General features: G+C 64.5%; 53 protein-coding genes and 2 tRNA genes (1 of these 55 running past the window's edge). 26 read left to right on the forward strand and 29 right to left on the reverse strand.

Annotated elements, in window-relative coordinates:
- Positions 1–185: 185 nt before the first annotated feature.
- Positions 186–647 (reverse strand): EVE domain-containing protein, encoded by a 462-nt coding sequence (locus ACEN8I_RS08830; protein ID WP_413327979.1) that lies wholly within the window; start codon positions 645–647, stop codon positions 186–188.
- 167 nt (positions 648–814) lie between these two features.
- On the opposite strand from ACEN8I_RS08830, the gene ACEN8I_RS08835 reads away from it, so the two are divergent.
- Both ACEN8I_RS08835 and ACEN8I_RS08840 read left to right on the forward strand, forming a co-directional pair.
- Positions 815–1,243, forward strand: a complete 429-nt coding sequence (locus ACEN8I_RS08835; RefSeq protein WP_413327980.1) for a hypothetical protein — start codon at positions 815–817, stop codon at positions 1,241–1,243.
- A 615-nt stretch (positions 1,244–1,858) separates the two neighbouring features.
- Entirely contained in the window at positions 1,859–2,350 is a 492-nt protein-coding gene (locus tag ACEN8I_RS08840) for a hypothetical protein (protein WP_413327981.1), read from the forward strand.
- A gap of 220 nt (positions 2,351–2,570) precedes the next feature.
- Here the strand turns inward: ACEN8I_RS08840 and ACEN8I_RS08845 are convergent, their stop codons facing one another.
- The 17 genes from ACEN8I_RS08845 to ACEN8I_RS08925 all read right to left on the reverse strand — a co-directional run bounded on the left by ACEN8I_RS08845 (position 2,571) and on the right by ACEN8I_RS08925 (position 19,450).
- Entirely contained in the window at positions 2,571–3,245 is a 675-nt protein-coding gene (locus tag ACEN8I_RS08845) for an alpha/beta family hydrolase (protein WP_413327982.1), read from the reverse strand.
- Between the two features lie 33 nt (positions 3,246–3,278).
- On the reverse strand, positions 3,279–3,524 hold the full coding sequence (locus ACEN8I_RS08850) for a hypothetical protein (protein WP_413327983.1): 246 nt from the start codon (positions 3,522–3,524) through the stop codon (positions 3,279–3,281).
- Between the two features lie 39 nt (positions 3,525–3,563).
- A complete protein-coding gene (locus ACEN8I_RS08855; protein ID WP_413327985.1) occupies positions 3,564–3,773 on the reverse strand; it encodes a hypothetical protein in 210 nt (69 codons plus the stop codon).
- A 172-nt stretch (positions 3,774–3,945) separates the two neighbouring features.
- Positions 3,946–5,577, reverse strand: coding sequence for a HEAT repeat domain-containing protein (locus tag ACEN8I_RS08860; RefSeq protein ID WP_413327986.1), 1,632 nt, complete (start codon positions 5,575–5,577; stop codon positions 3,946–3,948).
- 20 nt (positions 5,578–5,597) lie between these two features.
- Positions 5,598–6,884: an amidohydrolase family protein gene (locus ACEN8I_RS08865; RefSeq protein WP_413327987.1), complete on the reverse strand. Its 1,287-nt coding sequence runs from the start codon at positions 6,882–6,884 to the stop codon at positions 5,598–5,600.
- A gap of 11 nt (positions 6,885–6,895) precedes the next feature.
- Positions 6,896–7,627, reverse strand: a complete 732-nt coding sequence (locus ACEN8I_RS08870) for a GNAT family N-acetyltransferase (RefSeq protein ID WP_413327988.1) — start codon at positions 7,625–7,627, stop codon at positions 6,896–6,898.
- Positions 7,627–8,559 (reverse strand): ABC transporter permease, encoded by a 933-nt coding sequence (locus tag ACEN8I_RS08875; protein WP_413327990.1) that lies wholly within the window; start codon positions 8,557–8,559, stop codon positions 7,627–7,629. Before ACEN8I_RS08875 ends, ACEN8I_RS08870 begins: the two co-directional genes overlap by 1 nt.
- Complete coding sequence (locus ACEN8I_RS08880) at positions 8,556–9,626, reverse strand: ABC transporter permease (protein ID WP_413327991.1); 1,071 nt, start codon at positions 9,624–9,626, stop codon at positions 8,556–8,558. Before ACEN8I_RS08880 ends, ACEN8I_RS08875 begins: the two co-directional genes overlap by 4 nt.
- Positions 9,623–11,206: an ABC transporter ATP-binding protein gene (locus ACEN8I_RS08885; protein WP_413327992.1), complete on the reverse strand. Its 1,584-nt coding sequence runs from the start codon at positions 11,204–11,206 to the stop codon at positions 9,623–9,625. Before ACEN8I_RS08885 ends, ACEN8I_RS08880 begins: the two co-directional genes overlap by 4 nt.
- Positions 11,203–11,934: an alpha/beta fold hydrolase gene (locus tag ACEN8I_RS08890; RefSeq protein WP_413327994.1), complete on the reverse strand. Its 732-nt coding sequence runs from the start codon at positions 11,932–11,934 to the stop codon at positions 11,203–11,205. Before ACEN8I_RS08890 ends, ACEN8I_RS08885 begins: the two co-directional genes overlap by 4 nt.
- Before the next feature lie 71 nt (positions 11,935–12,005).
- On the reverse strand, positions 12,006–12,449 hold the full coding sequence (locus ACEN8I_RS08895) for a VOC family protein (RefSeq protein ID WP_413327995.1): 444 nt from the start codon (positions 12,447–12,449) through the stop codon (positions 12,006–12,008).
- 1 nt (position 12,450) lies between these two features.
- Positions 12,451–13,404: a 5'-methylthioadenosine/S-adenosylhomocysteine nucleosidase gene (locus tag ACEN8I_RS08900; RefSeq protein ID WP_413327996.1), complete on the reverse strand. Its 954-nt coding sequence runs from the start codon at positions 13,402–13,404 to the stop codon at positions 12,451–12,453.
- Positions 13,405–13,428: 24 nt separating this feature from the next.
- Positions 13,429–14,433: a BMP family protein gene (locus ACEN8I_RS08905; protein ID WP_413327997.1), complete on the reverse strand. Its 1,005-nt coding sequence runs from the start codon at positions 14,431–14,433 to the stop codon at positions 13,429–13,431.
- Between the two features lie 41 nt (positions 14,434–14,474).
- Positions 14,475–15,119: a uracil phosphoribosyltransferase gene (gene upp, locus ACEN8I_RS08910; RefSeq protein WP_413327998.1), complete on the reverse strand. Its 645-nt coding sequence runs from the start codon at positions 15,117–15,119 to the stop codon at positions 14,475–14,477.
- An 80-nt stretch (positions 15,120–15,199) separates the two neighbouring features.
- Complete coding sequence (locus ACEN8I_RS08915; protein ID WP_413327999.1) at positions 15,200–16,501, reverse strand: URC4/urg3 family protein; 1,302 nt, start codon at positions 16,499–16,501, stop codon at positions 15,200–15,202.
- Positions 16,494–17,807: a GTP cyclohydrolase II gene (locus ACEN8I_RS08920; RefSeq protein ID WP_413328001.1), complete on the reverse strand. Its 1,314-nt coding sequence runs from the start codon at positions 17,805–17,807 to the stop codon at positions 16,494–16,496. The genes ACEN8I_RS08915 and ACEN8I_RS08920 overlap by 8 nt, the downstream gene beginning before the upstream one ends.
- 116 nt (positions 17,808–17,923) lie before the next feature.
- Positions 17,924–19,450, reverse strand: a complete 1,527-nt coding sequence (locus tag ACEN8I_RS08925; protein ID WP_413328002.1) for a helicase HerA-like C-terminal domain-containing protein — start codon at positions 19,448–19,450, stop codon at positions 17,924–17,926.
- Positions 19,451–19,528: 78 nt separating this feature from the next.
- On the opposite strand from ACEN8I_RS08925, the gene ACEN8I_RS08930 reads away from it, so the two are divergent.
- The 11 genes from ACEN8I_RS08930 to ACEN8I_RS08980 are packed head-to-tail and all read left to right on the forward strand — an operon-like array spanning position 19,529 to position 28,814.
- Positions 19,529–20,254: a YebC/PmpR family DNA-binding transcriptional regulator gene (locus ACEN8I_RS08930; protein WP_413328003.1), complete on the forward strand. Its 726-nt coding sequence runs from the start codon at positions 19,529–19,531 to the stop codon at positions 20,252–20,254.
- Positions 20,255–20,271: 17 nt separating this feature from the next.
- Positions 20,272–20,550 carry a hypothetical protein gene (locus ACEN8I_RS08935; RefSeq protein WP_413328005.1) on the forward strand — a complete coding sequence of 93 codons (279 nt, stop codon included), beginning with the start codon at positions 20,272–20,274 and terminating at the stop codon, positions 20,548–20,550.
- Positions 20,547–21,848, forward strand: a complete 1,302-nt coding sequence (gene purD / locus ACEN8I_RS08940; RefSeq protein WP_413328007.1) for a phosphoribosylamine--glycine ligase — start codon at positions 20,547–20,549, stop codon at positions 21,846–21,848. Before ACEN8I_RS08935 ends, purD begins: the two co-directional genes overlap by 4 nt.
- A 52-nt stretch (positions 21,849–21,900) precedes the next feature.
- Complete coding sequence (hemF, locus tag ACEN8I_RS08945; RefSeq protein ID WP_413328008.1) at positions 21,901–22,818, forward strand: oxygen-dependent coproporphyrinogen oxidase; 918 nt, start codon at positions 21,901–21,903, stop codon at positions 22,816–22,818.
- Positions 22,815–23,447, forward strand: a complete 633-nt coding sequence (gene nadD / locus ACEN8I_RS08950; protein ID WP_413328009.1) for a nicotinate (nicotinamide) nucleotide adenylyltransferase — start codon at positions 22,815–22,817, stop codon at positions 23,445–23,447. The genes hemF and nadD overlap by 4 nt, the downstream gene beginning before the upstream one ends.
- A 29-nt stretch (positions 23,448–23,476) precedes the next feature.
- A complete protein-coding gene (gene rsfS / locus ACEN8I_RS08955; RefSeq protein WP_413328011.1) occupies positions 23,477–24,280 on the forward strand; it encodes a ribosome silencing factor in 804 nt (267 codons plus the stop codon).
- Entirely contained in the window at positions 24,277–24,744 is a 468-nt protein-coding gene (gene rlmH / locus ACEN8I_RS08960) for a 23S rRNA (pseudouridine(1915)-N(3))-methyltransferase RlmH (RefSeq protein ID WP_413328012.1), read from the forward strand. Before rsfS ends, rlmH begins: the two co-directional genes overlap by 4 nt.
- 8 nt (positions 24,745–24,752) lie before the next feature.
- The gene (locus tag ACEN8I_RS08965) at positions 24,753–25,355 is read left to right on the forward strand and encodes a Maf family protein (RefSeq protein WP_413328013.1); all 603 of its coding nucleotides are present in this window, start codon (positions 24,753–24,755) and stop codon (positions 25,353–25,355) included.
- Between the two features lie 29 nt (positions 25,356–25,384).
- Positions 25,385–26,884: a ribonuclease G gene (gene rng, locus ACEN8I_RS08970; RefSeq protein ID WP_413328014.1), complete on the forward strand. Its 1,500-nt coding sequence runs from the start codon at positions 25,385–25,387 to the stop codon at positions 26,882–26,884.
- 14 nt (positions 26,885–26,898) lie between these two features.
- Entirely contained in the window at positions 26,899–27,642 is a 744-nt protein-coding gene (locus tag ACEN8I_RS08975) for a polysaccharide deacetylase family protein (protein WP_413328015.1), read from the forward strand.
- Positions 27,639–28,814 carry a glycosyltransferase family 4 protein gene (locus tag ACEN8I_RS08980; RefSeq protein WP_413328016.1) on the forward strand — a complete coding sequence of 392 codons (1,176 nt, stop codon included), beginning with the start codon at positions 27,639–27,641 and terminating at the stop codon, positions 28,812–28,814. The genes ACEN8I_RS08975 and ACEN8I_RS08980 overlap by 4 nt, the downstream gene beginning before the upstream one ends.
- A gap of 13 nt (positions 28,815–28,827) precedes the next feature.
- Here ACEN8I_RS08980 and ACEN8I_RS08985 read toward each other — a convergent pair whose 3' ends face one another.
- From ACEN8I_RS08985 to ACEN8I_RS08995, 3 genes are read right to left on the reverse strand one after another with little or no spacing between them, the layout of a single operon-like run.
- Complete coding sequence (locus ACEN8I_RS08985; protein ID WP_413328018.1) at positions 28,828–29,700, reverse strand: glycosyltransferase; 873 nt, start codon at positions 29,698–29,700, stop codon at positions 28,828–28,830.
- Positions 29,701–29,714: 14 nt separating this feature from the next.
- A complete protein-coding gene (gene msbA, locus ACEN8I_RS08990) occupies positions 29,715–31,487 on the reverse strand; it encodes a lipid A export permease/ATP-binding protein MsbA (protein ID WP_413328019.1) in 1,773 nt (590 codons plus the stop codon).
- Complete coding sequence (locus tag ACEN8I_RS08995; protein WP_413328021.1) at positions 31,484–32,731, reverse strand: O-antigen ligase family protein; 1,248 nt, start codon at positions 32,729–32,731, stop codon at positions 31,484–31,486. Before ACEN8I_RS08995 ends, msbA begins: the two co-directional genes overlap by 4 nt.
- Before the next feature lie 170 nt (positions 32,732–32,901).
- On the opposite strand from ACEN8I_RS08995, the gene ACEN8I_RS09000 reads away from it, so the two are divergent.
- The 9 genes from ACEN8I_RS09000 (at position 32,902) to ACEN8I_RS09040 (ending at position 39,449) form a co-directional block, all read left to right on the forward strand.
- Complete coding sequence (locus ACEN8I_RS09000; RefSeq protein ID WP_413328023.1) at positions 32,902–33,672, forward strand: glycosyltransferase family 2 protein; 771 nt, start codon at positions 32,902–32,904, stop codon at positions 33,670–33,672.
- Entirely contained in the window at positions 33,669–34,541 is an 873-nt protein-coding gene (locus ACEN8I_RS09005; RefSeq protein ID WP_413328024.1) for a glycosyltransferase family 2 protein, read from the forward strand. Before ACEN8I_RS09000 ends, ACEN8I_RS09005 begins: the two co-directional genes overlap by 4 nt.
- Entirely contained in the window at positions 34,538–35,839 is a 1,302-nt protein-coding gene (tolB, locus tag ACEN8I_RS09010) for a Tol-Pal system beta propeller repeat protein TolB (protein WP_413328025.1), read from the forward strand. Before ACEN8I_RS09005 ends, tolB begins: the two co-directional genes overlap by 4 nt.
- Before the next feature lie 74 nt (positions 35,840–35,913).
- A complete protein-coding gene (pal, locus tag ACEN8I_RS09015) occupies positions 35,914–36,444 on the forward strand; it encodes a peptidoglycan-associated lipoprotein Pal (protein WP_413328027.1) in 531 nt (176 codons plus the stop codon).
- A gap of 14 nt (positions 36,445–36,458) precedes the next feature.
- Positions 36,459–37,220, forward strand: a complete 762-nt coding sequence (ybgF, locus tag ACEN8I_RS09020) for a tol-pal system protein YbgF (RefSeq protein WP_413328028.1) — start codon at positions 36,459–36,461, stop codon at positions 37,218–37,220.
- Positions 37,221–37,268: 48 nt separating this feature from the next.
- A complete protein-coding gene (locus ACEN8I_RS09025; protein WP_413328030.1) occupies positions 37,269–38,384 on the forward strand; it encodes a YeeE/YedE family protein in 1,116 nt (371 codons plus the stop codon).
- 21 nt (positions 38,385–38,405) lie between these two features.
- Positions 38,406–39,185: a ThiF family adenylyltransferase gene (locus tag ACEN8I_RS09030; protein WP_413328031.1), complete on the forward strand. Its 780-nt coding sequence runs from the start codon at positions 38,406–38,408 to the stop codon at positions 39,183–39,185.
- 104 nt (positions 39,186–39,289) lie between these two features.
- Positions 39,290–39,365 (forward strand) — tRNA-Lys (locus ACEN8I_RS09035).
- An 8-nt stretch (positions 39,366–39,373) separates the two neighbouring features.
- Positions 39,374–39,449: transfer RNA gene (locus tag ACEN8I_RS09040), tRNA-Lys, on the forward strand.
- 91 nt (positions 39,450–39,540) lie between these two features.
- Here ACEN8I_RS09040 and ACEN8I_RS09045 read toward each other — a convergent pair.
- The 7 genes from ACEN8I_RS09045 to dapC all read right to left on the reverse strand — a co-directional run bounded on the left by ACEN8I_RS09045 (position 39,541) and on the right by dapC (position 47,862).
- Positions 39,541–40,044: a hypothetical protein gene (locus ACEN8I_RS09045; protein WP_413328032.1), complete on the reverse strand. Its 504-nt coding sequence runs from the start codon at positions 40,042–40,044 to the stop codon at positions 39,541–39,543.
- A gap of 68 nt (positions 40,045–40,112) precedes the next feature.
- Positions 40,113–42,131 (reverse strand): ABC-F family ATP-binding cassette domain-containing protein, encoded by a 2,019-nt coding sequence (locus ACEN8I_RS09050; RefSeq protein WP_413328033.1) that lies wholly within the window; start codon positions 42,129–42,131, stop codon positions 40,113–40,115.
- A gap of 102 nt (positions 42,132–42,233) precedes the next feature.
- Entirely contained in the window at positions 42,234–43,127 is an 894-nt protein-coding gene (gene prmB, locus ACEN8I_RS09055) for a 50S ribosomal protein L3 N(5)-glutamine methyltransferase (protein WP_413328034.1), read from the reverse strand.
- Positions 43,124–44,284 (reverse strand): succinyl-diaminopimelate desuccinylase, encoded by a 1,161-nt coding sequence (gene dapE / locus ACEN8I_RS09060; RefSeq protein ID WP_413328035.1) that lies wholly within the window; start codon positions 44,282–44,284, stop codon positions 43,124–43,126. The genes prmB and dapE overlap by 4 nt, the downstream gene beginning before the upstream one ends.
- 308 nt (positions 44,285–44,592) lie before the next feature.
- Positions 44,593–45,738, reverse strand: coding sequence for a PilT/PilU family type 4a pilus ATPase (locus ACEN8I_RS09065; RefSeq protein WP_413328037.1), 1,146 nt, complete (start codon positions 45,736–45,738; stop codon positions 44,593–44,595).
- A 62-nt stretch (positions 45,739–45,800) separates the two neighbouring features.
- Positions 45,801–46,628 carry a 2,3,4,5-tetrahydropyridine-2,6-dicarboxylate N-succinyltransferase gene (gene dapD / locus ACEN8I_RS09070; protein ID WP_074574235.1) on the reverse strand — a complete coding sequence of 276 codons (828 nt, stop codon included), beginning with the start codon at positions 46,626–46,628 and terminating at the stop codon, positions 45,801–45,803.
- Positions 46,629–46,656: 28 nt separating this feature from the next.
- The gene (dapC, locus tag ACEN8I_RS09075; protein ID WP_413328038.1) at positions 46,657–47,862 is read right to left on the reverse strand and encodes a succinyldiaminopimelate transaminase; all 1,206 of its coding nucleotides are present in this window, start codon (positions 47,860–47,862) and stop codon (positions 46,657–46,659) included.
- Positions 47,863–48,215: 353 nt separating this feature from the next.
- On the opposite strand from dapC, the gene smc reads away from it, so the two are divergent.
- Both smc and ACEN8I_RS09085 read left to right on the forward strand, forming a co-directional pair.
- Positions 48,216–51,752: a chromosome segregation protein SMC gene (smc, locus tag ACEN8I_RS09080; RefSeq protein ID WP_413328041.1), complete on the forward strand. Its 3,537-nt coding sequence runs from the start codon at positions 48,216–48,218 to the stop codon at positions 51,750–51,752.
- Positions 51,753–51,759: 7 nt separating this feature from the next.
- Positions 51,760–52,851, forward strand: a complete 1,092-nt coding sequence (locus ACEN8I_RS09085) for a cell division protein ZipA C-terminal FtsZ-binding domain-containing protein (protein ID WP_413328042.1) — start codon at positions 51,760–51,762, stop codon at positions 52,849–52,851.
- Between the two features lie 27 nt (positions 52,852–52,878).
- Here the strand turns inward: ACEN8I_RS09085 and ACEN8I_RS09090 are convergent, their stop codons facing one another.
- Positions 52,879–53,019, reverse strand: coding sequence for a hypothetical protein (locus tag ACEN8I_RS09090; RefSeq protein ID WP_413328044.1), 141 nt, complete (start codon positions 53,017–53,019; stop codon positions 52,879–52,881).
- Between the two features lie 146 nt (positions 53,020–53,165).
- On the opposite strand from ACEN8I_RS09090, the gene ACEN8I_RS09095 reads away from it, so the two are divergent.
- Positions 53,166–54,059 (forward strand): hypothetical protein, encoded by an 894-nt coding sequence (locus ACEN8I_RS09095; RefSeq protein ID WP_413328046.1) that lies wholly within the window; start codon positions 53,166–53,168, stop codon positions 54,057–54,059.
- Positions 54,060–54,218: 159 nt separating this feature from the next.
- A protein-coding gene (gene ligA / locus ACEN8I_RS09100; protein ID WP_413328047.1) for an NAD-dependent DNA ligase LigA crosses the window boundary here: on the forward strand, positions 54,219–56,015 show its 5' portion. Its footprint extends 276 nt past the window's final position; only the first 1,797 of its 2,073 coding nucleotides appear in the window; it begins with the start codon at positions 54,219–54,221; its stop codon lies off the right edge, out of view.

A 56,015-nucleotide genomic window follows, 5' to 3' on the forward strand; every position in this document is an offset into this window, starting at 1 on the left:
GGCGTGATGAAACGCTATGTATACAGACGAAATGCCGGCCGAGGCGGCCGGTGTCAGGAATGACAGTGACTAATTGGGCCGCGGCCGGGCTGTGGTGTGTTTGTCACGCGCGTAACCGCGAGGGGCGATGCCGGTTTTGGTGCACCCTAAGCCATTGGTTTGCCCACCGCCCGCGGCATGAAGAACTAAGGCTTAGCGCCCACAATCGCCTTCCAGTGTTTGGGCTCCACCGGCGTGATCGACAGCCGGTTGCCCTTGCGCAGGATGATGAGGTCCTCGAGCTCGGGCCGCGCGCGCAGCTCGGGCAGCGTGATGTTGGGAATCTTCTTCACGACCTGCACATCCACCAGCAACCAGCGTGGCTCCTCGCGTTTGGACTTGGGGTCGTAGTAGGGCGACTTGGCATCGAACTGCGTAGGGTCAGGGTAGGCCGTGGACGCCACCCGCGCGATGCCCACAATGCCGGGCTTGGCGCAGCTCGAGTGATAAAACAGCACACCATCCCCGACCTTCATCCCGTCACGCATGAAGTTGCGCGCCTGGTAGTTGCGAACGCCTACCCAGGGCACCGTCGAGTTTTTCGCCGCGAGCGCGTCATCGACCGAGCATTCTTCGGGTTCGGATTTCATGAGCCAGTAGCTTGTCATGGGGTGGCCTTGATGGGTGATTGAAAATCGACTGTATGGCCTGTGCTCGTTCATACTGAGGAGGCGGCAATCACACCGTCCGTCTAGAATTGATCGGCGAGATTTGATCCCCATTTTATCGAGCTGAACGAAACTTAGAATCGACGATAAGTCTTTTAGTAACAAGCATGCCACGTCACTCGTCTCCGCGGCTCATAGCCATCACGCTTCTCGCTGCGGCAGGTATGTTCGCTTGCATTTGGCTGTTCATCGCGGTTGGCTATTGGCAAAAAGGCGTATCGGCCGATACCATGTTGCTGCTCCAAATCTCTCGCGAGACGCCCGAGTGGCAAGCATCGCGTTGGGCCATAGCATTCCCTCTTGTCGCTGTTGGTCTTGCTGCCGTCTACCGGTGGTCCCCTCTAGCGAAGGTCCGCAGCGGAGCCGCATTACTCGCTGCTGTGGCGGCATGTATCTGGGCCGCCGGCTTCAACCTAGTTCATCCGGTGCTCATGTTCGCATCGGCTGTCCCGGTGGTTCTGGCGGTCCATCATTTCATCGTCGCCGTCCGCGCCAACACAAGGGCTGGCGTCGAGGAAACCTCCAGTGAGGCCTAACCCTCCATCGAGCGGACGTTAGACCGCGATGCGTTGCTTGATTCTTGTCGAAGACACCTTCCAAGTCACCGGGATAGGTCTTGTCGTAGTGCCCGGCCCACTCCGAGAGGAAGTAGCGGGTATCGGAAGTCTCCCGGTCGAACTTCGGAAGCCTTCGGGAGAGCGAGTGCAAGCCAGGTTGGCCCTCACTCATACGCCTCAGTCTCCTCCCGCACCCCCTGAACTTGCCAAACGATGGACCTCCACACTGCACGGCGTGCGAAAGGATGATGTTCCGATTGGCACAGAAGTGTGGGAACTGGAAGAGTCCGAAAGCTCAAGACTCTTGGCCGAGGATCGTGCAATCTTCTTCAAGGCGAGCGAAGAGGCAGGCGGTGGCGGATCGTCAAAAGTTCGTTGCGATATGTGTGGATCACCGATCACATTTCGATGGCAGGGGTCAGTTGGGTTCCATTCCTGCGAGTGCGGGAAGTTCTCCGGCATGCTGAGGGGTCTCTGACGGTGAGCGTGCGGCCTACCCAGCTAGTCGACACGGACGCTCAAGGGCATCCTGCCGCTGCGCGGCATCCTATCCTTGGTCGCCGGTCACAAACACATTAGGCAGCTCATTCATTCATGGCCGTCAAAATCAAATTCCTGAGCGTCGTTGTACCAATCGAGAACATCAACAAGAGCTCTATCGAGGAAGGACTTTCCGGCCTGCTTAAGCAATTCGGTGGTGGTCGCGGAAAGTCCTTCTGGCTCGATGATCACCTCTATGTCGAGTTCGCAATGAGCCCGATCGATGTCCAGGCATCGGTCGAAAAGTGGGAGTCTCTTGGCCTAACCCCTCGCATCGAAGAAGGCGGTCAGCGGATGTGGCAAGACCTTTGCGTTGTTGACTTCTACCAAGGTCCCACTCTGCCGTGCAGATGGCTGACGTTTGACCCAAATGCGCACATGGCGTGGAAGAGTGGTGCCGCTCCCGGAGCTATCGTCGGTCCGGACTCAGAAGGAGATCAGACTCCATTGTTCATACCATCAGAGAAGATGGCTGAAATGGCGAGATTTGCGACCTCCGGCTTGGATGGGAACGTTGAGGCAAAGCCATGGTGGAAGTTTTGGTAGACCATATGCCAATACAGTCGTTCGAGCGGATCCACAACGGCGCTCCACGCTTTCTCGCTTCGGTCCATTGGACGCAGTGCAATGCCAACCAGAGCGGCAGGTGCCAGACGTCCTGAGCTGGATTGCCACCGTGGATGTGAGCAGCGGATGTCGCGCAAAAACTCAGGGACGTAGGGTGGCCCTCCCGGTACATCAGGGCGCTGATGACCCTATTGCAACCCTAGCGCTTCGCCATCCACGCGACCATGGTGTCGCACAGTTCCTCGCGCACCTGCGCATCGGTGCGGCCTGAACGCACCAGCACATGGAAGGCGTGGTCGGCGCCCTCCACGACATGCAGGCTTGCCTTGTTGCCGAGCTTTGCCGTGGTCTGCGTGATCAGGTCCAGGTCCGCGAGGCTGTCGCGCGTGCCTTGCAGAAAAAGCATGGGCAGCTTGACGCCCGCCAGGTGCACGGCGCGTTCGGTGGACGGCTCGCCGGCCGGGTGCAGTGGAAAGCCCAGCAGCACAAGGCCCTTCAGCCCGGGCAAGGGCTCAGCCGCCTGCGCCTGCGTGCTCATGCGCCCACCGTAAGACTTGCCACCGGCAAACAGCGGCACACCCGGCATATGCCGCGCCGCTTCAGCCACCGCCGCCCGAACCGCCGCATGCGCGACGGCGGGGGAGTCCGGGCGTTTAGCACCTTGTTCCATGAATGGAAAATTGAAGCGCAAGCTGGCGATGCCGCGTTCCGCGAGACCCAGAGCCATCGCCTCCATGAAGGCGTGCTTCATGCCCGCGCCTGCGCCGTGGGCAAACACATAACAAGCCTTGGCGCCGGCGGGCGCCTGCAGCAGGCCGGAAGTGCTACCACCGGAGGGGAGCGCAATGGCCAGTGAAATGGGGCGTGTCGGCATCAAGGGGAAGCGTGCGGGGTGGTGCCGCCCCGGTCAGTGCGCCAGGTCGGCCACCAGCTTGTTGGCTGCCTGAACAGCCTCCTCGCGCGTGGGCCAGGTCCTGTCGCTGTCGTGCAAGGGCGGCAGCGATTCAACATGGACAACGTCGATGTACCAGGGGCCGTCAGGGAAGTGGCACAGCCTGGCCATGTAGTTGCGGCCGTTTGCGACGCCGGGGACGTATTCCTCGATCGGTTCTGGTTCTTCTTCTGGTACTTCTTCTGGTATTTCTGGGTTCATCGTTTTTTTCCAAATCCTGATTATCTGTAAGCCATCCAGCTAATCCTTGATGTCCACCTTGAGCGCCGCGAGCTTTTTGGCGTAAGCATCCCTGCGTTTGGCCGCTTTTTCCGCAGTCTCGACGGCCATCTGAATCGCCTTGGGGCCTTTTGCGGCAACCGTTTTGATCAATCCGAATTTGTGGGCGGCCTCTGCCTGCGCCTTCCTGTAAGTGGCGATGAGTTCGGCGTGGGCAATGGATGAATTCACGGAGTACCTCTTTACTGCTTACCTGCACCTAAGGTTCAAAGCGCAACTCTACCGCGCCGCCCCGTTACCTCGCCATGCACCTTCCAGCCGGCAATGGGGCCTATGGCCGCGAGCATCGCGTCCTGGATGGCGTAGGCGCCAGCGCGGTCGGCAGGGGCACAACTTGGCAGGATCAGTGAGTCTTTGCCTTTATGGCGTCCAGTGCTTCCTGTGCGGCGGCGCGGCAACCGGAGTCATCATCGCCCAGCAAAAGCTCCAGGGCCGGCACTGCCGTGATGGCAAGCGGGCCCAACCCGCCGAGTGCGCTTGCCGCCGCAGAGCGGGGATACCTGACGTCCGCACTTTCGATGATGTGTACCAGGCGCGGAATGGCCTGCGGGTCAGCCGCCGTTCGCGCCAGGGCGATTGCGCAGGCGGTCGACAGCACGTCGCCAGCTGTTTGCAAACCTTTGAGTAGCTGCGGCGCGGCGGAAACGGCAGCAGGCCCCATTTCTCCCAATGAAAAAGCAGCCCACGCCGCACGCGGGTCGTCTTGCGCCTGCACAAGCGTGAGGAGCTGTGGAATCGCAGGCGCACCCACACGCGCCAGCGCCCGGCCGGCGGCGGACCGGACAATCGGGCTTTGATGGCCGAGGGCTGCCAGCAAAGCCTCCATGACTGGAGGGTCGGCCGAGGCAATGGCTCCCAATGCGTCGGTCGCAGCCCATTGCAAATCCCAGTAGTCTTCGTTTTGCATCGCCTCGATGAGCTTGGGAAGAAGGGGGGCGGCTGCCGGTCCCAGTTCGCAAACGACGTCGCAAACAGACTCTTCGTAGTCGTCAAAAACCCGAGCGAGCGCGGGCAGCGACTCGCTGACGCGCCTGTCAATTTTCCACAAGGCTTTCGACGCGGGCACAACGCACTCGTCAATACTGAGTGCGCTAACAAGAGCGGCTATGGCATCCAGCGGCGCTGGGTGGATCACGCTCAAAATTTCGCAAACTTGTGATGCCGAGGCGCTATCGCGGCCCAGCCATTGACAAAGATATTCCGTCTGGGCCGACAAATCTATCTGGGGCGCCAGCCGCGTCAACTGCGACAGGACTGCATGCAACACCCTTTGGGCGGGGTCTTGTTTCAATAGGCCAAGCAGCACATCAGCGTGTTCCGCAGCTGCGAGGCCCAAAGATTCGACAACGTAAAGCGCGGACCAGCGCGTATCCTCGTCGACGTCATCCAGCGCAGAGAAGATGAGCGGACTATGGCGGTGTAGCGCTGAGCGGTCGTCCATGCGCTTTGCGATATTGCCGAGGGCATGGAGCGCGGAACGGCGATCCGAGGTGATCCCGAACTCCACCAGTTGAAAGAGGGATTCGACGGTCCGGCTGTCGCAATCGTGGACGAGGCCTAAAGCCCAGGCTGCGCGTGAGCGAACATTCTCCGCGGGGTCTTTCAGCAAGCGCCGAAGTGAATCGCTGGCAGGGCGGGCTTCATCGCCGATATTGCCGATCGCCCATGCAGCGCGTTCCCGAACCTGCGAGTCGGCGCTGAGAAGGCAGTCAATGAGCGGCTCGACGCTTTGAGATTTGCAATAGCCAAGCGCCCAGAGTGCGCTTTCCGCCGTCTTGCGATCGCTATCGCCCAGGCGTTCGATTAACACGGGGACAGCCGCGGCGGCTTTTGGGCCCACTTTGAACGCCAGGTCATAGAGGGCCTCAACCGCTTCCCGCTTTTCGTCCGCGCTATGGCTTCCAGCTTTGACGACAAGTTTGTCGACTATTGTGGGCAACTCTTTGTCATCTGGCGGTGGATCGTTCCAGTTCATTGAAGTCCTGCTGGAAGGGCTTAACGGCCTGGGGCTGCTTGCCGGAAATCCGTGCTTGAAGGCCGCCCTGGCATCTGCAGCTGGGTGGCGACTTCGGGCGTTTCGGCCAGCCGCTGGCCCCTCTTCCAGACCTGCAGCCGGGTTGCCCGCAAACGGATCGCCTCTACCGTATCCCGCGCCTGCAGCAGCACAAAACTCGCATCGCAACCCACCTCCAGCCCATAGCCCGGCAGGTGCATGACCTTGGCGGCATTGACCGTCACCGCGTCAAAACACTGGCGTATGCCTTTCTGGCTGGTCATCTGCGCGACGTGCAGGCCCATGTGGGCGACTTCGAGCATGTCGCCTGAGCCCATGCCGTACCAGGGGTCCATCACGCAGTCGTGGCCGAAGGCGACATTCACGCCGGCCGCCATGAGTTCGGGTACGCGGGTCATGCCGCGGCGTTTGGGGTAGCTGTCGTGGCGGCCCTGGAGCGTGATGTTGATCAGCGGGTTGGCGATGACGCTGACGCCGGACTCGGCGATCAGGGGCAGCAGCTTGGAGACGTAGTAGTTGTCCATGCTGTGCATGGAGGTGCAGTGGCTGCCGTTGACCCGGCCCTGCAGGCCCAGGCGCTGCGCCTCAAACGCCAGGGTTTCGATATGGCGCGATAGCGGGTCGTCGGATTCGTCGCAGTGCATGTCGACCAGCAGGCCGCGTTCGGCGGCGATCTCGCAGAGCAGCTTGACGCTGGCGGCGCCGTCGGCCATGGTGCGCTCAAAGTGCGGGATACCGCCCACTACCTCCACGCCTTTGTCCAGCGCGCGTTTGAGGTTGTCGACACCGCCTTTTGTGCGCAGCACGCCGTCCTGCGGGAAGGCGACGAGTTGCAAGTCTATATAAGGCGCGACCTGTTTTTTGACTTCGAGCAACGCATCGACGGCCAGCAGGCTGGCGTCGCTGGTATCCACGTGGCTGCGTATGGCCAGCAGGCCCTTGGCCACGGCCCAGTCGCAGTAGGCGAGGGCGCGTCGGATGAGAGCCTCGGACGTCAGCAGCGGTTTGAGCTCGCCCCACAGCGCAATGCCTTCAAGCAGGGTGCCGCTTTCATTGACGCGCGGCAGGCCGTAGCTCAGCGTGGCGTCCATGTGGAAGTGGGGGTCTACAAAGGGCGGGCTTAGAAGATAGCCGCCGGCGTCGACTGTTTCGCGGGCCGGTGCCTGCAGGCCGGCTTCCACGGCGGTGATCTTGCCGTTTTGCACGGCAATGGAGATACCGGTGCGGCCGTCGGGCAGCGCGGCGTTGGTGATGAGCAGGTCTAGCATGGCATGGCCTTTCAGCTGCGATTTGGCGCGTCGGCGGACCAGCGCGCGCGGGGCAGGCGGTAGATGCAGCAGCGCCGCTCAGGGTTGCCCTCGGGGTAAGCCCAGTGGTCGAATTCGTCGGCTGGGCTTTCCTGCATGCCCAGGCGCTGCATGACGGCACGTGATCGGGTGTTGCGCAGGGTCGTCATCGCGACGATCTCTTGCAGGCCCAGGGACTCGAAGCCGGCGCGCAAGGACAGGCGTGCCGCCTCGGTGGCCAGGCCCAGGCCCCAGAAGCGCTGCGCCAGCCGCCAGCCCACTTCCACGCAAGGGCCTAAAGGAAATTTCGGGTCGGGAATATGGAGGCCGGTAAAGCCCGCGAATTGCGGTGCCGCGCCCTCGGCCAGGTAGTCCATGGCCCAGAAGCCCCAGCCGCGTTCCTCGATCTTGCGGCTCATGCGGTCTATCCAGGCGTCGCTCTGCGCGCGGCTGAGCGGCGCCGGAAAGTGGCGCATGACCTCGGTATCGGCCGTCATGGCGGCAAAGGGGTCGCGGTCGGCGTCCGTCCAGGGGCGCAGCCGCAGGCGCGGGCTGGCCAGCAAGGCTGGCGCGATGACGGTGGCATTGCCGGGAGCCCAGGCGATGGGCTCGGCGTCCAGGCCGCCGGCCAGGGCATCCTGCAGGAGCTGGCGTTCGGCCTGTTTGCGGGCGGTTTTTTCATTGAGGAAAGCCGGGTCTGTGCTTTCTGTTTGGCGGCTGCGCATCAGCGCTCTCCCTTGCGATAAGGTTTCATCAACGCCTGAGGATACGCCGCCTTGCGCGCCACCAGCACCAGCGCGAGTATGGAGAGCAGGTAGGGCAGCATCAAATAGATCTGGTAAGGCACGTTGATCAGGCCGGACGTCTGCAGGCGCAGCTGCAGCGCGTCAAAAAACGCGAACAGCAGGGCGCCCAGCAAGGCCTTTCCGGGCCGCCAGGAGGCGAACACCACCAGCGCCACACACACCCATCCGCGGCCGTTGACCATGTTAAAGAAAAAGGCGTTAAAGGCCGAGAGCGTGAGGAAGGCGCCGGCCACGCCCATCAGGGCCGAGCCGGCGACGATGGCAGCTGTGCGCGTGGCCGCGACCGAGACACCCTGGCCTTCGGCGGCCTGCGGGTTCTCGCCGACCATGCGTATCGCCAGGCCGGCCGGCGTGCGGTAGAGCAGCCAGGCGACCAGCGGCACCAGGGCCAGGGCCAGCAGGGTGAGCGGGGTTTGCGCGGCCAGCACGCTCAAACCCGATCCGTCCAGCCAGTGCATGGGCGCGAAGGGCGTGACGGTAGGCGGTGTGTCGACCTTGGGAAAGCTCACGCGGTAGCCGTAATAGCTCAGCGAAGTCGCGAGCAGCGTGATGCCCAGGCCGGCCACATGCTGCGACAGCGCCAGGCCCACGGTGAGCAAGGCGTGCAGCAGGCCGAATACCGCGCCGGTCAGCGCGGCCACCACCACGCCCAGCCACAGCGGTGCGCCGCCATACACGGCCAGCCAGCCGCTGAAAGCGCCCGCGACCATGATGCCTTCGATGCCGAGGTTGAGCACACCGGCGCGCTCGCAGAGCAGCACGCCCAGGGTGCCCAGGATGAGCGGCGTGGCGATCCGGAGTACGGCAATCCAGAAGGGAGCGGCGGCGAGGACGTCCAGCAGTTCGGTCATGGCTTGCGCCCCCACACCAGCCGGTACTGCGTCATCAAGGTCGCCACCAGCACCGAAATCAGCGAAGCCGCGACGATCACATCGGCAATATAGGTGGGCACACCGACCGCGCGGCTCATGGTGTCGGCGCCCACCAGCACGCCGGCCACAAACACGGCGGCGGCGACCACGCCCAGGGGATTGAGCGCGGCCAGCATGGCAATCACGATGCCGGTGTAGCCATAGCCGGGCGACATGTCCAGGGTGACATAGCTGGTGCGGCCGGCCACCTCGATGGCGCCGGCCAGGCCCGCGAGCGCGCCCGAGAGCAGGGCGACCAGCACCACGGTGCGCGTGACGGGCACGCCGGCAAAGGCGGCCGCCCGGGTGTTGGCGCCCATGGCACGTATGTCAAAACCCAGCACGGTGTATTTGAGCAAAGCCCACAGCGCCAAGGCCAAGCCCAGGGCCCAGAACAGGCCGGTGTGTATGCGCGTCTGTTCAACCAGCTTGGACAGCTCCAGTTCGCCCATCAGCGCCACGCTTTGCGGCCAGCCCATGGCGGTCGGGTCTTTCATGGGGCCGTCCAGCATGGCCGAGACAAACAGCAGCATCACAAAATTGAGCAGCAAGGTGGTGACCACCTCGTCAACGCCCAGCCGCGCTTTCAGCAGCGCCGGCCCGAGCAGCAGCAGGGCGCCGGCCAGTGCCGCCGCCAGCAGCATGAGGCCGAACAGCAGCCAGACGGGCAGCTCAAAGCCGGTGCCGCCATGCAGACCGCCCACGGCCACGGCGGCGAGCGCGCCGGCATACAGCTGGCCCTCGGCGCCTATGTTGAACAGCCGCGCCTTGAAGGCCACGGTGGCCGCCAGGCCGGTCAGGATGAGCGGAATCGCGCGGGTCAGGGTTTCGCTGAGCGCGAAGACAGAGCCAAAGCCGCCCTTGAACAGCAGGCTGTAGGTCTGCCCCAGCGGCGCGCCGGCCCACAGCACCAGCAGCGCGCTGACCAGCAGGGTAAAAGCGATCGCGGCAATGGGGGCCAGCAGCAGGGCGAGCTTGGAGGCTTCGGTGCGCTTCTCAAGCCTCATGGCGAATTTCCTCCCACCGTTCGCCCTGAGCCTGTCGAAGGGCCGGCTTGAACCGAAGCGGCACCGGCCATCGCCAGGCCAATCGCCTCTCGCGTCCAGGCTTCGCCCGGCAAGGCCTCGGTAAGCCGTCCCGCGTGCATCACGGCCACACGGTCCCCCAGCGCGATGACCTCGTCGAGGTCGTCGGAAATCACCAGCACGGCCGCGCCGGCATCGCGCGCGGCAATCAACTGCTGCTGCACATAGGCGACCGCGCCTATGTCAAGGCCCCAGGTGGGCTGATGGGCAATGATGAGCTGGGGTGGCTGCGCTTTGGCTTCCGTTGAGGGAGCGACCAGGGCCCGGCCCAGGATCAGCTTTTGCATATTGCCGCCCGACAGTGAACGCGCCGCCGTCTGCGGCCCGCCGCCGCGCACGTCGAACTCGCGCACAATGCGCGCGGCATGGGCTTGCGCGGCCTGGCGTTTGACCCACAGAGCCTTGGAAAACGCCGGGCTGCGCAGGCGCTCGGACACGGCGTTTTCCCAGACGCAGAGGTCGCCGACCACACCCACGCCATGCCGGTCTTCGGGGATGCGCGCCACACCTTGCGAAACCAGCCAGGCGGGGGACGCCTTCATGGGCCGGCCCTGCAGGTTGACTGTGCCCTGGCTGGCCTGGCGCATGCCGCACAGCAGTTCGGCCAGCGCGAGCTGGCCGTTGCCCGAGACGCCGGCAATCGCGACGATCTCGCCCGCCTTGAGCTGCAGCGAAACGCCGTCCAGCCGGTCGCGGCCGGCGTCGGCGGTGCTGACCGCGTCCAGCGTGCAGACCGCCGCGCCCGCCGCCCGCGCGGGCCGGCGCTGGGCGGCCGCGACGGCATGGCCCACCATCCACTGCGCAAGCTGGGCCTGGCTGGTGCCGGCGGCCGGCGCCTGGGCCACCAGCTTGCCGGCGCGCAGCACGGCCACGCGTTGCGAGACACGCAGCACCTCAGCCAGCTTGTGGCTGATAAAAATGATGGACAGGCCCTGGGCCACCATCTGGCCCAGCGTGGCGAACAGCGCCTCGCTTTCCTGCGGCGTCAGCACGGCCGTGGGTTCGTCAAGGATCAGGATGCGTGCGCCGCGGTACAGGGCCTTGAGGATTTCGACACGCTGGCGCTCGCCGACCGAGAGGCTGCCGACTTTGGCCTCGGGCGTCACCGGCAGGCCGAAGCGCTGGGCTACGTCCAGCAATCTGGCGCGCGCGGCGCTGCGGCGCGAAAACAGCTGCCACAGCGGCTCGCTGCCCATCATCACGTTGTCGAGCACGCTGAGGTTGTCGGCCAGCGTGAAGTGCTGGTGCACCATGCCGATGCCGGCCTCGAGCGCCGCGCGCGGGTTGCCGGGCGGCAGTGGCTTGCCGAAGATTTCTATGCCGCCTTCGTCGGCCGTGTAGTGGCCGAACAGGATGGACACCAGCGTGGACTTGCCCGCGCCGTTCTCGCCGAGCAGCGCGAGGATTTCACCGGCATGCAGGTCCAGCGAAATTGCGTCATTGGCGAGCAGCGGGCCGAAGCGTTTGGTGATGTTGGTCAAACGAAGAACCGGAGCGCTCATGGTGATGCAGCCTCCAGCTTGCGGCAGAACGCTTCAATCGCGAGCGCGGCAGGCGCCGGCGCGGCCTGCAAAAGGAAATGCGGGCCGTCAAGCCTGACGATTTCGATGGACGGGAGGTTTTGCTTCAAGGACTCGGCTGCGGATCCTGGAACAACCCTGTCCTGTTTTGCCTGCAGATACATCACCGGCACCTGGATCTGTTTGAGCTTGTCTCTCACATCCACCCGGAGAACTTCCTGCATCCGCCTGATCATGGTTTGCGGTGACAGCTGCCGCAGGGCCTGTTCGAGCATGAGCCTGCGCGCGGGCGGCGCAAATGCGCCGAGCAAAAATGGGGCGACCACACGGGTCAACGCGTGCGGCGGAATTCTCCGGAACAGCGGGTTGTCCGCCACGGAAGAGAGAAAAGCCAGGGCGGGGCGGGGAGTTTTCGCGAAGGTACAGGACAGGATGAGCCCGCATAAGCCGGCCGGCCGGGTGGCCGCAATGGAGGCGGCCAGCGGCCCGGAAAAAGACTCGCCGAGCAAGACAAAGGGCTCGGACGTCAGACGCGCCAGGACGAGCTTCTGGAGTTCCTCGTATCCCAGCGCCTCATTCCCCGGGTAGCGTACGACCTCGACTTGCAGGGATGGCGGCAGCGCCTTGAGCAAAGGGGCAAACAGATCTCCAGTGCCATCCATTCCAGGTAGCAAGACGAGCCGTAGAACAGGGCGGAGGGGCACGGTCATCCGAAAGAAGTAGGGTTTGGCAATGTGGCTTTCAGATCAACCAGGGCCGCGGCACTGGCGGCTGCGAATGCTCAGCTGAGAGATTCCCAGTGATCATGCCGGTCACGCCGCTCCTGGCGGTAGTTGGTGATTTCCAGACGGAGGCCATCGGGGTCGCTGAAAAAGGTCGCCCAGTAGTCCGGTGCGTATTCGTCGTGCTGGTGCGGCTCGCTGGCGTTGATGCCTGAGGCCTGCAGCAGCCGGGCGCATTCGAGCACGTCTTCGACGGTGTCCACGCGCAGGCAAAAGTGGTGAAGGCCGGGCGAGTAGGGGTCGTGCGTGGCTTGGGAGCGGGCCGGCCGCAGGACATAACCGAAGTAGCGGTTGAAATACTGGATGTGCGGGTCCCCGCCGATCGTGAAGGTGTTTTTGCGGCAGCTGAGTACTGTCAGCATGAGTTTGTCGTAGAACGCTTCCGACGCTGCCATGTCGCTCACGGCAATGTAGATGTGGTCGATCCCGGTGAGTTCGGGCATGCTATTTCCAGGCTGCGAGAAATGCCAGCAGCACTTTCGCCGAATTGTCGGCGGCGATATTCATGAAGGTCACCATCTCATTGGCGCCTTCGCCGCCGCCGGCCAGGTCGCTGAGGGAGCGGAAGGCGATATAGGGCACGTTGTTGCTGTAGGCCACCATGCCGACGGCGGCGGTTTCCATGTCCAGCACATTGGCACCAAAGGTCTTGAAGGCGTATTCGCGGAAGGCGGCGTTGTCGACAAAGGCCTGGCCGGAGACGCCGTTGCCGCCGACCCGGAGTTGCGGCTTGTGTGTCAGGCAGACGCCGGCGTTGCAGGATTCCAGCGCGATGGGCCCCAGGCCGCGCGCTGTCTCCAGCATTTTGGGGTCGACGGTGAACCAGAACTTGCGCACCGGCGCCGGGCTGGCGGCGCTGCGGGTTTCGACGGGGCGCGGATGCAGCATGCCGAAGGGCGCCAGGGTCTGGGCCTCCATGCGCGGCGGGATGGTGTAGCGACCGGGCGCGGTTTCGCGCGCCATCAACACCTCGAGGTACTGGCCCCACTGGGCCGGCACGCTGACATCGCCTATGTGCAGGCTGGGGTCGACGCCGCCGGCGATGCCGCTGAAGACAATGCTCTGGACATTGAAACGGTCCAGCACCAGCTGGGTGTTCATGGACGCATTGACCATGCTGATGCCCGAGAGAAACAGCACGACGGGCTTGCCCTGCAGCGTGCCGGTGCTGAACTCGACGCCATTGGCGCGGTGCCGTACCGGGGTTTGCAGCTGCCGCAGCAGCAGGGTGAGTTCGGGCTCGAAGGCCGAGATCACGGCGATGCGCGGGGTGTCGTCCAGCCGCACCGGCGTGCCGGTGCTGGCGCAGCCGGCCAGGCCGAGGGCCAGCAGCCCGGCGACGGCAAAAGCCGCCAGCCGGGACAAGAGCACGCGCCGCAGGCAGACAAGGACAGGCATACGGCGCTTCTCCAGCCCTCAGGCTTATTTGGCGGTGGACTTGGGCTGGCTGTCGTCGACCTTGACGGTGTATTTGCCGTCGAGGATGTCTTTTTCCTTGGCCTTGACCTTGGCGACGATGGCGGCGGGAACCTTCTTCTCGAAGGTGCCCAGCGGGGCCAGCTCGGAGCCCTTGTGCTTCATCATGGAATAGGGGCCGTAGTCCTCGGCCGTGAACTTGCCGTCCTTGACCAGCTTGATGGCGCGGTCAATGCTGGGCTCCATATTCCACAGCGCCGAGGCGACCACGGTGTCGGGGTATTTGTCCTGGGTGTTGATGACGTTGCCGATGGCCAGCTTGCCTTTTTCCTTGGCCGCGTCGCTGACGCCAAAGCGCTCGGCGTACATCACGTCGGCACCCTTGTCGATCATGGCGAAGGCGGCTTCCTTGGCCTTGGGCGGGTCAAACCAGCTGTTGATAAAACTCACGCTGAACTCGACCTTGGGGTTGGTTTCTTTCGCGCCGGCCATAAAGGCGTTCATCAGGCGGTTGACCTCGGGAATCGGGAAGCCGCCCACCATGCCTATCTTGTTGCTCTTGGTGACGCCGCCGGCAATCATGCCCGTGAGGTAGGCCGGCTCCTGGATGTAGTTGTCGAACACCGAGAAGTTGGGCGCCTGCGGCTTGCCCGACGAGCCCATCAGGAAGGAGACCTTGGGAAAGTCCTTGGCGACCTTGCGCGCCGCGGCCTCGACGGCAAAGGCCTCGCCGACGATCAGCGTGTTGCCGGCCGTGGCGTATTCGCGCATCACGCGTTCGTAGTCGGCGTTGGAGACGTTCTCGGTGGCCTTGTATTCAATCTCGCCGCGCGCCTCTGCGGCTTTGAGCGCCTTGTGCAGGCGGCTGACCCATTGCTGTTCAAACGGCACGGTGTAGAGCGCGGCAACCTTGGTCTTGGCCTGGGCGAATGCCATGCCGGGCATGGCGATGGCGGCGGCGGTGGCGAGCAGGACGAATTGGCGGCGCTTGGAACGGGCAGCTTGAAACATGGGACTCTCCGGGTTGGTGGGTTCAGGTTGGGAAAGCGGGACTACTTGGTACCAAAGATGCGGTCCCCTGCGTCGCCCAGGCCCGGCAGGATATAGCCGTGGCTATTGAGCTCGCGGTCTATCGCAGCGGTGTAGATGGGTACGTCGGGGTGAGCGGTCTGCAGCGCCTTGATGCCCTCGGGGCAAGTCAGCAGGCAGACAAACTTGATGGACTTGGGATTGAGTTCCTTGAGCCGCTCGACGGCCGCGATGGCCGAATTGCCGGTGGCCAGCATGGGGTCGACGACCACGATGTCGCGCTCTTCCATGTCGTGCGGCATCTTGAAGTAGTACTCGACGGCCGTCAGCGTCTTGGGGTCGCGGTACAGGCCGACGTGGCCCACGCGCGCGCCGGGCACCACGCTGAGCATGCCTTCGAGGATGCCGTTGCCGGCGCGCAGGATGGAGACAAACACCAGCTTCTTGCCGTCTATAACCTTGGAGGTGGTTTTTTCGAGCGGGGTTTCGATCTCGATCTCCTGCATGGGCATGTCGCGTGTGACCTCGTAGGCCATCAGCATGCTGAGCTCATTGAGCAGGGTGCGGAAGGTGTTGGTGGAGGCGTCCTTGCGGCGCATCAGGGTGAGCTTGTGCTGCACCAGGGGGTGGTCTACCAGGTGGACTTTGTCGCTGCGGGTGGTCGTCATGTGTGTGTATGCCTCTTCATTCTTGTGCCTTGCACGATTTCCAGGAGAGAAATCCCAGAAAGAAATCTCACAAAGAAATCTCAGAAAACCGTGCCGTCGCTTTCGATGTTCAGGGGCGGCAAACCCTGATGCAATTGCTGTGCCAGTGCGCGCCCCGCGGCCCAGGTGCCGCCTTCGAGCACGCGGGCCAGCGGCATCTGTTCGGCCGTCAATCCTAACTGCTCGCGCACCATGGGCGCGAGTTCGTCGAGCAGGGCCACGGTCAGCGCGCGCCATTCCACAATGAGTTCATCACCGGCCTGGTGCAGGCGCTGGGCCTGGGCCGGGTCCTTGAACAGCAGCACGCCGGCGTCCAGGAACAGGCCGCCGTTGCGGTATTCGGGCAGGCCGGTCAGGGCGTCCAGGCCGTTGACCTGCACGCCGGCCCATTCAAAGGGCTCGAGCAGCGAATAGGTGAGCCACTGCGAAAGCTTGTGGAATGGCATCCAGCCCTGGCTGGGGCCGCTGTCGGCTTCGCCGGCCGCGGGGTGGCGCCAGCAGTCGCCCAGCGGGATGTTACCCAGCATGTTCTGCGCCGGCCAGATGGACGACAGGCCGGTCAGCAGGATGGACAGCAGCTCATGCGCCTCGACGGTGTTTTTGCCGGGAAGCACCAGCACTTCAAACAAATGCCCGGGACGGCCGCGCGGGCCGAACAGCGCGGGCTGGTCCTGCAGGGCCTGGCCCAGGCGGCGCAGCAGCGCGGCGCGGCCTTCCAGGCCCACCAGCGGGTTGCTTTCGCTGACCTGGAAGGCGGCGGCCAGCTGTTCGCCCGTGACGGCCTTGAGGCCCGCGGCATCGGCCTGCAGCGGGTACTGCGGGTCGCTGGAAAACATGCCGGCCATAAAGGCATGGAAGCTGGCCACGCCCAGGCCTTCGGAGCGGCTGTACTCGCAGCCGGGCCGCTCGCCCTGGGCGGCTTCAAGGTAGCGCCACTGCGGGCCGGCGCCGGCGTCGAGCAGCACGCTGACCAGGGCCAGGTCGATCTGGGCGCGCGCGCGCCCGGCCGGCGTGGCCGAGGCCAAGGCCTCGTTGAGCAGGGCGGGGCGGTTGACGCCGCCGGCCTCGAAATGCCGCCAGCGCGAGTGGTAGGGAATCTCCAGGCTGGGGTAGCGGGCACGCGTGATTTCGGCGACCAGGCTGGCGGCGGTGGCCATGGCGCCGTCGTTGACGCTGAACCAGGCCGATTCGCCGCGGCGCGCGCGTGCCAGCAGGGCGCGTGCGCGCGTGCGTATGGTGGCGGTGGACCGCAGCTCGGCGGCGGCGCCTATGCCGCGCAGGTTGCCGGCGATGGTGTAGCTGGCGTTGGCCGGGGGCGAGGCGGGATTGGGGGCTTCAGGCATCCAGCCCCCGGCCCTTGGCTTTTTTGAGTTCCTCGGCGTCGGGCACGGCCCCGGGCGTGAAATAGCCGGCGGCCATCTTGGCGTCCATCTCGACCTGGGCATCGGCCGGGATCAGGCCTTCGGGGATGTTGACGCGTTCGACGACTTCGATGCCGGCTCGTGTGATGGCGTCGTATTTCATGTTGCTCATGGAGACCAGCCTGTGGATCTTGCGTATACCCAGCCAGCTCAGCACGTCGGGCATCAACTCCTGAAAGCGCATGTCCTGCACGCCGGCCACACATTCGGTGCGGGCGAAGTACTGGTCGGCGGTGTCGCCGCCGACCTGGCGCTTGCGCGCGTTGTAGACCAGGAACTTGGTGACTTCGCCGAGCGCCCGGCCTTCCTTGCGGAAGTAGGCCACCAGGCCCACGCCGCCGCGTTGCGCGCCCTGTATGCATTCCTCGATCGCATGCGTGAGGTAGGGGCGGCAGGTGCAGATGTCGGAGCCGAAGACGTCGGAGCCGTTGCATTCGTCGTGCACGCGGGCGGTGAGTTCGATCTCGGGGTTGGCCAGGTCGCGCGGCTTGCCGAAGATGTAGGCGGTGAGGCCGCCTATGGGCGGCAGGAACACTTCCAGGTCGCTGCGCGTGACGAGTTCGGGGTACATGCCGCCGGTTTCCTCGAACAGCACGCGGCGCAAATCGGTCTCGCTGCACCCGAAGCGCCGGGCGACTTCGGGCAGGTACCAGACCGGCTCGACCGCGACCTTGGTGACCACGGCCGCGCCGCCGGCCGTGAGGTATTTGCCGTCGGCCTTCAGGCGCCCGGACTGCAGGGCCTCTATGACCTCGGGCAGGATCACATGGGCTTGCGTCACGGCGATGGTGGGGCGTATGTCGTAGCCGGCGGCCAGCTCGGCCGAAAAAACGTCGGCCACCGTGGCGCCCCAGGGGTCCATGGCGGCGATGCGGCCGGGCTCGCTCCACTGCGGGTAGGGGCCGATGATGTCGGTGGGCGAGGTGTTGGTGAGGTCGGCCTTGTGTTTGGCCGACAGTGCACCCGAGGCGACGGCCAGCGCACGGTAGACGCTGTAGGAGCCGCTGTGCGTGCCGATGACGTTGCGGTGGCTGCGCTTGGTGGTGGTGCCGACCACCGGGCCGCGTTCGGCCGGCGTGGCCGCGCCCCAGTGGATGGGCAGCGCGCCGTGGCCGCCCGCGTGCGAGGTCAGCCGGATGTGGGAGGTTGATGTGTTGGAGGCGGCTGGCGCGGCTCCCGGGGAAGAACCAGGTGCGCCGGAAGACGGGGCGGCAACTTCAGCAGGCATTGCGTATCCTTCAAAAAAACCAATGTAGCGATGCGTGCCGGGCTTGACAAGCCCGCTGCCTGCCGGAGGTCGTTAATACGCGACAGGCGGCGCGCCCTTTGGGGGTGCGCCCGGTGTCAGCGTTTCTTGCCGCCGAAGATGCTGCCCAGCACGCCGCGGATGATCTCGCGGCCCACGGCCGAGCCCATGGTGCGCACGGCCGACTTGGCCATGCTTTGGGCCAGGCCGTCGTGCTTGCCGCCGCGCGGGCCGGTGGTGCCGAAGAGCACGTCGTTGAGCCCGCCCAGGATGCCGCCGGAGTCGCTGGTGCCGGCCGCACCGCCCTGGGGCGCCTTGCCGGCTTCGGCGGCCGCCACTTCGGCGCGGCCCTTGATTTTTTCGTAGGCCGATTCGCGGTCCACGACTTTTTCATAGACGCCCGCGACCAGCGAGCCCTGGATCAGCGCCTGACGCTGCTGCGGCGTGATGGGGCCGATCTGGCTGCCGGGCGGCAGCACAAAAGCCCGTTCGGTGACGCCGGGCCGGCCCTTGGTGTCGAGCAGGCTGACCAGCGCCTCGCCGACGGCCAGCTCGGTGATGGCTGTCTCGATGTCCAGGCCGGGCTTTTGCCGCATGGTCTGCGCGGTGGCCTTGACGGCCTTCTGGTCGCGCGGCGTGAAGGCGCGCAGCGCGTGCTGCACGCGGTTGCCCAGTTGAGCCAGCACCGAGTCGGGAATGTCCAGCGGGTTCTGCGTCACGAAATACACGCCCACGCCCTTGGAGCGCACCAGGCGCACCACGAGCTCTATGCGCTCGACCAGCGCCTTGGGCGCCTCGTTGAACAGCAAATGCGCCTCGTCGAAGAAAAACACCAGCTTGGGTTTTTCGGGGTCGCCGATTTCGGGCAACTGCTCGAACAGCTCGGACAGCATCCACAGCAAAAAGGTGGCGTAAAGGCGCGGCGAATTCATAAGCTTGTCGGCGGCCAGGATGTTGATCACCCCCTTGCCGTCCACCGTCTGCATGAAGTCGCTGATGTTGAGCATGGGCTCGCCGAAGAACTTGTCGCCGCCCTGGCTTTCGACCTGCAGCAGGCCGCGCTGGATGGCGCCCACGCTGGCGGCGCTGACATTGCCGTACTGGGTGGTGAACTCGCCGGCGTTGTCGCCCACGTACTGCAGCATGGCGCGCAGGTCTTTGAGGTCCAGCAGCAGCATGCCGTTGTCGTCGGCGATCTTGAACACCAGGTTGAGCACGCCGGCCTGGGTCTCGTTGAGGTTGAGCATGCGGCCCAGCAGCAGCGGCCCCATGTCGGAGACGGTGGCGCGCACCGGGTGGCCCTGTTCGCCGAAGACGTCCCACAGCGTGGCCGGGCAGGCCAGGGATTCGGGGATGTCAATGCCGCGCTCCTTGAGGACGGCGGCCATCTTGGCGCCTATGCTGCCGGCCTGGCTGATGCCGGTCAGGTCGCCCTTGACGTCGGCCATGAAGACCGGCACGCCGATTTTGGAGAAATTCTCGGCCAGGGTCTGCAGCGTGACGGTCTTACCGGTGCCGGTGGCACCGGTGATCAGGCCGTGGCGATTCGCCAGGCCGGGCAGCAGCTCGCACTGGGTGTCGGCATTGCGGGCGATGAGCAGGGGGAGGGCGGTGGTTTCGGCCATGGGGGTGTGCGGTGGGTGAAAAAGTAAAATGCGGTTTGTAGATTAAATCAATTAATCACTGAATAAAGGGTTTCTGTCGTGGCTGGTCATAGTAAATGGGCGAATATTCAACACCGCAAGGGCCGACAGGACGAAAAACGCCAGCGCATCTGGACGCGCGTGATGCGCGAAATCATGGTGGCGGCCCGCATGGGCGGCGGCGACCTGGGCACCAACCCGCGGCTGCGCCTGGCGGTGGACAAGGCCAAAGCGGCCAACATGCCAAATGAAAACGTCAAATACGGCATCGCCAAGGCCACCGGCAGCCTGGAAGGCGTGCATTACGAAGAGGTGCGCTACGAGGGCTACGGCATAGGCGGCGCGGCCATCATCGTCGACTGCATGACCGACAACAAGGTACGCACCGTGGCCGAAGTGCGCCACGCGTTTTCCAAGCACGGCGGCAATATGGGCACCGAAGGCTCGGTGGCCTTCCAGTTCAAGCACTGCGGCCAGATTATTTTCGCGCCCGGCGCCAGCGAAGACAAGATCATGGAAGTGGCGCTGGAGTCCGGCGCGGACGACGTGATCACGCACGAAGACGGCGCCATCGAGGTGCTCACGCCCTACACCGGCTTTGAGGCCGTGCGCAACGCGCTGGAGGCCGCCGGCCTCAAGCCCGAGATCGCCGAGGTCACCATGCGCGCCGACAACACCATAGAGCTCAGCGGCGAGGACGCCCGCAAAATGCAAAAACTGCTGGATGTGCTGGAAGACCTGGACGACACCCAGGACGTGTTCCACAACGCGGTCCTCGAAAGCTGAAGGTCGGGAGTGAGATGATGGATGATTCCGAACGGCTGGCCCGCATTGAAACCCTGCTGCAAGAAGGCAACCGCCTGCGCAGCGAGGCGATCGCGCTGCAGAAGGAATCGCTGGCCATGCAGAAGTCGCTGGTCGACGAAACCCGCGCCAATATCGTGAAAGCCGGCAAAGTCAACGACCAGGCGCTGGACATCCAACGCCGCGCCAGGGTGGCCGCCAAGGTCATTTTCGGCATCGTATTTATTCTTGTTGTGTACCTCAGCTATTTGCTGTTTTTTAGATTGAACCTCCCGTGAAAGTTCTTGTTATTGGCGGCGGCGGCCGTGAGCACGCGCTGGCCTGGAAACTGGCGCAGTCCCCGAAAGTCCAGGCGGTCTACGTCGCGCCCGGCAACGGCGGCACCGCGCTTGACGCCCGGCTGGAAAACATCGCGATCACCGACGTGAAGGCGCTGCGCGAATGGGCTGCGGCCGAAAAGATCGCGCTGACCGTGGTCGGCCCCGAGCAGCCGCTGGCCGCCGGCGTGGTCGATGAGTTCCGCGCGCACGGTCTGCGGATCTTCGGCCCGACCAAGGCCGCCGCCCAGCTCGAAAGCTCCAAGGCTTTTTCCAAGGCCTTCATGAAGCGCCACGGCATCCCCACGGCCGAATACGAAACCTTTAGCGACGCGGCCGCGGCCCATGCCTATGTGGACGAAAAAGGCGCGCCCATCGTCGTCAAGGCCGATGGCCTGGCCGCAGGCAAGGGCGTGGTGGTGGCGATGACGCTGCAGGAGGCGCACGAGGCCATCGAGTTCATGCTCGCGCCCAACCCGGACTTCAACCCGCTGGGCGTGACGCACAACGAGGGCGGCGCGCGCGTGGTCATCGAGGAGTTTTTGCAGGGCGAGGAAGCCAGCTTCATCGTGATGTGCGACGGCAAGAACGTGGCGGCCATGGCCACCAGCCAGGACCACAAGCGCCTGCTGGACGGCGACGAAGGCCCCAATACCGGCGGCATGGGCGCGTACTCGCCGGCCCCGGTGGTCACGCCCGAGGTGCATGCCCGCGCCATGCGCGAGATCATCCTGCCGACCATCAAGGGCATGGAGAAAGACGGCATTCCTTTCACAGGCTTTCTGTATGCCGGCCTGATGATTGACGCCGAAGGCAAACCCAAGACGCTGGAATTCAACTGCCGCATGGGCGACCCGGAAACCCAGCCCATCATGATGCGGCTCAAGACCGACCTTTTCGACGTGATGATGGCCGCGACTTCGGGCGCGCTGGACCAGATCGAGCTCGACTGGGACCGCAGGCCCGCGCTTGGCGTGGTGATGGCCGCGCACGGCTACCCGCTGAATCCGCGCAAGGGCGATGCCATCCACGGCCTGGTCAAGCCCGCCGACGCGCCCGAGGACGCTATGGTGTTCCACGCCGGCACCCGCAAGGACGGCGACACGACGCTGACCGCGGGCGGCCGCGTGCTCTGCGTGACGGCGCTGGGCGGCACGGTGAAAGCCGCGCAGCAGCGCGCCTACGAAGTCGCCCAGGGCATACGCTTTGACGGCGCGCAGTACCGCAAGGACATAGGCTGGCGCGCGCTCAAGCCCTGACCACTGTACGGAGGCCGCTGTGCGGCTTCCGTCCCCCGGGGAACACCTCAGCATGACCGATATTTCAAGCGTTAGAGACTTTCTGCTGGCGCTACAGCAGCGCATCACCGGCGCCATTTCCGCCATCGACGGCCGGGCTTTCACGGCCGACCGCTGGCAGAAGGAGCCGGGCGAGCCCCTGCAGGGCAACGGCCTGACCATGATCCTGGAGCAGGGCAATGTGTTCGAGCGCGCCGGCTGCGGTTTTTCGCATGTGCGCGGGCCCAAGCTGCCGCCCTCGGCGACGCAGCACCGGCCCGAACTGGCCGGCGCGCCCTTTGAGGCCCTGGGGGTTTCGCTGGTGTTCCACCCGCGCAACCCCTATGTGCCGACGGTACACATGAATGTGCGCATGCTGGCCGCGACGCCGGTTGCCAGCCCCGATGCGCCGGTCTGCTGGTTCGGCGGCGGCATGGACCTGACGCCGTATTACGGCTTTGCAGAGGACGCGGTGCATTTCCACCAGGCCTGCAAGGACGCGCTGGCGCCTTTCGGTGAGGACAAATACCCGCGCTTCAAGCAGTGGTGCGACGAGTATTTCTACCTCAAGCACCGGCAGGAGCAGCGCGGCATAGGCGGCGTGTTTTTTGACGATTTCCAGGAACTGGGCCCGGAGCGCAGCTTTGCCCTGATGCAAGGGGTGGCCGATGCCTTTTTGCCGGCCTACCTGCCCATTGTGGAGCGGCGCAAGGACATGCCTTACGGCGAGCGGGAGCGCGAATTCCAGCTCTACCGGCGCGGCCGCTATGTGGAATTCAACCTGGTCTGGGACCGCGGCACGCATTTCGGCCTGCAGTCGGGCGGGCGTACCGAGTCCATCCTGATGTCCATGCCGCCGCTGGCGAGCTGGTCCTACCAGCGCGGCGTTGAGGCCGGCAGCCCTGAAGAGCGGCTTTACACCGAGTTTTTGCCGAGGCGGGACTGGGTTTGAGCACACAGCCGCTTCCGCCGGGCAGGCGCATAGGCGTTTTCGGCGGCGCTTTCGACCCGCCGCATAACGCCCACGTGGCTCTGGCCGGTACGGCGATCGCGCAGTTCGGCCTGGACACGCTGTATGTGGTGCCCACCGGCCATGCCTGGCACAAGTCACAGGCCCTGAGCGCGCCGGCGCACCGCCTGGCCATGGCCAGGCTGGCGTTTGAGTCCATTCCCCATGTCCAGGTGGACGAGCGCGAGGTGCAGCGCCCCGGGCCGACCTTCACCATAGACACGCTGCTGGCGCTGCAGGCGGAGAACCCGGGCGCCCAGATCTACCTGTTTATAGGCGCCGACCAGTTCGCCGCCTTCCGGCAATGGCACCGCTGGCAGGATATCCTGGATATTGCTATAATTTGTATAGCTGGCCGTGCACAATCCATGCCGGCCCAGCCTCAGTTTGAGGCCTATGAAAGCCGCAGCAGCCGTTTTACGCTGCTCGATCTCCCCCTGATGCCCGTGAGCGCCACCCAGATCCGCCAGTTGACGGCCTCGGGCGCTGCGACAGCCGGGGAAATTACCCGCTTGGTTCCTGAAGCCGTTGCACGTTATATTTCACTGCACCAGCTGTACCGTTCCCATTAATTCCTTACCTTATCGAAGCACATCACTGCATGACCTCCACCACCGCCAAAACCTCCGCCGCCACCGACAAAAAGGATGTGCAGAAATTGCAGCGTGCCATCATCGATGGCCTGGAGGACGTCAAGGCGCAGGACATCCAGGTCTTCGACACCGAACACATCACTTCGCTGTTCGAGCGTGTGATCGTGGCGACGGGCAGCTCCAACCGCCAGACCAAGGCGCTGGCCGCCAGCGTGCGCGATGCGGTGCGTGATGCAGGCTTCGCCAAGCCGCGCATCGAGGGTGAAGACAACGGCGAATGGATCATCGTCGACTGCGGCGCCGCCGTGGCGCACATCATGCAGCCGGCCATACGCCAGTACTACCACCTCGAAGAGATCTGGGGCGACAAGCCCATCAAGCTCAAGCTGGGCGCGCCCGCGCCGCTGGTGAAGGCCTCCAGGGCCGACGCTGAACCCGAGGCCAAACCCAAGGCAAGCCGCGCCGGTGCAAAAACGGCCGCCAAGCCGGGCGCCAAGACCGCAGCCAAATCGGCAGCAAAAGCGCCTGCCAAAACCGCCGACTCCAGCTATGTGGGCCGGGTGGGCAAGAGCAACGACTGGACCGCCAAACGCAACGCGACCGCGACGGCGGCCGAACCCGCCGCCAAACCGGCCCGTGCCGGCGCCAAGGCCGCACCCGGCAAATCGGCCGCCAAGCCCGCGGTGAAGACGCCCATCATCAAGGTGCCGGCACCCAAAAAGGTCGCCGCGCGCAAGACGGCGGCCAAAACAGCCGCCAAGACCGCGGCCAAGAAACCCGCCGCCAGGAAAACCGCTCCCCGGAGCAAATGAGGCTGACGATCGTAGCCGTCGGCCAGAAGGTGCCCGACTGGGCCCAGACGGCCTATGAAGACTACGCCAAACGCTTTCCGCCGGAAATCAAGGTCGAGCTCAAGGCTGTCAAGACCGAGCCGCGCGCCTCCAAGACCCTGGACAACCTGCTGTCCGCCGAGCGCGGACGCATAGAGGCCAGCATCGCGCGCGGCACCCGTGTCGTGGCGCTCGATGAACGCGGCACGGCCGTCACCACCGTGGCCCTGGCCGAAAGGCTGAAAGCCTGGCAGCTGTCGGGCGACGACGTGGCCATCGTGATAGGCGGGCCCGACGGGTTGGACCCGGGTTTCAAGCAGGCCGCGCACGAGCGGCTGCGCCTGTCGGACCTGACCTTGCCCCATGCCATGGTGCGTGTGCTGCTCATTGAGCAGCTTTACCGGGCCTGGAGCATCACGATTAACCATCCTTATCATCGCGAATAGTCCCGTTCATGCCTGATTTCATCTACCTGGCCTCGCAAAGCCCCAGGCGGCGGCAACTGCTGGAGCAACTCGGCGTACGCCACGAACTGCTGCTGCCGGACGCCGATGAAGACGCCGAATCGCTGGAGGCGGTGCTCAAAAACGAAGCGCCCGCCACCTACGTCCAGCGCGTCACCGGCCTCAAGCTCGATGCGGCGGTCGCCCGCATGAAACGGCGCAAGCTGCCGCCGGCGCCCATACTCTGCTCGGACACCACGGTGGCCATGGGGCGCGTGATTTACGGCAAGCCCGAGGACGCCAAGGACGCGGCCCGCATGCTGCGCGAGCTGTCGGGCGGCACGCATCGCGTGTTGACGGCTGTGGCCGTGCAGGCCGGGCGCCGCCGTTTCGAGGCGCTGAGCAGCTCTAAGGTCAGTTTCGACGAATTGACGCCGGCCGAAATCCGCAGTTATGTCGCCAGCGGCGAGCCCATGGGCAAGGCAGGCGCCTATGCGGTGCAGGGCAGGGTGGCCATGCATATCAGCCGCATAGACGGCAGCTACAGTGGCATCATGGGGCTTCCGCTGAGGGAAACGGCGCTTTTGCTGAAAGCCGCCGGCTTCCGGCTTTAGCCTCTCCACACACATTTTTCAGGACCCCCATGCAACAAGACATCCTGATCAACTGGTCGCCCCAGGAAACCCGGGTGGCGGTGGTCGAGCACGGCGCGGTGCAGGAGCTTCACGTTGAGCGCACCCTGGAACGCGGCCTGGTCGGCAATGTTTACCTGGGCAAGGTCGCCCGCGTGCTGCCCGGCATGCAGTCGGCCTTTATCGACATCGGCCTGGACCGCGCGGCCTTTCTGCACGTGGCCGACCTCATGAGCAGCATCAACAGCCGCCATGCCGACAGCGACGCCCAGGCGGCGGGCGGCCTTACGTCGCCGGCCATGGCTTCGCTGCAGCCTATCGAAAAACAGCTCTTTGAAGGCCAGGCGGTGATGGTGCAGGTCCTCAAGGACCCGATAGGCAGCAAGGGCGCACGCCTGACGGCGCAGATCAGCATCGCCGGCCGCCTGCTGGTCTTCCTGCCGCAGGACAACCACGTCGGCGTCTCGCAGAAAATACCGCCCCGCCAGCGCGAGGAACTGCGCCAGCGCGTGCAGGCCCTGGCCGGCGACATGGGTGGCGGTTTCATCCTGCGCACCAACGGCGAGGACGCGACGGATGCCGAGCTGGCCGAGGACATCACCTACCTGCGCAAGACCTGGGCGCGCATCAAGGACGCCTCGCTGCGCATGCCGCCGGCCTCGGTGCTGCACCAGGACCTGAATCTGCTGCAGCGCGTGCTGCGCGACCTGGTGGTGGAGGGCACGCAGACCATACGCATAGACTCGCGCGAGCAGTTCGACAAGCTCAGGACCTTCGCCTCGGAATTCATGCCGGCCACCGTGCAGAAGCTGCAGCACTACGGCGGCGAGCGGCCGATTTTCGACCTCTTCAACATCGACGAGGAAATCGCCAAGGCGCTGGGCCGGCGCGTGGATCTCAAATCGGGCGGCTACCTGATCATCGACCAGACCGAGGCGCTGACCACGGTGGACGTGAACACCGGCGGTTTTGTCGGCGCGCGCAATTTTGACGACACAATTTTCAAAACCAACCTGGAAGCCTCGCAGGCCATCGCGCGTCAGCTCAGGCTGCGCAACCTGGGCGGCATCGTGATCGTCGACTTCATCGACATGATCAAGGAAAACCACCGCGAGGCGGTGCTGGCCGAATTCCAGAAGCAGCTGGCGCGCGACCGCATCAAGACCACGGTCAACGGTTTTTCGGCGCTGGGCCTGCTCGAGATGACGCGCAAGCGCACCCGCGAATCGCTGGCGCACCAGCTCTGCGAACCCTGCAGCGCCTGCATGGGCAAGGGCGTGGTCAAGACCGCGCGCAGCGTGACATACGACATCCTGCGTGAAATCCTGCGCGAGGCGCGACAGTTCAACCCGCGCGAGTTCCGGGTGGTGGCCTCGCCCAAGGTGATAGAACTTTTCCTCGACGAGGAAAGCCAGCACCTGGCCAGCCTCAGCGATTTCATCCGCAAGCCGATTTCCCTGCAGGCCGAGGCCGCGATGGCGCAGGAGCAATACGACATCGTCCTGCTCTGAATGTTTCTTTCTTCATGCCGACCCTGAACCGCCAACCCATTCCCATCCTGGTCTACCACCAGATCGCCGAAGCCCCGCCCAAGGGCAGCAGCCCGTTTCGCGGGCTTTATGTGGCGCCCGCGGCGTTCGCGCGGCAAATGGCCTGGCTCAAGCGCCTGGGCTACACGGGTCTGTCCATGGGCGGTCTGATGCCTTATTTGCGCGGCGAGCGCAGCGGCAAGGTGGTGGGCATCACCTTTGACGACGGCTACCGCAACAACCTCAGCCATGCGCTGCCGGTGCTGGTGAAGCACGGGTTTTCGTCCACCTGCTACGCGGTCAGCGGGTTGCTGGGCAAGACCAACATCTGGGACCAGAACATCGGCATCCCGCAGACGCCGCTGATGGACGAGGGTGAGATCCGCCAGTGGGTGGCGGGCGGGCAGGAGATAGGCTCGCACACCCGCAGCCACGCCAACCTGCTGGAAACCGACGAGGCGGGCTGTGTCGAGGAAATGGTGCAGGGCAAAAGCGGGCTGGAGGCGGTCACGGGCAGCCCGGTGGCGCATTTTTGCTATCCCTTCGGCCACTTCAATGCCGGCCATGTGGAAATGGCGCGGACGCTGGGCTTTGCCACCGCCACCACCACGCAGCGCAGCCGCTGCCACGAGGGAATGGACCTGTTGCAGCTGCCGCGGGTGCCGGTGCTGCGCACGACCAGCTTGCCGGTGTTCTGGCTCAAGGTCGCCACGGCCTACGAAGACCGCCGGAAAAAATGAACCAGCCTGTACCCCGGAAACTGCGCGTTGCCGTTTTCAACCGGACTTTTTCGCCGACGGGCGGTGGCGCGGAGCGTTATTCCATCGCCCTGGTCGAGCAGCTGTCGGCCCGGCATGAGGTACATGTGTTCGCGCAGGAAATCGACCACCAGTGGCCGGGCGTGAGCTACCACAAGGTGTCGGCCCCGCTGCGCAAGCCTCGCTGGATCAACCAGCTGTGGTTTGCCACGGCCAGCTGGTGGGCGACGCGAAGCGGCTTTGACATCGTGCATTCCCATGAAAACACCTGGCATGGCGAGGTGCAGACGGTGCACGTGCTGCCCGTCAAGCACAGCCTGTTCCAGGGGCGCCACGGTGTGCGCCGCGTCCTGCGCTGGATCAAGGTCGTGACCAGCCCGCGCCTGCTGGCCTACCTGGGACTGGAGCGCGCGCGTTATGCGCCCCGCCCGGGCCGGCAGGTGGTGGTGACCTCCGAAAGCCTGCGTCCCATCATGGAGGCCGCCTACCCGGCCAGCCGTCCCGCGCTTTCCGTTGTCACGCCAGGCATCAACATGCCGCAACTGCCCATCAGCGCGAGCCGCAAGACAGAGGCGAGGGCAAAGCTGGGTTTGCCGGCCGCAGGTACCTGCCTGCTGTTTGTCGGCAATGATTACCGCAAGAAAGGCCTGGAGGGCCTGCTGCGGGCGCTGGCCCAGTTGCCGGGCGAGGTGGTGCTGGCGGTGGTGGGCAACCCGGCGCATATCGCCGAATTCCGCGTAATCGCCGACACGCTGAAGCTGGGCGCGCGGGTGGTTTTCCTGGGTGCGCTCAAGGACGTGGGCCCGGCCTACGAGGCGGCCGATGTACTGGTGCATCCCACCTTCGAGGACACGTTTGCGATGGTGGTGCTGGAGGCCATGGCCCACGGCCTGCCGGTGGTGGTCAGCGGGGCGAAGTATTGCGGCATTGCCGGGCTGCTGGCGCAGGGCGCCAACGCACTCTTGCTGGACGACCCGCGCGATGCGGGCGAGCTGGCGCGGGTGCTGGGGGACTTGCTGGGCCAGCCGGCGCTGAGGGAAACCCTGTCGCGCGGTGCCGTGGCCTTTGCCGAGCGCTACCAGTGGCGCGAAATCGCGCTGCAGCAGGAGGCGCTGTATTTTTCAGCCCTCGCGGCCAAGGGTTCGCCGCCCTGAGCCGTGTACGGTTTCAGGCGACGAGCTTGAAGTGCTTGCGGCTGAAGTCCAGCCCGGTCAGCGTTTCCACCTGGCGCATGAAGTGGTACTTGTTTTCCTTGGGCGTGGGTTTGTAGGCCGGGTCAATATTGAGCACAGGCTCTGCTTCCGTCGCCAGCCATTGCTTCACCGCCTCGGGGTGGGTGCCGGTGAAGGGGGCGAGGGCGCGGCGGTCAAACTGGCTGTAGGTGATCTGCGCGGCCCGGGCTTCGCCCCAGTACTTGCTGACCTGGTCCAGTTTCTTTTGCATTTCCTCGTTGCGGCGTATCCAGCCATAGTGGTAGATGTGCGCGTTGGCCAGCGCGGCGTGCGGGTTGCGCCCGCGCTTGTGCTGGGTGGTGACCAGCCAGTACTGGCCATCGGGCGCGTAGCTGCGTATCGTGTTGCGGATCAAACGGCATTCGCGGCGGTACCAACCGGGGCTGATGGAAATCCAGTCGGGCGATCCGTAGAAATGGAGGTAGTCGAAAACCAGCGCCTCGACGGCCGGGTTGTTGTGGTGACGCTCGACGCTGGCGCGTATGGCGGCGAGCTCAGCCTCGTGCACGACTTCATCGCCTTCAAGGTAGAAAGCCCAATCGCCGGTGCACGAATACTGCGCGATCATTTTTTGCTGGGCATAGACAAAACCGCGGTCGGCCATGCGCTCGTTCCAGAGCGTTTCGATGATGCGGATTTTTGGATCGTTGATGGCTTTCACGCGCTCCAGCGTGTCGTCCTCGCCTTTGCCAACGGCCACGACGAATTCATCGACCAGGGGCAGCAGGGAGCGTATCGAGGCCTCAAACGGAAAGCCCAGGCCCACGCCGTTGCGAATAAAGGTAAAGCCGCTGATGGAGACTGGCATCGGGGAATGACTTTCTAGGCTGCGCCCTGGAAGCCCAGGCGGTAAAGGTGGGCGTAGGCGCCGTTATTTTGAAGCAACTGCGCATGGCTGCCTTGCTCGACGATGCGGCCGGCGTTCATCATGATGATGCGGTCGGCGTGCTGGATGGTGGACAGCCGGTGGGCAATGATCAGCGAGGTGCGGCCCGAGGCCAACCGCTGTATGGCTTCCTGCACGGCTTTTTCCGACTCCGTGTCCAGGGCCGAGGTGGCTTCGTCGAGGATCAGCACCGGCGCATCCTTGTACAGCGCCCGGGCAATCGCCAGGCGCTGGCGCTGGCCGCCGGACAGCTGCATGGCGTTGTGGCCCAGCACCGTGTCTATGCCTTGCGGCAATTCTTCAAGCAGCTGGCCCAGGTTGGCGGCGGCCAGGCAGCGCACGACTTTGTCCCTGTCAAAGGACTGGCCCAGCGCGACGTTGAAGGCCATGCTGTTGTTGAACATGACGACGTGCTGGCTCACGAAGGCGAACTGCGAGCGCAGCGATGCCAGGTTCCAGTCCCGCAATTCGATGCCGTCAAGCCGTATGCTGCCGGCGCTGTAGTCGACAAAGCGCGGCAGCAGGCTGGCCAGGGTGGTCTTGCCGGAGCCGGATGATCCCACCAGGGCCACGGTCTCGCCGGCGCGTATCGAGAGGCTCACCTGGTCCAGCGCCGGCGGCGCATCCGGCTTGTAGGCCACGCTCACACCGGACAACTCGATATCGCCGGCCGCCCTGGCCTGCGTGAAGCCGCCGCTGCTTTCGTCCTCGACCAGGTCGACCAGGTCCAACCCGCGCTCCAGCGCCGCCAGCCCGCGTGTGATGGGCGTGGCGCCGTCGGACAGGCTTTTGATGGGCGCGATCAGCAGCAGCATGGCCGTTACAAAGGCCACAAAACCGCCCACCGTGGTGGTGTTTTCCGAGCCCTGGAGCAGCGCGATGGAGATCACCGCCGACAGGGCCATGGCGGCCAGCACCTGGGTGATGGCGCTCATACCGGCATAGGCAACGGTGGATTTGATGGACAGGCGGCGCAGCGTGTTGCTCAGCGCCTCGAAGCGCGAAGCCTGGCCGGCCTGCGCGCCGTGCAGGCGCACGTCGCGGTGGGCCAGCACGTTTTCTTCCACGACATAGGCCAGGTTGTCGGTGGCCACCTGGCTTTCGCGGGTCAGGCGGTACAGGCGCCGCGTCAGCAGCTGGATCACCAGCGCGACCGCCGGGAACAGCAGGGAGACGATGAGCATCAGCTTCCAGTTGAGAAACAGCAGGTAGGCCACCAGCGCCGCCAGCGTGAGCACGTCGCGCGCCAGCTTCATGACTGCGTTGATCATCATCGACGAGCCGTTGAACACCTCGTAGACCACGGTGTTGGCGAGGGCGCTGGAGGACTGGTCCGCGAACAGCGACAGGCGCGAGCTCAGCAGCTTGCTGAACATCGCCCGGCGCAGCGACTGCAGGCCCTCGTTGGTGACCTTGGCCAGCGCGTACTGCGCCACAAAGCCGGAGATGCCGCGCACGGCGAACAGCAGGATCAGGGTCACAGGCACCAGCCAGAGATCCAGCGCGCCCTTCTGGAAGCCGCGGTCCAGCAGGGGCTTGAGCAGGGCCGGCACAAAGGGCTCGGTGGCCGAGGCGACGATGGTCGCGCCCACAGCCAGCGCCCAGCCCGTGCGGGAGCCGCTGAAGTAGGGCCAGACCCTCGCGAGGCGGCGCCACAGGGTCAGCCTGGCGGGTGCGGCGGGGTTTTGGGTGTCGGTGGAGGAGCTCACGTTGCGTGTTGGGGTGGGGGCGGCACAGCGGGTTTGCTCAGGCCCAATGCCAGCAGCAGGCCGATCACGACGCAGAAGAAATCGCCGATCAGGCCGTCGTAAAGGGTAGAGTTGAAAAGGCAGGCCACAGCCAGCGCCAGCATGGCGGACTGCGCGGCCCGGGCGTAGGGTGTTTCCATCTTCAGGGTGTCGCGCAGCACCGAGAGCATGAAGCCGGCGATCAGCAGCAGGCCGGGAATGCCGAGCTGCACGCCCCAGAGCAGGTATTCCTGGTGCGGATTGCTGCCGCGGTTGATGTCCTTGTGCTGGGGATTGTCCTGGCGCTCCAGCCGGTCGTACTCGCTGCTCCAGCTTCCAACGCCCGCCCCGGCCAGGGGCCTTTGGATAATCACCTGGGCCGCCCGGCGCCAGAACGCGAGCCGCACACCCGACGAGGTGCTTTCGTTGTTTTGGGTCGAGTAGGCCTGCACCTCCGTCTTGACCAGCGTCAGTCGCTCCCGCATGGCCGGCGAACTGGCAAACAGGACTGCCACAAGCAAAAACGGCAGTACGGCGATGACTATGCGGTACTTTTTGGGCAGTTGCCACATGATGGCCAGGGACAGCAGCGCGACGCCGACCAGCTGGCCGCTGCGGCCGACCATGACAAAGAACACATTGGCCAGGGAGAGAACGGCCACCGCGACGGCGATTCGCGGGCCGAAGCGGCCGGGCATCAGGTCCCGCAAATGCCAGCACAGCGCGGCGAACACGGCACTCATGATGCCCTGGTCAAGATAGCCTGAAAAGACGGTGTAGTGGGTGACGGTGGTGCGGGAGGTGGCCCAGGCAACCGGCATGTCGGCGAAAAGCATCCAGGAACTGATCACCACCAGCAGTTGCGCGATGGCGAAAGCCGCGAGGGCATACGTGGCTTCGCGCCGGTCCCGGATCAAGGCCATCATCGCCAGGATGATCAGGAGCTTGCCGTACTTGGCGAGGGAACCCGCGGCCTCCTGCAGCGGGGCGACCGTCCAGAACAGGCTCAGCACAAAGGCCAGCAGTACGGCCAGCACGGCCGGCAGCGTGAAGGTTTTTGTCAGGGGCACGCCGTCCGGGGACAGGCCTTTGCGCAAGAGCAGGGCCGCCACGGCGCAGAGCAGCAAGAGCAGCTTGGCGATGCTGATGATGGCGATGGACAACCCCACGGAAGCCGCCATCAGGCAGATGATGGCGAGCCGGAAATTGATTGTTTTTGTTCGCAAAATGGTCAGGGGTTGCCGTAGGGGTTGCCCCGCATTATCGGCGATTCCATTTCCCTCCAAGGCCTTGCATGCCGGGGGGCTCTGCTATGCTGTCAGCGCGTCAAGCGGGGCCGGTTTCACTGGCAAAATCCTGGGCGGTTTCCTCCTTCACCTCATTGCAAAGGCATTCGTTGGCAAGCTTGTCCGTCACAGTCATCACCCACAACGAGGCCCACAACATGGAGGCCTGCCTTCGTTCCGTGAGCTTCGCGGACCAGCTCGTGGTGCTCGATTCCGGCAGTACCGACAACACCGTGCAGATCGCCCGCTCCCTGGGCGCCGAAGTCAGCGTCAGCCCCGACTGGCAGGGCTTCGGCATCCAGAAGAACCGGGCCCTGGCGCTGGCCACCTCGGACTGGGTGCTGTCGCTGGATGCCGACGAGCGCGTGACGCCCGAGCTGCAGCTCGAAATCCTGGCCTGCCTGCGGGCCCCTGCCTTCGACGTGTATTCCTTTCCCCGGCTCTCGAGCTATTGCGGGCAGTACATGCGCCATTCAGGCTGGTACCCCGACCGGGTCACCCGGCTGTTTCGCCGCACGGCGGCCCGCTTCAGCGAGGACCTGGTGCATGAAAAAGTGCTGGCCCAGGGGCCGGTCGGCCAATTGCGCTCCGAGCTGCTGCACGAGAGTTTCCGCAACTTCGAGGCGGTTCTGGACAAGGCCAACCGCTATTCCACGGCGGGCGCGCAAAGCCTGCTGGGCAAGGGCAAAACAGCCTCGATCGGCAAAGCCATTGGGCACGGCCTGTGGGCTTTCATACGCACCTACTTTCTGCGGCTGGGTTTTCTTGACGGCCGGATGGGGCTGGTGCTGGCTATCTCGAACGCCGAGGGCACCTATTACCGCTACCTGAAACTGTGGCTGCTGCAGCGGAACGCCAGGGGAGCGCCGGTCGGGCGATGAAGATCAGTTTTATCGTCCTGACTTACAACCGCACGGATGCCTTGCTGGCCGTGTTGCGGTCGCTGGCGGAGCAATGCGGTGAAGGCCATGAGGTCCTGGTGGCCGATGATGGCTCGCGACCCGAGCAGGTGCGGATGCTGCTCGATCAGTGTCCCGCGTTCAAATGCCCGGCCCGCCATATCTGGCACCCCGACGTGGGCTTTACCGCGGCGCGGGCGCGCAACCTCGGGGCCAGCCAGGCCGCGGGCGACTACCTGGTTTTTCTGGACGGCGATTGCGTGCCCAACAAGGCGTTTGTGGCCGCGCACACGCGGCTTGCCGAAAAAGGCTGCTTTGTGAACGGCAGCCGGGTGCTTGTCAGCCAACGTCTGACAGAAGCTGTCGTCAATGGCGCTATCGACCTGCCCAGCCGTCCTGTATGGTTCTGGCTGGGGGCGCGGCTCTCGGGGGACAGCAACAAATTATTGCACCTGCTCCCCTGGCCGCGGCGTTTATTCAGGGTAAAACCGGACTTTCACTGGCACGGCATACGCAGCTGCAACCTGGGCGTCTGGCGCGCGGACTTTGCCGATGTCAACGGATTTGATGAAACCTTCGAAGGCTGGGGGCATGAGGATGCCGACCTCGTGCTCAGGCTTCACCACCTGGGCGTGCATCGCAAAAACGGTTTCATGGGCACCGAAGTCTTTCACCTCTGGCACCGCGAGAACCCGCGCGACCAGGAGTCCATCAACAAAAAAAGGGTGCTTGAACGCATGAAAACCGATGTGGTCCTGGCCGAAAAAGGCTTGCGTGAACTTGATTCTTCCCCGGGCGTCAAATCCACCGTCAAAATAACCTCCCTGAACGGACTCAACTCTTCCCTATGAGCATTGCACCTTTCACTGCGCCTTTTCTGCGCCGCCGCACTCTCGTCAGCCTGCTGGCGGCCGGCGCCCTCCCTGTACTGCCGGCTTTCGCGCAATTTCGCGTTGAGGTGTCCGGTGTAGGCCTGACCCAGCTGCCCATTGCCGTCGCCGCGTTTCGCGGTGATGCGCAGGCGCCGCAAAAAATCGGCGCCATCGTGCGGGCCGATCTCGAGCGCAGCGGCATGTTCCGCCCGGTCGACACCACCGGTGTCACCGCCGACGAGAACACCCGCCCGGACCTGGGCGCCTGGCGGCAAAAGGGCGCGGACTCCATGGTTACGGGCAGCGTGACCTTGCTGGCCGACGGCCGCTACGACGTGCGCCTGCGCCTCTGGGACATCGTGCGCGGGCAGGACCTGGGCGGGCAGAGCTACACCGTGGGCCCGGCCGACCTGCGCCTGTCGGCGCACCGCATCTCCGATTTTGTCTACGAAAAACTGACCGGCGAGAAGGGCATTTTCTCGACGCGCATTGCCTATGTGACCAAGGCGGCCCAGAAGTACAACCTCTGGGTGGCCGACTCCGACGGGGAGGGCGCCCAGTCCGCGCTGACCAGCCCCGAGCCCATCATCTCGCCGGCCTGGTCGCCCAACGGCGCGCAGCTGGCCTATGTGTCGTTTGAATCGCGCAAGCCGGTGATCTACGCGCACGACGTGGCCACCGGCAAGCGGCGCCTGCTGGCCAACTTCCGCGGCTCCAACAGCGCGCCGGCCTGGTCTCCGGACGGCAAACAGCTGGTGGCGACGCTGAGCCGCGACGGCGGCTCGCAGCTCTACGCCATAGGCCTCAATGGGGGCGATCCCAAGCGGCTGACCCAGTCTTCGAGCATTGACACCGAACCGGCTTTCTCGCCCGACGGACGCTATATCTACTTCGTCAGCGACCGCGGCGGCGCGCCGCAGATCTACCGCATGAGCCCGAACGGCGGTAACGCCGAGCGTGTCACCTTCACCGGTAGCTACAACATCTCGCCGGCGATCAGCCCCGACGGGCGCTGGCTGGCCTACATCTCCCGGGTAGGCGGCGCCTTCAAGCTGCACGTCATGGAACTTGCGACAGGGACCGTCACTCCAATCACCGACACTTCGGCCGACGAGAGCCCAAGCTTCGCGCCCAACAGCCGCCTGATCGTCTACGCGACCCACCAGCAGGGCAGGGAAGCACTGATGACCACCACGCTGGACGGGAAGATCAAAGCCAGGTTGTCCGGCGCCAGCGGCGACATCCGGGAGCCCGATTGGGGACCCTTCCAGCGTTGATCCACAGCGTCAGGCAGGCGCTTCAAGCCACCGTTTTCGATCCGGTCCATTTTTATTTTTTGTAGAGGTACTCCATGAAAAGCAGAATTTTTTCCATCATCTCCTCCCTGGTCCTGGCGGCCACGCTGACGGCCTGCGGCTCCGGTGTCAAGCTCAATGACGTTCCCGTCGAAGACCGCACGGGTACGGCCCAGCAGCAGGGTGACCCGTCAGCCACCAGCCGTGTGCCGACGGTGCAGGTGGAAGGCGCCGACGCTTCGCTCGCGGGCCCGGCCAATGTGGCCAAGGTCATCTACTTTGATTTCGACAGCTACGTGGTCAAGCCCGAGTTCCAGGGTGCCATCGAAGCCCATGCCAAGTACCTGACCGCCAACAAGAGCCGCAAGATGGCCATCGAAGGCCACACCGATGAGCGCGGCGGCCGCGAGTACAACCTGGCCCTGGGCCAGAAACGTGCCGAAGCCGTTCGCCGCGCGCTGGGTCTGCTGGGCGTGGCCGATGCGCAGGTCGAGGCCGTGAGCTTCGGCAAGGAAAAGCCCGCGGTGCCAGGCTCCGACGAGGAAGCCATGGCGAAGAACCGCCGCGCTGAACTGAGCTACCGCTAAGCCGGGTGCCGACCGTGAAGACCTTCCGGATTGCCGCGATCCTCGCGGCCGGCCTGCTGGCGTTCAACGCGCACGCGGGGCTGTTTGAAGACGACGAGGCTCGCCGGGCGATCCTCGATTTGCGCCAGAAAGTCGATGCGGCGCAAACGCGCACGGCCGAAGAGCTGCGCAGGACCACCGAAGACAATGCCCAGCTGCGCCGCAGCCTGCTGGACCTGTCCAACCAGATCGAAGCCTTGCGCAATGAACTCGCCACCCTGCGCGGGCAGAATGAGAACCTCACGCGCAATGTGGTCGAGATGCAGCGTACCCAGAAAGACCTGACGACGGGTGTGGACGAGCGCCTGCGCAAGTTCGAGCCGGGCAAGGTGAACGTAGATGGCAAGGAGTTTGTCGCCGAGCCGGCCGAAAGGCAGGAGTTCGAGGCCGCGCTGGCCACGCTTCGCAAGGGAGACTTCGCCGCGGCGCAGACCAGCTTCCTGGCCTTCATGAAGCGTTATCCGCAAACCGGCTACCGGGCTTCCGCACTGTTCTGGCTCGGCAATGCGCAATATGCCCTGCGCAACTACCGCGACGCGGTGACCAATTTCCGCGCACTCGTGACGGCCGAACCCGAGCACATGCGCGCGCCGGAAGCCTTGCTCTCGCTGGCCAACTGCCAGATCGAGCTCAAGGACAACCGCTCGGCGCGCAAGACGCTGGAAGACCTGATCAAGGCCTATCCCCAGGCCGAAGCGGCTTCCGTCGCCAAGGATCGCCTGGCCAAGCTGAAGTAGCGGGGCGCTTTAAAGGAGCATTTGTTCATTCCCAACTAAAATTGAGGAATGGACATCTCCGCACTCAACAGTCTCACGGCCCAGGTTCTCTGGGCCGGTTTCATTCTGGCCATGGTTTTCGGCGCGATTGCCCAGCGCACCCATTTCTGCACCATGGGCGCCGTCAGCGACATCGTGAACATGGGCGACTGGACACGCATGCGCATGTGGGGCATGGCCATAGGCGTGGCCATGATCGGCTTCTTCACCATGGCGGCCGCCGGGGTGATTGATCCCGCCAAGACGCTTTACGCCTCCAACCGATTCATCTGGCTCTCTGCCCTGGTGGGCGGCGCGATGTTCGGCTTCGGTATGGTGCTGGCTTCGGGCTGCGGCAGCAAAACCCTGGTACGCATAGGCGGCGGCAGCCTCAAGTCCGTGGTGGTGTTTGCCGTCATGGGCATTACGGCCTTCGCCACGCTCAAGGGCATCACCGCCGTGGTCCGTGTGGCCACCGTAGACAAGGTGGCGATTGATTTCACCACCAACGCGACCTTGCCGACCTGGGTGGCCGGCGCCATCGGCATCACGCCGGCCGCGGCCGGCATAGGCCTGGCCATACTCATCGGCCTGGGCCTGATCGTCTGGGCCTTGTTCAGCGAAGACTTCCGCCGCTTCGACAGCCTGCTCGCGGGCCTGGGCATAGGCGGCGTCATCGCGGCCATGTGGTGGGTCAGCGGGCACCTGGGTTATGTGGCCGAGCATCCCGAGACGCTGCAGGAAGCTTTTCTGGCCACCAATTCTGGCCGGGCCGAGGCGCTGAGTTTTGTCTCTCCCGTGGCCTATACCGTGGACTGGCTGATGTTCTTCAGCGACAAGAGCAAAGTGCTCACACTGGGCATCGTATCGGTGTTCGGCGTGGTCGCCGGCTCGGCCCTCTATGCGCTGCTGTCGCGCAGCTTCCGCTGGGAGGGTTTTCGCGACGCGGAAGACACGGCCAACCACCTGGTGGGCGCCACGCTGATGGGCGTGGGCGGTGTCTGCGCCATGGGCTGCACCGTGGGGCAAGGCCTGTCGGGCATCTCGACCCTGAGTTTCACGAGCTTTGTGGCGCTGGCGGCCATACTCGCGGGCTGCGTGGCGGGCTTGAAATACCAGATCTGGCGGCTTGAGCGCCAGGCCTGAGGCGCGCATCGACACACGGCCATGACCTCCCTGATCGCAGAACTCCCAGCCGACCTGGAGCGCCGCTTCGGCGGCCTGGCGCGCCTTTACGGCGCGGCGGGCGCGCAGCGGATACGCCAGGCGCACATCGTGGTCGTGGGCCTGGGCGGCGTGGGTTCCTGGGCGGCCGAAGCCGCGGCCCGCAGCGGCGTGGCCCGGCTGACCCTGATAGACCTGGACCACATTGCCGAATCCAATATCAACCGCCAGGTCCATGCGCTGGACAGCACCCTGGGCCAGGCCAAGGTGCAGGCCATGCGTGAACGCATCGCGCAAATCCATCCGGGCTGCCGCGTCGACGGCATCGAGGAGTTTGTTGACGCCGCCAACTGGCCGGGCATTCTGGGCCTTGAGGGCGGTTTCGACCGCAAGCAATTGGCCGTGATCGACGCCTGCGACCAGGTGAAAGCCAAAACCGCCATGGCCGCCTGGGCCATTTCCAACAAGGTGAACCTCGTCAGTGTGGGCGCGGCGGGCGGCAAGCGGTTGGCGCACCGCGTGAACATCGACGATCTGTCGCTAGTCACGCACGACCCTTTGCTGGCGCAACTGCGCTACCGCCTGCGCAAGGAGCACGGCGCGGCGCGCAAGGGCAAGATGGGCGTGGCCTGCGTGTTCAGCCGCGAGGCCGTGCTGCAGCCCTCTGCCGCGGCCCAAAGCGACGGCAGCCTGAACTGCCATGGCTACGGGTCGGTCGTGAGCGTGACCTCGACCTTCGGCCTGTGCGCGGCCGGCTGGGTACTCGACAAAATTGCCGCCTGAGTTTTTGCGGAGCGCTAAAAAACCACGCTATAATTCAAAGCTTTGCTGCTCTTGAAGTGGCAAATACCGGAATGTATCGCGAGGGAAACCGTGTGATATAACTCGGGACCATAGCTCAGTTGGTAGAGCAGCGGACTTTTAATCCGTTTGTCGTGGGTTCGACCCCCGCTGGTCCCACCAGAATTTTCGGGTTCTTAGCTCAGTTGGTAGAGCAGCGGACTCTTAATCCGTAGGTCGACAGTTCGAATCTGTCAGAACCCACCATCCCTCAAAAGGACTTGGCCGAAAGGCCAAGTCCTTTTGTCTTTTGCGCGGGGAAATCGCGGGGCCTGGCCTCAGGCCAGCTCAGCTTGATTCAGGCCGGGTAGCCCAGCGTCGGCACGTCGAGTTGGGCCTGCCTTGCCACCCGTATGCAGTCCTTCATGTGCTCTTCACCGAAGTAGCGAATCGCCGCGTAGCCGACGGCGGCTGCGACGACCTGGCCGGCCAGCGGGACGTATTTGGCGGCCTGCTTGGCCGTCAGGCGCACGCCTATCTTGGTGGCGGCCTTGATGACCAAGTCGCGACTGATGAATTTACCGATCAGCACCGAGCCCACCAGGGCTACGGCTTTTTGCACCTGGTCGCGTTTTTTGGGTTCGAGCTGATCGAGCTGCTGCGGCGTGAGGCCGAATTCCTTGTTGATCTCGGGGATGAGCTGGGACAGCATGGCCGCGTCCACCATCCAGTCGAGGCCGGGCACCGGCACGGCACTGGCCGCGGCCGCGACCATGGCGCGCTTGTTCAGCAGCTTGCGGCTGCGTTTGACGGCGGCTGACAGCGCCGCGTTGTCCGCAGCCATGTGCAAGGCGGAAGGCATCGATCACATCCTTTCAAGGACGGCCCTGCCTGGGCAAACAAGCTGCAGGCGAGGGGCCTGCAGGCACTTTACACTGCGGCGGTCTCGATCTGCTCGGTCAGTTCCAGCCACCGTTCTTCCAGCATGCCTATTTCGCCGTCGATGGCCTTGAGGCGCTTGCCGGCCTGGGCCAACTCGGCCGGCGCGGTAGTAGTGGCCAGCAGGGCCTGCAGGCTGTCACGCTCCGTGTTGAGCGCCTTCATGCGCTGGTCGATTTTTTCGACCTCCTTGCGCAGCGGCTTGGTGGCTTCGGCCTGCTGCTGACGGCGCTGCGCGTCGAGCTTGCGCTGCTCGGGCGTGTCGCGCGGCACGGGCTTCTTTTCCGCGGGCGCGGCGGCCGGTGCTTCGGATTTGGCGGCCGGAGCTGCTGCCGGGGTCGCGCTGCCGGCCTTCTTGGCCTCTTCGCGCTGGCGCTTGGCTTCGTCGAGCAGGTAGCGCTGGTAGTCGTCAAGGTCGCCGTCAAAGGGCGCGACACCGCCGCGCGAGACCATCCAGAACTCGTCGCAGACGGCGCGCAGCAGGGCGCGGTCATGGCTGACCAGCATCACCGTGCCTTCAAACTCGTTGAGCGCCATCGACAGCGCCTCGCGTGTGGCCAGGTCCAGGTGGTTGGTCGGCTCATCGAGCAGCAGCAGGTTGGGGCGCTGCCAGACGATCATGCACAGCACCAGGCGGGCTTTTTCGCCGCCGCTCATGCTGCCCACAGCCTGCTTGACCATGTCGCCGCTGAAGTTGAACATGCCCAGGAAGGCGCGCAAGTCCTGCTCGCGCGTCTGCTGGCCGCTGATCCTGCCGGCGGCGGTGACTTCCTTGACGAGGCGGATCATGTGCTCCAGCGGTGTGTCGGCCGGGCGCAGCACGTCGAGTTCCTGCTGGGCGAAGTAGCCGATGTTCAGGCCCTTGCCTTCGGTCATCTCGCCGCTGATGGGCGCCAAAGCCCGTGCCACGGTTTTCACCAGCGTGGACTTGCCCTGGCCGTTGGCGCCCAGGATGCCGATGCGCTGGCCGGCCAGCACCGATTTGCTGACGTTCTGCACGATGACCGTGGGCGGTGTGCCTGCGGGCGCGCCTTCGGGCGGCGGATAGCCGAAGAAAGCGTTCTGCATCGACAGCATGGGGTTCGGCAGGTTGGCCGGTTCCTTGAACTCAAAGGTGAAATCGGCTTCGGCCAGCAGCGGCGCGATTTTTTCCATGCGGTCCAGCGCCTTGACGCGGCTTTGCGCCTGCTTGGCTTTGCTGGCCTTGGCCTTGAAGCGCGCGATGAATTTCTGCAGGTGGGCGATTTTGTCCTGCTGCTTGGCGAACGCGGTTTGCTGCAAGGCCATCTGCTCGGAACGCAGGTCTTCGAACTTGCTGTAATTGCCGCCGTAGCGCGTCAGCCTGGCGTTCTCGATGTGCACCGTCACGTCGGTCACGGCGTCGAGGAATTCACGGTCATGGCTGATGACCAGCATGGTGCCCTGGTATTTTTTGAGCCAGGCCTCGAGCCAGACCAGCGCGTCCAGGTCCAGGTGGTTGGTGGGCTCGTCAAGCAGCAGCAGGTCGGACGGGCACATCAGCGCGCGTGCCAGCTGCAGGCGCATGCGCCAGCCGCCGGAGAAGCTGTTGACGGGGTTGTCGAGCTCGCTAACCTTGAAACCCAACCCGAGGATCAGGGCCTGAGCCCTGGCCTGCGCGTCGTGCGCGCCGGCGTCGTACAGCGCCATATAGGCATGGGCCATGCGGTCGCCGTCGCCGCTGGCCTCCGAGGCCTCTACCTCGGTCTGCGCGGCCAGCAGCACCACGTCGCCTTCGACCACGAAGGCGGTCGCGCTCTGGTCGGTCTCGGGCATGTCCTGCGCCACCTGCGCCATGCTCCACTGCGCGGGTATCGAAAAATCACCGCCGTCTTCGTGCAGCGTGCCGTTGAGCATGGCGAACAGCGAGGATTTGCCCGCGCCGTTGCGGCCCACCAAACCGATTTTTTCGCCGGGGTTGAGGGTGACGGACGCGCTGTCCAGAATCACTTTGGCGCCGCGGCGCAGCACGACGTTTTTGAGGGTAATCATTTAATTTGCAATTTCAGGAAAAGTAGTCGGGCGGCGGTGTCCACGCCTGGCCCTTGCGGTGCAAGAGCCGCGCCAGGGTTTCACGCCGGCCGTCAAGCCGGCTCAGGCCAGTTGTTCGCGCGTCAGCAGCAAAACCTGGTCGGCACCCGAGCTGGTCTCGAACCACAGCGGTTCAAGCGTCGGGAAGGCGCGCTCGAAATTCTCGCGCTCATTGCCGATTTCCAGCACCAAGACCGCATTTTCGCTCATATGGCGGGCCGCGTTCTGCAGAAGGCCGCGGATGAAGTCCATGCCGTCGGCGCCGCCGGCCAGCGCCAGGCCCGGTTCCGCACGGAATTCAGGGGGCAGGGCGGCCATGCTGGCCGCGTTCACATAGGGCGGATTGCACAGGATCAGGTCGTATGGGCCCGCGCAGGCGGCCAGTCCGTCCGATTCAATCAGCGTGATGCGGTTGTCCAGGTGGTGGCGGTCCACATTGATGCGGGCCACGGCCAGGGCGTCCAGGCTGATGTCGGCGGCCTCCACCACCACGTCCGGATAGGTGATGGCCGCGAGCACGGCCAGGCTGCCGTTGCCGGTGCACAGGTCGAGCACGCGGTGGGTGTGCTCGCCCAGCCAGGGGTCTATGCTGGCATCGGCCAGCAGCTCGGCGATCAGCGAGCGCGGGATGATCACGCGCTCGTCCACGTAAAAAGGCAGACCCATCAGCCAGGCTTCGTTCGTGAGGTAGGCGGCGGGTTTGCGGGTGCTGATACGCGCGTCCAGCAATGCGCCAACTTGCGCCTCTTCTTCGGCGCTCACCGGCCGGGTTTCGACAGAATCAAGGTCGTCCAGCGGCAAGCCCAGCTTCCACAGCACCAGCCAGGCAGCTTCGTCGAAGGCGTTCGTCGTGCCCTGACCGAAGCCGTCGGCAAAGCTCAGGCCCGCGGCGTCCAGCCTGGCCGCCATCTGCTCGACCAGTGCCAGCACCGTCAGGGGCGTTGCGGCCTTGGTCATGTCGCCAGCCGTTCCAGCACACCCTTGTAGATGTTCTTGAGCGGATCGAGTGAACTCACCGGCACACATTCGTTGATCTTGTGGATGGTGGCGTTCAGCGGGCCGAATTCAATGACCTGCGGGCAGATTTTGGCAATGAAACGTCCGTCGCTGGTGCCGCCCGTGGTGGAGAGCTCGGTCTGCAAGCCGGTTTCGGCCTCTATGGCACCGCGCACCGCATCGACCAGCGTGCCGGGCGTGGTCAGAAAGGGCAGGCCGCCCAGCGTCCATTTGAGGTCGTAATCAAGCTGGTGCCGGCTCAGTAGGGCCTGCAGGCGCTGCTGCAGGCTTTCGGGCGTGGACTCTGTGCAAAAGCGGAAGTTGAAGTCGACCACCAGCTCGCCCGGAATCACGTTGGACGCGCCGGTGCCGCCATGGATGTTGGACACCTGCCAACTCGTGGCCGGGAAGAAGGCATTGCCCTTGTCCCATTCGGTAGCGACCAGCTCCGCCAGTGCGGGCGCGAACAGGTGGATCGGGTTTTTGGCCAGGTGCGGATAGGCAATGTGGCCCTGCACACCCTTGACGGTGAGCTTGCCGCTGAGCGTGCCGCGCCGCCCGTTCTTGATCATGTCGCCCAACTGGGCGACCGAGGTGGGCTCGCCCACGATGCAAAAGTCCAGCACTTCGCCGCGCGCCTTGAGCTGCTCGCAGACCACGACTGTGCCGTCGACCGCCGGGCCTTCCTCATCGCTGGTGACCAGGAAGGCGATGGACAGGGCCGGGTCGGGATTCGCTGCCAGGAACTCCTCGACCGCCACCACCATGGCTGCGATGGAGGTTTTCATGTCGGCGGCGCCGCGACCGTATAGCTGGCCGTTGCGGTGGCTGGGCGTGAACGGGTGGCTCAGCCACTGGTCCAGCGGGCCGGTGGGCACAACGTCGGTGTGGCCGGCGAATACAAGCGTCATGGCCGGGGTTTTGCCGGATGCCGGCTTGCCCGGGCGCTTGGCCCAGAGGTTGGCCACGCGGAAGTTTTCAGGGCCGCTGGTGATGGTTTCGCACTGGAAGCCCAGCGGCGCCAAGCGTTCAATCAGCAGAGCCTGGCAGCCGGCGTCATCGGGCGTGACGGAGGGCCGGGCAATCAGTTGCTCGGTAAGGTGCAGGGTTCGGGACATGGTCGTTTAGGGCCTGTTAACACTATGTTTACAAATGCGAATGGGGTGAAAACACCGCCAATCAAGGCGTGCGACGAATCCCAGACCGGGAGTCTGGGTGAGGAGCGCAACGCGGAGTGGCGCTGTTTTCACCCCATTCCCTCCGGGTTGCGATCAAAAAGGCCCTGCGCGGCGTTGCAAAGCCTTGACGGGGTTCACCCCGCCTGCGTTTTGCGCCTTGCTCAAGGCCTTTTTGACTCGCAACGCATCTTGCAAACAAACAGGCCCTGGGTTCGAGTCGGCCCGAAGAGACGAGCGCCATCGTGGTTTCAGTGTTTGACGTCGAGCGTGATTTCGGTGAAGGACGGTTCGTCATCCGGGTCTTCTTCAGGCTCCAGGGCCTTGGCCTTGACGGCGAAGTCGTTTTCGAGACGCCACATCAGGTTGGTCGGCGAGTCGGCGTACAGAATGCCTTCCTTGCGCGTGACAGTGCCGTCCACAATCAGCTTGGCAATATCCTGCTCGAAAGTCTGCGAGCCCTCGGCCATGGACTTTTCCATGGCTTCCTTGACGCCCGAGAAGTCGCCTTTTTCAATCAGCTCGGCGATCAGCTTGGTGTTGAGCATGACCTCCACCGCCGGCGTGCGGCCGCCGTCCTGCGTGCGCAGCAGGCGCTGCGAGACGATGGCCTTGAGGGCCGCGGCCAGGTCGCCCAGCATGGTGCTGCGCACCTCGACCGGGTAAAAACTCAGGATACGGTTGAGCGCCTGGTAGCTGTTGTTGGCGTGCATGGTGGCCAGGCACAGATGGCCCGACTGGGCATAGGCAATCGCGGCCGACATGGTTTCGCGGTCGCGGATTTCGCCGATCAGGATCACATCGGGCGCCTGGCGCAGCGCGTTTTTGAGCGCCACCTGCAGGGATTGCGTGTCGCTGCCGACCTCGCGCTGGTTGACGACAGACTTCTTGTTGGTGAACAGAAACTCGACCGGGTCCTCAATCGTAAGGATGTGGCCCAGTGAAATCTCATTGCGGCGGTCCATCATTGCGGCCAGCGTGGTGCTCTTGCCAGCGCCGGTGGAGCCCACCATCAGCAGCAAGCCGCGCTTTTCCATGATCAGGTCGGCCAGGATGGGCGGCACGTTCAGGCTGTCCAGCGGCGGAATTTCCGTGGGAATGAAGCGGATGACCGCCGCGTAGGTGCTGCGCTGCCTGAAGGCGCTGATCCGGAAGTTGCCCAGGCCGGCAATCGGCAGCGCCATGTTGAGCTCGCCGATTTCCTCCAGCTCTTCGATGCGCTCAGGCGGCACGACCTCGGCCAGCAGGTTGCGCGGCGCATCCGGCGGCAGGATTTGCGCGTTGATGGGAATGGCCTGGCCGTTGATTTTGATCAGGGCGGGCGAATGGGCCGACAGGTAAACGTCCGACGCTTTTTTGTCCGCCATCAAACGAAGGATTCTTTCCATCGTGCTCATAGTCCGCTCCCGGTCATTTTCAATCTGTCCATCAATCAATCAGGCAAGTTACTCGGTCGTGCTCAGTCACGCAAGAGATCGTTCAGACTCGTCGTGGAACGCGTCTTGGCGTCCACGCGCTTGACGATCACCGCGCAATACATGCTGTACTTGCCGCCGGCCTTGGGCAGGTTGCCCGAAACCACGACGGAACCCGCGGGAATACGGCCGTAAGTGACGGTGTCGGCTTCGCGGTCGTAAATCGGCGTGCTCTGGCCGATGTAAACGCCCATGGAGATGACCGAGTTTTCTTCCACGATCACGCCTTCGACGACTTCGGAGCGCGCGCCTATGAAGCAGTTGTCTTCAATGATGGTGGGGTTGGCCTGCAGGGGTTCGAGCACGCCGCCCAGGCCCACGCCGCCGGAGAGGTGGACGTTGTTGCCGACCTGCGCGCAACTGCCCACGGTGGCCCAGGTGTCGACCATGGTGCCTTCGCCGACCCAGGCGCCGATGTTGACGTAGCTGGGCATCAGGATCGCGCCCTTGGCGATGTAGCTGCCGCGGCGCGCCACGGCGGGCGGCACCACGCGCACGCCGGTGGCGCGCATTTCACTTTCGCTCAGGTGGGCGAACTTGGTGGGTACCTTGTCGAAAAAGCCCAGGTCGCCGGCGCGCATGAGTTCGTTGTCCTTCAGGCGAAAGCTCAGCAGCACGGCCTTTTTGATCCACTGGTGGGTGGTCCACTGGCCCACGCCTTCGCGGGTGGCCACACGCAGCTTGCCGCTGTTGAGCTGGGCGATGGTGTGCTCGACGGCGTCCAGCACTTCCTTGGGGGCCGATTGGGGCGAGAGGTTCGCGCGATTTTCCCAGGCCGCGTCAATGGTGCTTTGCAGGTTGTCTTGTGTCATGTTGGTTTCAGTCTTGTTGTCGGTGAAGTCAGGGGTTTCTGGATTGGATGAATTGAACGATGCGCTGCGCCGCTTCCACGCATTCGGCGGTTTCTGCCACCAGTGCCATGCGGATTCTGCCGGCGCCGGGATTGTGCCCCTGCGCGTCGCGCGCCAGGTAGCTGCCCGGCAACACCACGACATTGTAGAGAGCGAGCAGCTCGCGTGAAAACGCGGTGTCCGAGCCCTTGAAAGCCTCGGGGATTCCGGCCCACAGGTAAAAGCCCGCGTCGGGCAGGGCGACGTCCATCACTGCCGAGAGCATGGGCGTGACCTGGGCGAATTTTTCGCGGTACATCGCGCGGTTGTCCACCACATGCCGCTCGTCGTTCCAGGCCGCGATGCTGGCAGCCTGCACGACCGGGCTCATGGCGCTGCCGTGGTAGGTGCGGTAGAGCAAAAAGGGCTTGATCAGGGCGGCGTCGCCGGCCACAAAGCCGCTGCGCAGGCCGGGCACGTTGCTGCGTTTGGAGAGGCTGGTCAGCGACACCAGGTTCCTGAAGTCATGCCGGCCCAGCTTGGCCGCCGCCTGCAGGCCGCCCAGAGGCGCCTCGTCGCGGAAGTAGATTTCGCTGTAGCACTCGTCGGAGGCGATCACAAAGCCGTGGCGGTCGCTGAGCTCGAACAGCAGCTTCCATTCATCCAGCGACATCACCGCGCCCGTGGGATTGCCCGGCGAGCAGACAAACACCAGCTGGGTCTTGGCCCAGACGGACTCGGGCACACCGGCCCAGTCGACCGCGAAATTGCGCGCCGGGTCGCTGGGGGCGAACCAGGTCTGGGCGCCCGCCAGCAGGGCCGCGCCCTCGTAAATTTGATAAAACGGGTTGGGACAGACCACGGTGGCCCCCGGCTTGCCGGCGTCCAGCACGGTCTGCGCCAGCGAAAACAGCGCCTCGCGCGAGCCGTTGACGGGCAGGATTTGCGTGGCCGGGTCCAGCTTCAGGTCGTAGCGGCGGGCCACCCAGTCGGCCATGGCCTGGCGGAGCTTGGGCTCGCCCAGGGTGCCGGGGTAGCTTGCCAGGCCGCTCAGGCTGGCCGTCAGCGCGTCCTTGATCAGCTGTGGCGTGGCATGGCGGGGCTCGCCTATGCCCAGGCTGATGGCTTTGTAGGCGGGATTGGGGGTGACGTCGGCGTGCAACTGGCGCAGCCGCTCAAAAGGATAGGGCTGAAGGCGTGAAAGCAGGGGATTCATTCCTGGATTATCCAGCCTCGCGACCGGCCCAAAACGAGGGGCTCCCGGGCCTGCACCTTGGGGACGGCCGGACCGCTGCCAAATTGATAGCTTGAGCGCCAGGCTGGATAAGGCTGTAGCGGCGGTCGCACCGGTGCTTTGCGGCCGGCCCGCGCGGCGCGAAGCAAAGTGTTTCACGCCGGTCCCGTCAAGGGCCTTTTTCCCGGCAAAATCCGCGTCCCGCTCGGGTAACATGGCGGACCGTGCCGCTTGCCGAAGGCGGCACCCGATATGCCAGCGTTGTTGTAAAAACGCTATAAAAATCAACGAGTTAGCCTCGGGCTAACCGCAAGCTCACACAAACAGGGACAGCCGTGCGTCTCAATTCGATCAAGCTATCTGGTTTCAAGTCATTCGCGGAGCCCACCAATTTTGTATTACCGGGCCAACTGGTGGGGGTGGTGGGCCCCAACGGCTGCGGCAAGTCCAACATCATGGACGCAGTGCGCTGGGTGCTGGGCGAGAGCAAGGCGTCCGAGCTGCGCGGCGAGTCCATGCAGGACGTGATCTTCAACGGCACCACCACGCGCAAACCGGCCAGTCGCTCCAGCGTGGAGCTGGTATTCGACAACGCCGACCACCGCGCCGGCGGCCAGTGGGGCCAGTTTGTCGAGATCGCCGTCAAGCGCGTGCTGACGCGCGATGGCACCTCCAGCTACTACATCAACAACCAGCCGGTGCGCCGCCGCGACGTGCAGGACGTGTTCCTGGGCACTGGTCTGGGCCCGCGCGCCTACGCCATCATCGGCCAGGGCACCATCAGCCGCATCATCGAGTCCAAGCCCGAAGAGCTGCGCCTGTTCCTCGAGGAAGCCGCCGGCGTCTCCAAGTACAAGGAACGGCGCCGCGAGACGGCCAACCGCCTGTCCGACACCCGCGAAAACCTGACCCGCGTCGAAGACATCCTGCGCGAACTCAACGCCAACCTGGACCGGCTGGAAAAGCAGGCCGAAGTGGCCCTGCGTTACAACACCTTGCATGCCGATGCCAGTCTCAAGCAGCACCAGCTGTGGTTCCTCAAACGCGCCGAAAGCGAAGCCGACCAAGCCAAGGTCAAGGCCGATGCCGAAAAGGCGGTGAACGACCTGGAAAGCCGCGTGGCCGATCTGCGCCACATCGAGGCCGACCTGGAAACCATACGCCAGGCGCATTACGCGGCCGGCGACCAGGTCAACCAGGCCCAGGGCAAGCTGTATGAGGCCAGCGCCGAAGTCGGCCGGCTGGAAGCTGAAATCCGCTTCGTGGTTGACGGCCGCCAGCGCGTTGAGCAGCGGTTGAACCAGCTCAAGGAACAAACCGCGCAGTGGGCGACACGCAAGGAAGACGCCGCCGTCGAAACCGAAAGCCTGGCCGCCCAGGCCATAGAGGCCGAGGAAAAGGCCGAATTGCTGGCCGCGCAGACCGAAGAGCACTTGACGCAGCTGCCGGCCCTTGAAGACGCGCTGCGCCAGGCCCAGGCCAAGGCCAACGAACAGCGCACCAGCGTGGGCCAGGTGCAGCAGCAAATTCAAGTGCTGGCCGCCGACCAGCGCAACATCGAAGAGCAGTCGCGCACCCTGAACCTGCGGCTGGAAAAGCTCACGGCCGACCGCAACGCGCTCAACGCCCCCGATGAAGCCCGCCTGGCCAACCTGAACACCCAGTTCGCGGCCGCGCAGGAAGCCCAGGCCGAAGCCGAAGCCCGCCTGCACGAGCTGACCGAGAGCGTGCCGCAGCTCGATGAAGAGCGCCGCACGCTGCAGCAGACCGTCAACACCGAATCGGCCAAGCGTGCCGACCTGTCGGCGCGCATGGAGGCGCTCAAGGCCTTGCAGGAAAAGGTCAAGACTGACGGCAAACTCAAGCCCTGGCTGGCCAAGCACGGCCTGGACGGCCTGCAAGGCCTGTGGAGCCGTATCCACATCGAACAGGGCTGGGAGAATGCCCTGGAAGCCGCCCTGCGCGAACGGCTTGGCGCGCTCGAGGTCAGCCGCCTCGACATGGTGCGCGGCTTTGCCGGCAGCGACGGGCAGGGCACGCCGCCCGCCAAGCTCGCGTTTTACTCGCCGCCCAGCGCCGCCGCGCCCGCGCGCGTCAACGCCGCGATCAACCTCAAGCCTTTGACCGAACTGCTGCGCCTGAACGACGCCGGCCAGTCCGCGCTGCTGGGCGACTGGCTCAACGGCTGCTACACCGCCGCCAGCCTGGACGACGCGCTGGCCGCGCGCGACAAGTTGCAGGCCGGCGAGGTGATTTATGTGCAGAGCGGCCATGCCGTGACGCACCACAGCGTGAGTTTTTACGCCCAGGATTCCGAGCAAGCCGGTCTGCTGGCCCGCGCCCAGGAAATTGAAAACCTCGACAAGCAGCTCAAGGCCCAGGCCCTGATCAGCGAGGAAGCCCGTTCAGCGCTGGTGCGCGCCGAAGCCGCCTATGCCGACGCCGCCCAGCGCCTGGCCACGGCACGCCGCGAAACTGCCGAAGGCCAGAGCCGCGCCCACGAACTGCAGGTTGAAGTGCTGCGCCTCACGCAGCTGGCCGAGCAGACCCGCGCGCGCAGCGAGCAGATCCAGGCCGATATGGCCGAGATCGAAGCCCAACTGGCTGAACTGCAGGAGCGCAAGGTCACGGCCGAGGGCCGCTTTGAAGAGCTGGACATGCAGCTGGCCGACAGCCAGGAACGCCATGCGCAGCTCGACGACCGCGTGATCGAGACCGAGCGCAAGCTCGGCGAGTCGCGCGAGCAGCAGCGCACGCTGGAGCGCCAGGCCCAGGAGGCCGCCTTCGCGCTGCGCAGCCTGGCCTCGCGTCGCGAGGAACTGACTCGCTCCATCGACATGGCCGCCCAGCAGGCTGCTTCCATCGCCAGCGAGGAGGCGCAGGCCCGTGAAGAGCTGTCGCGCCTGACCGACGCCGCCGCGCAGGCCGGCCTGCAAAGCGCCTTGAGCGTCAAGCTCGAGCGCGAGGCCGACCTGGGCGCCAAGCGCAGTCAGTACGACGACCTGACCAGCAAGCTGCGCGCCAGCGACGAGCGCCGTCTGCAGCTTGAGCGCGAGCTCGACCCGCTGCGCCAGCGCATCACCGAGTTCCAGCTCAAGGAGCAGGCCGCGCGCCTGGGCTTCGAGCAGTACGAGCAGTTGCTGGCCGACGCCCAGGCCGACCTGGCCGCGGTGGAGCAGTCCATACAGTCCGGCAATGTGCGCCTCACGGGCCTGCAGGGCGAAATCGACCGCATCAACCGCGAAATCCAGTCGCTGGGGGCCGTCAACCTGGCCGCGCTCGACGAGCTGAGCGCCGCGCGCGAACGCAAGCAGTTCCTCGATTCGCAGTCCAAGGACCTCAACGAGGCCATGACCACGCTGGAAGACGCGATCAAGAAGATCGACATCGAAACGCGCGATTTGCTCTCCAGCACTTTCGACACCGTCAACGGCCATTTCGGCCGCATGTTCCCCGAGCTCTTCGGCGGCGGCAACGCCAAGCTCATGATGACGGGCGAGGAAATCCTGGACGCCGGCGTGCAGGTGATCGCCCAGCCGCCCGGCAAGAAGAACCAGACCATCCACTTGCTGTCGGGCGGCGAAAAAGCGCTGACCGCCATAGCGCTGGTGTTCGCCATCTTCCAGCTCAATCCCGCGCCTTTCTGCCTGCTGGATGAGGTCGACGCGCCGCTGGACGACGCCAACACCGAGCGTTATGCCAAGCTGGTGCGCTCCATGAGCAAGGAAACCCAGTTCCTGTTCATCAGCCACAACAAGATCGCGATGGAAATGGCCGAGCAGCTGATAGGCGTGACCATGCAGGAGCAGGGTGTCTCGCGCATCGTGGCCGTGGACATGGAAGCCGCGATCGGCTTCGCCGAGGCGGCCTGATCCCCGTATGAGCAGTCTGCAGATCAGTCTGGCGGTGGTGGGCGGCCTGGTGCTGGCCGGCGTCGTGGCCCACAGCGCCTGGTCCTCGCGCCGCAACCTGCCCAAGCGCGCCACGCCCGAGGCCGCGCCTGTGCCGGAAACCGCCGCCGCGGCGGATCAGCAGCCGCCAACAGCAGCAGGGGGCGAAGGCGAGGCCGAACGGCTGGAGCCCAGCTTTGACGCTGACTCGGGCCTGGCCTCGCTGAACGCGCTGACCCGGCTCACCACACCCGAGCGCAAACCCGGCCTGGACATCCTGATAGACGCCATGGCGGCCATCGCCCTGGACAACGTGGTCTCGGGCGAGGCCGCGTTGGCCGCCATGCCCAGCACGCGCCGCGCCGGCAGCAAGCCCTTTGGCGTTGAAGGCCTCAGCGTGATCACCGGCGAATGGGAGTTCCCCACGGCCGGCCACCGCTACAGCGCTTTCCAGTGCGGCGTGCAACTGGCCAACCGCACCGGCGCGCTCAACCAGATCGAATACTCCGAATTTGTCATGAAGGCCCAGGCCTTCGCCGATGCCGTGGGCGGCGAGCCCGAGTTCCCCGAAATGCTGGACGAGGTGGCCCGCGCCCGCGAACTCGACCAGTTCGCCAGCGCCCACGATGCGCAGCTCAGTTTCACCTTGCGCGCCGTCAACACCGCCTGGAGCCCCGGCTATGTGCAGCAAAGCGCGGCCCGGCTCGGTTTTGTTCCCGGCTCCATCCCCGGCCGCATGGTGCTGCCGGCCAGCCAGCCGGGCCACGCGCCCATCCTGGGCCTGGCCTTCGACACCCAGGCCGCCATGGCCGAAGACCCCGAGCAGACAGCCTTGCGCGAACTCACGCTGTCGCTGGACGTGCCCCAGGTGCTGCGCTCCGAGCAGCCCTTCGCCCGCATGTGCGAGGCGGCGCTGTCCCTGGCCGCCAATATGGACGGCGTGATCATCGACGACAACGGCAACCTGATACGGCCCGAGGCCATGGAAGTCATACACGCCGACCTCGAGCAGCTCTACGACACGCTGGACAGCCGCGATCTGTCGGCCGGCTCGGTGCTGGGGCGCCGGCTGTTCAGCTGATTCGCCGGTAGCGGCGCCGGCGCCACTTCACGCCGGCTTCACGTTCTTTTCATGCGCAAGGCAAGGATTTCGGGTATTGCCGGTATCGACCCCAAAAAAACGGGATTCGATATGGAGATGGTGCACACCCAGATCCATGTCACCTTGTGCGACCTTGAGATGCTGCATGTCTGGCTGGATTCTTGTTCCAGCAAAGCCACATCAATGTGCCTGCGAGTACAAACGTTCAGGTAGTACCATGGAAGGCCTCAGCATTTACTGGTCGTCGCCCGTGACGCGCAGCAATGACGCCTAATCCCAAGCGAGATCTCTTCTTGAATCGTTGGCGTGAATATCATGAGCCGCCCCTGGGTCGGGCCGTTTCGGAATTTGACACGGTTCAACGAGAACTTATTCAATCTCTCAAGTCCGGTGAATTTCAGCGAGGAATCGGCGCTGCGCTTGATTGCGTCACATCGGGGGCGCGATTGCTTGGCTATCAGGTGGCCACTACGGGTGCGATGCCGGATTTGACGCTTCTCAGGAAGATCGTTGCTTACGGCGGGTTGGGGTGGGGTGCATTGCACGCCCATTTCGAATGGGAAGGAATTCCGGCGTTCGGGCCAACGGGCCACGAGAAAAGTATCGTCTGGCTGTATTGTCTTGCCAAGGTCTGCGGAATCAATTCACTTTCGGATTGGTTGGGCCGGTATATCTACAACTTGTTCATACGCGGCATCATTGACGGCGCACCTGGGGATGCGACATTCAATAGTTTCACTTGGATGTTGTTTCGCGCGGTTGACAAGAGGGAATGGCCGTCCGAAGACGAACTCCCTGCGGATATCGGCATTTATCGGGGCTTGTTCACTAGCGCCGATTCGATCTCGATGAGCAATGCGGCAGCCGCAATATGCGAAGGCGTCGAATCTGCACGACTGGACGGCAAGCTCAATGCCGATGGCGAGCATTCGATCTACGAGTATGACCCTTGGGGTCTCTTTCCACTGGACATCCTGGCGCTTTGCCTCGTCCGCGAGCAGATAACCGGAGCATATTTTTCACCCGGATCCACACACACCTTGCTTGAGCCGCCATTTGTTTCGTTCCCCACGCTCAGCGAGAGTTACGAAGATGACTTGACGAGCTTGTTGACTGCTGAATGCGAAAAGCGATTTGGCAAGGGATGGCAGCCTTGGCCGCAGCTTCCCCGGTTGGAACCGCAGTAGGCTCGCGCTATCGAGCGGAAGCGGCAGCTTCTGGCCGGGTGCGGAGCCCAAAAACTGTAAATCTTGAGTTCCACCGGTGGATCAGCGTGCAACCGGCGGCAGCTCCCCTAAACTGGCGTCTGTTTTTCAATTGAACTCCATAAATAGGACCGCTCTGAGATGCCGGGGAACGCCAAGACAGCCGCACAACAACGCGATGAACTGCACAGGGTTTTGCACCAGCATGCCCATCGCTACTACGTGCTGGACGACCCCAGCGTTCCCGACGCCGAATACGACAGGCTGTTCAGGGAACTGCAGGAACTCGAGGCAGCCCATCCCGAACTGCTGACGCCGGACTCGCCGACCCAGCGCGTGGGCGGCAAGCCGCTGGACCAGTTCGCCAGCGTGCGCCACAAGGTGCCCATGCTCAGTATTCGCACCGAGACCGATACCGAGGCCACGGGCGCGCAGAACTTCGACACCCGCGTGCGCAAGGAACTGGGCCTGGCCGAGTCCGACCCGCCGGTCGAGTACGTGGCCGAGCTCAAGTTCGACGGCCTGGCCATGAGCTTGCGCTATGAGAACGGCATCCTGGTGCAGGCCGCCACGCGCGGCGACGGCGAGGTTGGCGAGGACGTCACGCAGAACATACGCACCATCAACCAGATTCCTTTGCGCTTGCCGGCCGATGCACCTGCCGTGATGGAGGTGCGAGGCGAGGTTTACATGCGCCGCGCCGACTTCGAGGCACTCAACGAAAAGCAGCGCGAGAAGATCGCGCAAGGCGCAAAAGGCGAAAAAACCTTCGTCAACCCGCGCAATGCGGCGGCCGGTGGCGTGCGCCAGCTGGACCCGGCCATGGCCGCGCAGCGGCGCCTGAGCTTTTTTGCCTACGGCCTGGGCGAGGTCACGCCGGCGGAGGAGGGCGGCCCGGCTTTCGAAACCCATTTCCAGATGCTGCTGACGCTCAAATCCTGGGGTTTTCCGGTGGCGTCGCAGACGCAGCTCGCTCAGGGCGCGCCCGAGCTGATCGCCTTTCACGAAGCCATGGGCCGGCAGCGCGACAGCCTGCCCTACGACATCGACGGCGTTGTCTACAAGGTCAACAGCCTGGCGCTGCAAAAGAAGATGGGGTTTGTCACGCGCGAGCCGCGCTGGGCCGTGGCGCACAAATACCCGGCCCAGGAACAGCTCACCACCGTGCAGGCCATCGAGGTGCAGGTCGGGCGCACCGGCAAGCTCACGCCGGTGGCGAAGCTGGCGCCGGTGTTTGTCGGCGGCGTGACCGTGACCAACGCCACACTGCACAACGAGGACGAGGCGCGCCGCAAGGATGTGCGCGTGGGCGACACAGTCATCGTGCGCCGCGCGGGCGATGTGATCCCTGAAGTTGTCGGCGTGTTACCGGATAAACGTGTTGAGGGCGCGTTGCAATTCACCATGCCGCGCAAATGCCCTGTCTGCGGCTCTGACGCCGTACGCGAAGAAGGCGAAGCCGATTACCGTTGCACCGGCGGCCTGTTCTGCGGGGCCCAGCGCAAGGAAGCCATCCTGCATTACGCGCACCGGCGCGCCGTCGAGGTCGAAGGACTGGGCGACAAGCTGGTCGAGCAACTGGTGGACGCCAACATCATCCGGACCTTGCCCGACCTTTACAAACTGGGCCTCACGGCCCTGGCCGGCCTGGACCGCATGGCCGAAAAATCGGCCAACAACCTGCTCGAGGCGCTGGAAAAATCCAAGCAGACCACCTTGCCGCGTTTCCTGTTCGGCCTGGGCATACGCCATGTCGGCGAAGCCACGGCCAAGGAGCTGGCGCGCCACTTCGGCAAGCTCGACACCATCATGGACGCGACCGAGGAGCAGTTGCTGGAAGTCAGTGACGTGGGCCCTATCGTCGCCCAAAGCATACGCACTTTCTTTGAACAGCCGCACAACCGCGAAGTGGTCGAGCAGCTGCGCGCTTGCGGCGTG

Source organism: Polaromonas sp. CT11-55, from assembly GCF_047303325.1.
Classification (GTDB): Bacteria; Pseudomonadota; Gammaproteobacteria; order Burkholderiales; family Burkholderiaceae_C; genus Polaromonas.

Coding starts and splice junctions, on each gene's coding strand:
- ACEN8I_RS08830 (WP_413327979.1), bottom strand. CDS start 647: ATGACAAGCTACTGGCTCATGAAATCCGAACCCGAAGAATGCTCGGTC.
- ACEN8I_RS08835 (WP_413327980.1), top strand. CDS start 815: ATGCCACGTCACTCGTCTCCGCGGCTCATAGCCATCACGCTTCTCGCT.
- ACEN8I_RS08840 (WP_413327981.1), top strand. CDS start 1,859: ATGGCCGTCAAAATCAAATTCCTGAGCGTCGTTGTACCAATCGAGAAC.
- ACEN8I_RS08845 (WP_413327982.1), bottom strand. CDS start 3,245: ATGCCGACACGCCCCATTTCACTGGCCATTGCGCTCCCCTCCGGTGGT.
- ACEN8I_RS08850 (WP_413327983.1), bottom strand. CDS start 3,524: ATGAACCCAGAAATACCAGAAGAAGTACCAGAAGAAGAACCAGAACCG.
- ACEN8I_RS08860 (WP_413327986.1), bottom strand. CDS start 5,577: ATGAACTGGAACGATCCACCGCCAGATGACAAAGAGTTGCCCACAATA.
- ACEN8I_RS08865 (WP_413327987.1), bottom strand. CDS start 6,884: ATGCTAGACCTGCTCATCACCAACGCCGCGCTGCCCGACGGCCGCACC.
- ACEN8I_RS08870 (WP_413327988.1), bottom strand. CDS start 7,627: ATGCGCAGCCGCCAAACAGAAAGCACAGACCCGGCTTTCCTCAATGAA.
- ACEN8I_RS08875 (WP_413327990.1), bottom strand. CDS start 8,559: ATGACCGAACTGCTGGACGTCCTCGCCGCCGCTCCCTTCTGGATTGCC.
- ACEN8I_RS08880 (WP_413327991.1), bottom strand. CDS start 9,626: ATGAGGCTTGAGAAGCGCACCGAAGCCTCCAAGCTCGCCCTGCTGCTG.
- ACEN8I_RS08885 (WP_413327992.1), bottom strand. CDS start 11,206: ATGAGCGCTCCGGTTCTTCGTTTGACCAACATCACCAAACGCTTCGGC.
- ACEN8I_RS08890 (WP_413327994.1), bottom strand. CDS start 11,934: ATGACCGTGCCCCTCCGCCCTGTTCTACGGCTCGTCTTGCTACCTGGA.
- ACEN8I_RS08895 (WP_413327995.1), bottom strand. CDS start 12,449: ATGCCCGAACTCACCGGGATCGACCACATCTACATTGCCGTGAGCGAC.
- ACEN8I_RS08900 (WP_413327996.1), bottom strand. CDS start 13,404: ATGCCTGTCCTTGTCTGCCTGCGGCGCGTGCTCTTGTCCCGGCTGGCG.
- ACEN8I_RS08905 (WP_413327997.1), bottom strand. CDS start 14,433: ATGTTTCAAGCTGCCCGTTCCAAGCGCCGCCAATTCGTCCTGCTCGCC.
- upp (WP_413327998.1), bottom strand. CDS start 15,119: ATGACGACCACCCGCAGCGACAAAGTCCACCTGGTAGACCACCCCCTG.
- ACEN8I_RS08915 (WP_413327999.1), bottom strand. CDS start 16,501: ATGCCTGAAGCCCCCAATCCCGCCTCGCCCCCGGCCAACGCCAGCTAC.
- ACEN8I_RS08920 (WP_413328001.1), bottom strand. CDS start 17,807: ATGCCTGCTGAAGTTGCCGCCCCGTCTTCCGGCGCACCTGGTTCTTCC.
- ACEN8I_RS08925 (WP_413328002.1), bottom strand. CDS start 19,450: ATGGCCGAAACCACCGCCCTCCCCCTGCTCATCGCCCGCAATGCCGAC.
- ACEN8I_RS08935 (WP_413328005.1), top strand. CDS start 20,272: ATGGATGATTCCGAACGGCTGGCCCGCATTGAAACCCTGCTGCAAGAA.
- hemF (WP_413328008.1), top strand. CDS start 21,901: ATGACCGATATTTCAAGCGTTAGAGACTTTCTGCTGGCGCTACAGCAG.
- rsfS (WP_413328011.1), top strand. CDS start 23,477: ATGACCTCCACCACCGCCAAAACCTCCGCCGCCACCGACAAAAAGGAT.
- rlmH (WP_413328012.1), top strand. CDS start 24,277: ATGAGGCTGACGATCGTAGCCGTCGGCCAGAAGGTGCCCGACTGGGCC.
- ACEN8I_RS08965 (WP_413328013.1), top strand. CDS start 24,753: ATGCCTGATTTCATCTACCTGGCCTCGCAAAGCCCCAGGCGGCGGCAA.
- rng (WP_413328014.1), top strand. CDS start 25,385: ATGCAACAAGACATCCTGATCAACTGGTCGCCCCAGGAAACCCGGGTG.
- ACEN8I_RS08975 (WP_413328015.1), top strand. CDS start 26,899: ATGCCGACCCTGAACCGCCAACCCATTCCCATCCTGGTCTACCACCAG.
- ACEN8I_RS08980 (WP_413328016.1), top strand. CDS start 27,639: ATGAACCAGCCTGTACCCCGGAAACTGCGCGTTGCCGTTTTCAACCGG.
- ACEN8I_RS08985 (WP_413328018.1), bottom strand. CDS start 29,700: ATGCCAGTCTCCATCAGCGGCTTTACCTTTATTCGCAACGGCGTGGGC.
- ACEN8I_RS09005 (WP_413328024.1), top strand. CDS start 33,669: ATGAAGATCAGTTTTATCGTCCTGACTTACAACCGCACGGATGCCTTG.
- tolB (WP_413328025.1), top strand. CDS start 34,538: ATGAGCATTGCACCTTTCACTGCGCCTTTTCTGCGCCGCCGCACTCTC.
- pal (WP_413328027.1), top strand. CDS start 35,914: ATGAAAAGCAGAATTTTTTCCATCATCTCCTCCCTGGTCCTGGCGGCC.
- ACEN8I_RS09025 (WP_413328030.1), top strand. CDS start 37,269: ATGGACATCTCCGCACTCAACAGTCTCACGGCCCAGGTTCTCTGGGCC.
- ACEN8I_RS09030 (WP_413328031.1), top strand. CDS start 38,406: ATGACCTCCCTGATCGCAGAACTCCCAGCCGACCTGGAGCGCCGCTTC.
- ACEN8I_RS09045 (WP_413328032.1), bottom strand. CDS start 40,044: ATGCCTTCCGCCTTGCACATGGCTGCGGACAACGCGGCGCTGTCAGCC.
- ACEN8I_RS09050 (WP_413328033.1), bottom strand. CDS start 42,131: ATGATTACCCTCAAAAACGTCGTGCTGCGCCGCGGCGCCAAAGTGATT.
- prmB (WP_413328034.1), bottom strand. CDS start 43,127: ATGACCAAGGCCGCAACGCCCCTGACGGTGCTGGCACTGGTCGAGCAG.
- dapE (WP_413328035.1), bottom strand. CDS start 44,284: ATGTCCCGAACCCTGCACCTTACCGAGCAACTGATTGCCCGGCCCTCC.
- ACEN8I_RS09065 (WP_413328037.1), bottom strand. CDS start 45,738: ATGAGCACGATGGAAAGAATCCTTCGTTTGATGGCGGACAAAAAAGCG.
- dapD (WP_074574235.1), bottom strand. CDS start 46,628: ATGACACAAGACAACCTGCAAAGCACCATTGACGCGGCCTGGGAAAAT.
- dapC (WP_413328038.1), bottom strand. CDS start 47,862: ATGAATCCCCTGCTTTCACGCCTTCAGCCCTATCCTTTTGAGCGGCTG.
- ACEN8I_RS09085 (WP_413328042.1), top strand. CDS start 51,760: ATGAGCAGTCTGCAGATCAGTCTGGCGGTGGTGGGCGGCCTGGTGCTG.
- ACEN8I_RS09090 (WP_413328044.1), bottom strand. CDS start 53,019: ATGCAGCATCTCAAGGTCGCACAAGGTGACATGGATCTGGGTGTGCAC.